36 protein-coding genes (2 of these 36 running past the window's edge) are annotated in these 57,671 nt (G+C 69.3%); 17 read left to right on the top strand and 19 right to left on the bottom strand.

Annotation, left to right across the window (positions count from 1 at the left end; all coding sequences use genetic code 11):
* The 5 genes from ACZ5Z2_RS13735 to ACZ5Z2_RS13715 form a co-directional block, all read left to right on the top strand.
* Positions 1-554, top strand: partial view of an AAA family ATPase gene (locus ACZ5Z2_RS13735; protein ID WP_464759157.1) — the 3' portion only. It extends 448 nt beyond the left edge of the window; only the last 554 of its 1,002 coding nucleotides appear in the window; the start codon falls outside the window, past its left edge; the stop codon is at positions 552-554.
* 130 nt (positions 555-684) lie between these two features.
* Positions 685-1,992: a DUF58 domain-containing protein gene (locus ACZ5Z2_RS13730; protein ID WP_464759156.1), complete on the top strand. Its 1,308-nt coding sequence runs from the start codon at positions 685-687 to the stop codon at positions 1,990-1,992.
* Between the two features lie 148 nt (positions 1,993-2,140).
* Entirely contained in the window at positions 2,141-2,569 is a 429-nt protein-coding gene (locus tag ACZ5Z2_RS13725) for a hypothetical protein (RefSeq protein ID WP_464759155.1), read from the top strand.
* Positions 2,570-2,828: 259 nt separating this feature from the next.
* Positions 2,829-3,059: a bleomycin resistance protein gene (locus tag ACZ5Z2_RS13720; protein ID WP_464759154.1), complete on the top strand. Its 231-nt coding sequence runs from the start codon at positions 2,829-2,831 to the stop codon at positions 3,057-3,059.
* Positions 3,060-3,172: 113 nt separating this feature from the next.
* Positions 3,173-4,549 (top strand): hypothetical protein, encoded by a 1,377-nt coding sequence (locus ACZ5Z2_RS13715; protein ID WP_464759153.1) that lies wholly within the window; start codon positions 3,173-3,175, stop codon positions 4,547-4,549.
* Positions 4,550-4,793: 244 nt separating this feature from the next.
* Here ACZ5Z2_RS13715 and fusA read toward each other — a convergent pair whose 3' ends face one another.
* Complete coding sequence (gene fusA / locus ACZ5Z2_RS13710) at positions 4,794-6,833, bottom strand: elongation factor G (protein WP_464759152.1); 2,040 nt, start codon at positions 6,831-6,833, stop codon at positions 4,794-4,796.
* A 299-nt stretch (positions 6,834-7,132) separates the two neighbouring features.
* Between fusA and ACZ5Z2_RS13705 the strand changes: the two genes are divergently transcribed.
* Positions 7,133-8,065 carry a hypothetical protein gene (locus ACZ5Z2_RS13705; protein WP_464759151.1) on the top strand — a complete coding sequence of 311 codons (933 nt, stop codon included), beginning with the start codon at positions 7,133-7,135 and terminating at the stop codon, positions 8,063-8,065.
* Positions 8,066-8,080: 15 nt separating this feature from the next.
* Positions 8,081-9,997 carry a DNA polymerase III subunit gamma/tau domain-containing protein gene (locus tag ACZ5Z2_RS13700; RefSeq protein ID WP_464759150.1) on the top strand — a complete coding sequence of 639 codons (1,917 nt, stop codon included), beginning with the start codon at positions 8,081-8,083 and terminating at the stop codon, positions 9,995-9,997.
* Between the two features lie 740 nt (positions 9,998-10,737).
* Here ACZ5Z2_RS13700 and ACZ5Z2_RS13695 read toward each other — a convergent pair.
* Both ACZ5Z2_RS13695 and ACZ5Z2_RS13690 read right to left on the bottom strand, forming a co-directional pair.
* On the bottom strand, positions 10,738-13,008 hold the full coding sequence (locus ACZ5Z2_RS13695; protein WP_464759149.1) for a xanthine dehydrogenase family protein molybdopterin-binding subunit: 2,271 nt from the start codon (positions 13,006-13,008) through the stop codon (positions 10,738-10,740).
* Positions 13,005-13,541: a (2Fe-2S)-binding protein gene (locus ACZ5Z2_RS13690; protein ID WP_464759148.1), complete on the bottom strand. Its 537-nt coding sequence runs from the start codon at positions 13,539-13,541 to the stop codon at positions 13,005-13,007. Before ACZ5Z2_RS13690 ends, ACZ5Z2_RS13695 begins: the two co-directional genes overlap by 4 nt.
* 138 nt (positions 13,542-13,679) lie before the next feature.
* Between ACZ5Z2_RS13690 and ACZ5Z2_RS13685 the strand changes: the two genes are divergently transcribed.
* The gene (locus ACZ5Z2_RS13685) at positions 13,680-14,333 is read left to right on the top strand and encodes an outer membrane protein (protein WP_464759147.1); all 654 of its coding nucleotides are present in this window, start codon (positions 13,680-13,682) and stop codon (positions 14,331-14,333) included.
* A gap of 66 nt (positions 14,334-14,399) precedes the next feature.
* Here the strand turns inward: ACZ5Z2_RS13685 and ACZ5Z2_RS13680 are convergent, their stop codons facing one another.
* The 4 genes from ACZ5Z2_RS13680 to ACZ5Z2_RS13665 all read right to left on the bottom strand — a co-directional run bounded on the left by ACZ5Z2_RS13680 (position 14,400) and on the right by ACZ5Z2_RS13665 (position 19,899).
* A complete protein-coding gene (locus tag ACZ5Z2_RS13680) occupies positions 14,400-16,298 on the bottom strand; it encodes a S53 family peptidase (RefSeq protein ID WP_464759146.1) in 1,899 nt (632 codons plus the stop codon).
* A gap of 298 nt (positions 16,299-16,596) precedes the next feature.
* Positions 16,597-18,186: a methyl-accepting chemotaxis protein gene (locus tag ACZ5Z2_RS13675; protein WP_464759145.1), complete on the bottom strand. Its 1,590-nt coding sequence runs from the start codon at positions 18,184-18,186 to the stop codon at positions 16,597-16,599.
* 61 nt (positions 18,187-18,247) lie between these two features.
* The gene (locus tag ACZ5Z2_RS13670) at positions 18,248-18,682 is read right to left on the bottom strand and encodes a phosphate ABC transporter substrate-binding protein (RefSeq protein WP_464759144.1); all 435 of its coding nucleotides are present in this window, start codon (positions 18,680-18,682) and stop codon (positions 18,248-18,250) included.
* Between the two features lie 8 nt (positions 18,683-18,690).
* Complete coding sequence (locus ACZ5Z2_RS13665; RefSeq protein ID WP_464759143.1) at positions 18,691-19,899, bottom strand: hypothetical protein; 1,209 nt, start codon at positions 19,897-19,899, stop codon at positions 18,691-18,693.
* A gap of 195 nt (positions 19,900-20,094) precedes the next feature.
* Here ACZ5Z2_RS13665 and ACZ5Z2_RS13660 point away from each other — a divergent pair, with 195 nt between their 5' ends.
* On the top strand, positions 20,095-21,612 hold the full coding sequence (locus ACZ5Z2_RS13660) for a fumarate hydratase (RefSeq protein WP_464759141.1): 1,518 nt from the start codon (positions 20,095-20,097) through the stop codon (positions 21,610-21,612).
* 177 nt (positions 21,613-21,789) lie between these two features.
* Here the strand turns inward: ACZ5Z2_RS13660 and ACZ5Z2_RS13655 are convergent, their stop codons facing one another.
* Positions 21,790-23,226: an FUSC family protein gene (locus tag ACZ5Z2_RS13655; RefSeq protein ID WP_464759140.1), complete on the bottom strand. Its 1,437-nt coding sequence runs from the start codon at positions 23,224-23,226 to the stop codon at positions 21,790-21,792.
* Positions 23,227-23,404: 178 nt separating this feature from the next.
* Between ACZ5Z2_RS13655 and ACZ5Z2_RS13650 the strand changes: the two genes are divergently transcribed.
* From ACZ5Z2_RS13650 to ACZ5Z2_RS13630, 5 genes are all read left to right on the top strand, one after another.
* Entirely contained in the window at positions 23,405-26,020 is a 2,616-nt protein-coding gene (locus tag ACZ5Z2_RS13650; protein ID WP_464759139.1) for a bifunctional aspartate kinase/diaminopimelate decarboxylase, read from the top strand.
* An 88-nt stretch (positions 26,021-26,108) separates the two neighbouring features.
* The gene (locus tag ACZ5Z2_RS13645; protein ID WP_464759138.1) at positions 26,109-26,510 is read left to right on the top strand and encodes an endonuclease domain-containing protein; all 402 of its coding nucleotides are present in this window, start codon (positions 26,109-26,111) and stop codon (positions 26,508-26,510) included.
* A complete protein-coding gene (gene murL, locus ACZ5Z2_RS13640) occupies positions 26,507-27,889 on the top strand; it encodes a UDP-N-acetyl-alpha-D-muramoyl-L-alanyl-L-glutamate epimerase (protein ID WP_464759137.1) in 1,383 nt (460 codons plus the stop codon). Before ACZ5Z2_RS13645 ends, murL begins: the two co-directional genes overlap by 4 nt.
* A complete protein-coding gene (murD, locus tag ACZ5Z2_RS13635; RefSeq protein WP_464759135.1) occupies positions 27,889-29,244 on the top strand; it encodes a UDP-N-acetylmuramoyl-L-alanine--D-glutamate ligase in 1,356 nt (451 codons plus the stop codon). The genes murL and murD overlap by 1 nt, the downstream gene beginning before the upstream one ends.
* The gene (locus tag ACZ5Z2_RS13630; protein ID WP_464759134.1) at positions 29,225-29,884 is read left to right on the top strand and encodes a class I SAM-dependent methyltransferase; all 660 of its coding nucleotides are present in this window, start codon (positions 29,225-29,227) and stop codon (positions 29,882-29,884) included. Before murD ends, ACZ5Z2_RS13630 begins: the two co-directional genes overlap by 20 nt.
* A gap of 12 nt (positions 29,885-29,896) precedes the next feature.
* Here the strand turns inward: ACZ5Z2_RS13630 and ACZ5Z2_RS13625 are convergent, their stop codons facing one another.
* From ACZ5Z2_RS13625 to ACZ5Z2_RS13615, 3 genes are all read right to left on the bottom strand, one after another.
* Positions 29,897-32,932 (bottom strand): ligand-binding sensor domain-containing diguanylate cyclase, encoded by a 3,036-nt coding sequence (locus ACZ5Z2_RS13625; RefSeq protein WP_464759133.1) that lies wholly within the window; start codon positions 32,930-32,932, stop codon positions 29,897-29,899.
* A gap of 101 nt (positions 32,933-33,033) precedes the next feature.
* Positions 33,034-34,656 carry a sulfotransferase family protein gene (locus ACZ5Z2_RS13620; RefSeq protein ID WP_464759132.1) on the bottom strand — a complete coding sequence of 541 codons (1,623 nt, stop codon included), beginning with the start codon at positions 34,654-34,656 and terminating at the stop codon, positions 33,034-33,036.
* Positions 34,657-34,721: 65 nt separating this feature from the next.
* Positions 34,722-36,788: a M13 family metallopeptidase gene (locus tag ACZ5Z2_RS13615; protein WP_464759131.1), complete on the bottom strand. Its 2,067-nt coding sequence runs from the start codon at positions 36,786-36,788 to the stop codon at positions 34,722-34,724.
* Between the two features lie 238 nt (positions 36,789-37,026).
* Here ACZ5Z2_RS13615 and ACZ5Z2_RS13610 point away from each other — a divergent pair, with 238 nt between their 5' ends.
* Complete coding sequence (locus ACZ5Z2_RS13610) at positions 37,027-38,286, top strand: Fic family protein (RefSeq protein WP_464759130.1); 1,260 nt, start codon at positions 37,027-37,029, stop codon at positions 38,284-38,286.
* A 9-nt stretch (positions 38,287-38,295) separates the two neighbouring features.
* Here the strand turns inward: ACZ5Z2_RS13610 and ACZ5Z2_RS13605 are convergent, their stop codons facing one another.
* The 6 genes from ACZ5Z2_RS13605 to ACZ5Z2_RS13580 all read right to left on the bottom strand — a co-directional run bounded on the left by ACZ5Z2_RS13605 (position 38,296) and on the right by ACZ5Z2_RS13580 (position 49,701).
* A complete protein-coding gene (locus tag ACZ5Z2_RS13605; protein ID WP_464759129.1) occupies positions 38,296-42,039 on the bottom strand; it encodes a translocation/assembly module TamB domain-containing protein in 3,744 nt (1,247 codons plus the stop codon).
* A gap of 211 nt (positions 42,040-42,250) precedes the next feature.
* Positions 42,251-43,432, bottom strand: coding sequence for an autotransporter assembly complex protein TamA (locus ACZ5Z2_RS13600; RefSeq protein WP_464761711.1), 1,182 nt, complete (start codon positions 43,430-43,432; stop codon positions 42,251-42,253).
* Positions 43,321-44,019, bottom strand: a complete 699-nt coding sequence (locus ACZ5Z2_RS13595) for a POTRA domain-containing protein (RefSeq protein WP_464759128.1) — start codon at positions 44,017-44,019, stop codon at positions 43,321-43,323. The genes ACZ5Z2_RS13600 and ACZ5Z2_RS13595 overlap by 112 nt, the downstream gene beginning before the upstream one ends.
* A 779-nt stretch (positions 44,020-44,798) precedes the next feature.
* Complete coding sequence (locus ACZ5Z2_RS13590; RefSeq protein WP_464759127.1) at positions 44,799-45,650, bottom strand: NAD-dependent epimerase/dehydratase family protein; 852 nt, start codon at positions 45,648-45,650, stop codon at positions 44,799-44,801.
* Positions 45,650-47,347, bottom strand: coding sequence for a hypothetical protein (locus tag ACZ5Z2_RS13585; RefSeq protein ID WP_464759126.1), 1,698 nt, complete (start codon positions 47,345-47,347; stop codon positions 45,650-45,652). Before ACZ5Z2_RS13585 ends, ACZ5Z2_RS13590 begins: the two co-directional genes overlap by 1 nt.
* Before the next feature lie 215 nt (positions 47,348-47,562).
* Positions 47,563-49,701: a RelA/SpoT family protein gene (locus tag ACZ5Z2_RS13580; protein WP_464759125.1), complete on the bottom strand. Its 2,139-nt coding sequence runs from the start codon at positions 49,699-49,701 to the stop codon at positions 47,563-47,565.
* Between the two features lie 112 nt (positions 49,702-49,813).
* Between ACZ5Z2_RS13580 and ACZ5Z2_RS13575 the strand changes: the two genes are divergently transcribed.
* A complete protein-coding gene (locus ACZ5Z2_RS13575; RefSeq protein ID WP_464759124.1) occupies positions 49,814-50,293 on the top strand; it encodes a hypothetical protein in 480 nt (159 codons plus the stop codon).
* Positions 50,294-50,503: 210 nt separating this feature from the next.
* Here ACZ5Z2_RS13575 and hrpA read toward each other — a convergent pair whose 3' ends face one another.
* Positions 50,504-54,619: an ATP-dependent RNA helicase HrpA gene (gene hrpA / locus ACZ5Z2_RS13570; RefSeq protein WP_464759123.1), complete on the bottom strand. Its 4,116-nt coding sequence runs from the start codon at positions 54,617-54,619 to the stop codon at positions 50,504-50,506.
* A 136-nt stretch (positions 54,620-54,755) separates the two neighbouring features.
* On the opposite strand from hrpA, the gene ACZ5Z2_RS13565 reads away from it, so the two are divergent.
* The gene (locus ACZ5Z2_RS13565) at positions 54,756-55,223 is read left to right on the top strand and encodes a Dps family protein (RefSeq protein ID WP_464759122.1); all 468 of its coding nucleotides are present in this window, start codon (positions 54,756-54,758) and stop codon (positions 55,221-55,223) included.
* 69 nt (positions 55,224-55,292) lie between these two features.
* Here the strand turns inward: ACZ5Z2_RS13565 and ACZ5Z2_RS13560 are convergent, their stop codons facing one another.
* Positions 55,293-57,671, bottom strand: partial view of a M16 family metallopeptidase gene (locus tag ACZ5Z2_RS13560; protein WP_464759121.1) — the 3' portion only. It continues 288 nt past the right edge of the window; the window shows 2,379 of its 2,667 coding nt (coding positions 289-2,667); its start codon lies off the right edge, out of view — the gene reads right to left on this strand; it ends in the stop codon at positions 55,293-55,295.

Genomic DNA, 57,671 nt, shown 5'->3' with positions numbered 1-57,671 from the left:
GCATGCCGCTGCCCGCGCCGTTCATGGTGGTGGCCACGCAGAACCCGATCGAGCAGGAAGGCACCTACGCGCTGCCCGAGGCGCAGCTCGACCGCTTCCTGGCCAAGGTGCTGATCGGCTACCCGAGCCTGGAGGACGAGCGCCGCATGGTGGCCGAAGTGGTCGTCGGCAAGGTGGCCGCCGACCTGGATGTGTCGCGGGTGGGCCGGGTGGTCGACCAGGCCGGCCTGCTGGCGATGCAGCGCGGCGTGGCCGCGATCCGCATGGATGCGGCGGTGGCCGACTACGCTGTGCGCATCGTGCGCGCCACGCGCGAGTGGCCGGGCGTGATCGGCGGCGCCGGCCCACGCGGCGGCCTCGCGCTGGCGCGGCTGGCGCGTGCGCGCGCCGCGCTGGACGGCCGCGATTTCGTGGTGCCCGACGACGTGCGCTCGGTGGTGCTGCCCGCCTTGCGCCACCGCCTGCTGCTGGCGCCCGAGGCGTTGCTGGAGCGCCAGCGTCCCGACGACGTGCTCGGCGCGCTGCTGCACAAGGTGGCCGCGCCGCAGCAATGAAGAACCTCCGGGCTGCCGCTCCTTTGCTCGTCATTCCTGCGCAGGCAGGAATCCAGTGTCTTTGGTTTCAACAGGCTGAAGTCGCTGAACCCCGGCTTTTGCCGGGGCGACGCAGCCATTCGAGGCGCCCATGAGGCCCGCGCCGCTCATGCTGTGGCTGCTGCTCGGCTGGACGCTGCTTGGCGCAGCGGCCAGCCTGGGCCGGTTGCCGTTGTCCACATGGCTGGCCGTGGGCGCTGCGCTGGCTGTGCTCGCCGCACTCGATGCTTGGCGTCTGCGCCGCGCCGCTTCGCCCGAGCTGCGCCGCGAACTGGTGCCGGTGCTGCCGCTGGGGCCGGAGGCGACGGTGGCGCTGCACCTGCGCAATCCCACGAAACGCCGCCAGTCGCTGCGCCTGCACGACCTGCACCCCGGCGGCTGGGCCGTGCGCGGCCTGCCGCGCCGCGTGAGCCTGCCGCCCGGCGGCGCGCTGCGGCTGGAATACGCCACCACGCCCGACGCGCGCGGCCAGTTCCACTTCGGCGGCTGCCACACGTTGCTGCCTTCGCCGTGGCGCCTGTGGCAAGGGCGGCGCGTGCTGGGCGAGCCATCGTCCACCCGCGTCTATCCCAACTTTGCCGTGCTGGCCGAACTGGCCGGCCTCAGCGTGGAACTGGCCTCGCGCAGCGTAGGCGCGCGTCTGCAGCGCCGCCGCGGCGAGGGCACCGAGTTCCAGGAACTGCGCGACTACCGCGTCGGCGACAGCCTGCGCAAGATCGACTGGAAGGCCACCGCGCGCAGCCACCGGCTGATCTCGCGCGAGTACCGCGAGGAGCGCAACCAGCAGGTGATCCTGATGCTCGACTGCGGCCGCCGCATGCTGGCGCAGGACGGCCCGCTGGCGCACTTCGACCACGTGCTCAACGCTTCGCTGGCGCTGGCCAGCATCGCCCTGCGCGAAGGCGACGCAGTGGGCCTGATGGCCTGCCTCGGCCAGCAGCAGCGCTGGCTGCCGCCGCAACAGGGCAGCGGCGGCATGGATCTGCTGCTCGGCGCCGGCTACGACCTGCACGCCCAGCCGCTGGCCACCGACTACCTCGCCGCCGCTGGCGCGCTGCAGGCCCGCCAACGTCGGCGCGCTCTGGTGATCGTGGTCACCAACGTGCGCGACGAGGACGACAAGGAACTGCGCACCGCACTGAGCCTGCTCTCCCGCCAGCACCTGGTGGTGCTGGCCAGCCTGCGCGAACAGGCGCTGGACGATGCCGCCCACGACCCTGGCGCCGAACTGGAAACCGCCATCCGCAGCGCCTCGGCGATGCACTACCTTGCCGAGCGCGAGCGGGTGCATGAGACGTTGCGGCGGGAAGGGGTGAATGTGCTGGATGTGCGGTGCAGCGAGTTGTCTGGGGCGTTGATCGAGCGGTATCTGGCGATCAAGCGGGGGAATAGGTTGTGAGAGCCAATCGCGCTGAGGAGAGGGTTTGTAGCGATCTGTGGTTGCCGCTGTCGCTTTTGGGTGGGGTGCCTAATGGTTGTGGTGTGACCTAGTTCGGGAGTCGAGCTTCTGGGGGTTGCAGTTTTGCGTTCAACAGTGAGTTAATCTGGTGACAAAATTTTTAATCGTGTCTTTACTTTCTCTTTGCTTGTTGTCTGGATGTGCAGCTCCTACGGTGTATTACAAAGGATCAGGGTCGCTACAGGGATCGGTTGCGATCATTCGTGTTGTGGCCAAGGCAGAGAAGAAGAGCAGGTTTTCGTTTAACCCTTTCAAGTCAAATGATTTGACCGAAATCAAGGGTTTTGTTGACCTTGATCTTCCGGGTGGGGATAGGAAATTTATCAAGGCTTCAAAGGTATATGTACCTCCTGGAGAATATGACGTTGTTGTTGCTTGTACTTATAGTGTTTATCCTGTAATGATAGCTAGATCATTTACTGTTTCAGTAAATGCGAAAGGTGGTGATGAATATACGGTTGAGTGCATGGGAAATGTGCGTTCCGGATATGTTGACGTTGTCTCGCGAGAACGGTGATGGAAGAGGTAATTAAACGCATGCCACGCGGAGATCTAACATGAAACGAGTTACCGGCATTGGCGGCATCTTCTTCAAGGCCAAGGATCCGAAAGCCTTGGCCGAGTGGTACCGGGTTTACCTGGGCGTCCCGGTCGAGGCGTGAGGCGGCGCGGCGTTCCGCTGGGCGTCGCCAGACAATCCATCCGGCACTGGGACGACGGCGTGGAGTCCGTTCGCGACCGACACGGATTACTTCGCGCCGAGCCAAGTGCCCTTCATGGTCAACTACCGGGTGGCCGATCTGCACGCCTTGCTGGCCGCCCTGCGCAGCGAAGGCTGCAACGTGGTTGACAAGGTCGATGAGTCCGAATTCGGCAAGTTCGGCTGGGTGATCGACCCGAAAGCGAACAAGGCAGAGTTGTGGGAGCCGCCGGCTGGCGCGAGAGTCCAGACGCAAGGTCATCGAGCACGCGGGGGCGGGCTCGGCAAAATAAAGAGGGGTGATTAAAAGAGCGTGATTGCTTCCGACTCGTTTGCTTAAGTAGCATCGGCACCTGCAAGATGTCTATAAAGGCCTGCCGATGCCGGTGTCCGATATAAAACCTCAGGGAGAGTGTACACATGAAGCTTGGATTTTTTTTCGGCATGTTCCTTGCGCTTTGTCTTGTCGTGCCCAATTGCCTGGCTGGCGTGCCGGGTTGGGGGCAGGTATATTTTACCTACGACTTGGGAACCTACAACCCTGAAATTCCTAGATCTGCGTCGAACAACTGGTACCAACCTGGACAGAACTTCAAGACGCCGATCGGCCTTTACAACTTGATGCCCAGCAAGGTCAATGCACAGATCGCCAATATGCGTGCTTCGGGCATGGATTATATTGTGATCCATATCGCCATGGCGGATCTTTCTACCTGCAAGGCGAACGGGAGCTGCAACGACGGCTTTCCAGACAACTGGCTCTGGGGAGAATTGATCGACGACAGCCAAGAACAACTGCGCCCAACGCAACAGGCTAACCTCACCGCTCTCCTCAACCAGGTGAAGGCTGCTGGATTTCGCACGGTGATCATTCGCTTCGCCAACTACGATGCAGGTGGCACCACCTGGCAGGAAGTGGAGTACCAGCATGCCTGGAATCTTATCGCGCGTACACACCGGCTCGTTACCCAACAGATGCAGGGTTCACTAACCAAGGTGCTGTACGACCTGGGCTGCGAAGCGCTGGGTGCGCCGAACATGCAGGCCTACGTGCAACGCCTGTGGTCTGACTACACCTACACCTTCGGCAACGACGATACCATCGGCTTCTCCACCATTGCCGATGCTTATCACCTGGCCGGCCTGTCCTGGTATGGCCAGCTGAAGCCCAAGATCTATGCGTTCGACATCTACGGCGATGTAGGCGCCGGCCTAGTCCAAGCGTGGCAAGCGTTGGGATCAGAGGGCAGCAAGCCCATCATGCTGATGGAGACCTACCAGAACGACGCGTTGACCGAGAGCCAGCTGCAGTCGACGCTGCAGGCATATCCGAAGATCGACCTGGTCGCCGTTAACCAATGGCCGAATACCCGAGCCATCCCCTGCAGCGGCTGCGATACGGCCATAAGAGCATCGGCCATTCAGTTGCTGAACACTACCAACCAGTTGTCCAACTATGCGCCTTTGGCCGATCACGTGGTAAGCGATAACTCCAACACGTCCCTGCTCAATTTCACCGACGTAAATTGCGCTAGCACATCAAGCAACCCCTGCACCCTCCGGGCAAACATGGGCTATGCACCAGTCAACGGCATGCAGGGTATGGAGGTGTTCGTTTCTGGATCTGATGGAGCGCGCAAACTGATGACCTGCTGGGGCCAGTCGCCGACCAGTACCAACGTGACATGGATCGTCCGCAATTCAACTTACCGGTTCGAGTACTACCGCGTGTCTGCATGCTCCGATGATGTCTCCTCCCGTCAGCCTGACGCGACAAGCATTGTGTCGGTTCGCTGACGCAAATGATGCATAGGCTCTTCGGCCAAGCCGCAGGAGGGATGGGTCACATTGCCGGGATTCGGAGACGGAGGGAATTCAACGCCCTCGGGTGGGAGATCGGAGTTCCTGGGGGGGGCCAAGAGCGCGCGCCTGATGTCTAAAGCGGGCTGTCCTGCCCGCTTTAGACTCGCCGGGCCAAGGCCCGGCTCCGACGAGGCAAGCGCCAAGGCGCTTGCCTCGCGAGCGGTTCATCCATGAACCGCTAGTCCTCTTCGACCTTCGGCCGCCACGCTTCGCTGAGCTGCTTCTGCACCGGCGCCGGCACTGCCTCGTAGTGGCTGAGGTCGAGGCTGTAGCGGCCGCGGCCGCCGGTCATGGCTTTCAGCTCGGTGGGGTAGTTGGTGAGTTCGGCCAGTGGCGCTTGTGCGCGGATCATCAGCTCGCCGCCGCGCCGGCTGTCGGTGCCCAGGATGCGCGCGCGCTTGCCGGCGAGGCCGCCGGTGACGTCGCCGACGTCGCTCTCGGGGATGGCCACCTCCACGTCCACGATGGGTTCCAGCACGATGGGACGTGCCTTGCCCACGGCGTCGAGGAAGGCTTTCTTGCCGGCACTGACGAAGGCGACTTCCTTGGAGTCGACGGGGTGGTACTTGCCGTCGTAGACGGTCACGCGCAGATCCTGCAGCGGGTAGCCGGCCACGGCGCCGCGCTCCATCGCCTGGCGCACGCCTTTCTCGATGGCGGGCAGGAAGGTGCCGGGGATCACGCCGCCCTTTACCGCGTCGACGAACTCGAAGCCGGCGCCGCGCTCCAGCGGCTCCACGCGCAGGAACACCTCGCCGAACTGGCCGGCGCCGCCGGTCTGCTTCTTGTGGCGGTGGTGGCCTTCCGCCGGGGCGGCGATGGTTTCGCGGTAGGCGATGCGCGGCGGGTGGGTGACCACTTCCACGCCGTAGCGTTCGCGCATGCGTTCCAGCGTCACCTTGAGGTGCAGTTCGGAGAGGCCGCGCAGCACGGTCTCGTTGAGTTCCTTGTGGTGTTCCATGCGCAGGCAGGGGTCTTCTTCGGCCAGCCGGCCCAGCGCGTTCGCCAGCTTCTGTTCCTGGCCCTTGTGCTTCGGTTCCAGCGCGAGGCCGAACATCGGCTGCGGGAAACGCATCGGTGCGAGGTGGATGCTGTCCTCCTCGTGCGCGTCGTGCAGCACCGCGTCGTAATGGATTTCCTCCACCTTGGCCACCGCGGCGATGTCGCCGGGCACCGCCTGCTCGATCTCCACGTGGTTCTTCGCATTGAGCCGGAACAGGTGGCCCACGCGGAACGGCTTGCGGCCGTCGTCGACGAGCAGTTGCGCGTCGCGGCGCACGGTGCCCTGCCATACGCGGAAGATGCCGAGCTTGCCCACGAAGGGGTCGTTGACGATCTTGAACACGTCGGCGATCACGTGCTGCGCGGGGTCGGCGTTGACGGTGATCGCCTCGTCCTCGCCGTTGACGAAGGGCGGCGGGTTGCCTTCCGCGGGGTTCGGCAGCAGGCGGTCGGCGATGTCGAGCAGCTCGGCCACGCCCGTGCCGTTGCGCGCGCTGGCGAAGCAGATCGGCACCAGGTGTCCCTCGCGCAGGCATTGCTCGAACGCGTCGTGCAACTGCTCGCGGCTCAGCGCGGCCTCGCCGTTGTCGAGGTAGGCGCCCATGGTCGCCTCGTTGATCTCCACCACCTGGTCGAGGATGCGCTGGTGCGCGGTGGCCAGCGAGGAGAAATCGGTGTTGCCCTCGGTGTGGAAGAAGCAGTCCAGCACCTGCTTGCCGCCGTGCGCGGGCAGGTTCACCGGCAGGCACTCGGGGCCGAACTCCTCGCGCAGCGCTTCCACCAGCGCGCCGAGATGGGCGCCTTCGTAGTCGATCTTGTTGATCACCAGCACGCGGGCGAGGCCGCGGTTGCGCGCGTGCTCCATCATGCGGCGGGTGCCGTGCTCGATGCCGTTGACGGCGTTCACCACCACCATCACGGTTTCCACCGCGGCGAAGGCCGAGAGCGTGCCGCCGCGGAAGTCGTCGTAGCCGGCAGTGTCGATCAGGTTGATGTGGCAGCCGCCGCGGTCGATGCCGGCGATGCAGCTGTCGATGGAATGGCCGCGCGCCTTCTCCTGCGCGTCGGTATCGGATTGCGTGCTGCCGCGCTCCACCGAGCCTTGCGACTGGATCGCGCCGCCGGCGTGCAGCAAGGCCTCGAACAGGGTGGTCTTGCCGCTGCCGGCGTGGCCGGCGAGTGCGATGTTGCGGATGTTTTCCGTGTTGTAGGACACGATGCGACCCTCCTCTGCTGAAGGCACGGCGTCGTGTGGCATGAGCGGCGCCGCACGAGAGCCGCGCATGGCGACTGGCGGGCCGTCATGGTCGTCCGGGCGCGGACGCGGGGGCGGTCATGGCGGGTGAGCTTGGCGATGGTACGTCGCGGCGGGGTTAGGCTTGCGTCAACGCCGACGGGAACCGCTACGGGGCAGCGTGGTCTGAGAGCCGCGCCGCGCTTTCCCGCCTGACCGCGCAGCAGCGGGAATTCCCTCTCTGCGTTGCCGTTCTCCGGAGTCCTCCCATCGTCCACCGCATGCAGGCCGACACCCGCGCCACGGCACCGCCCGGCATCGACCGGGACGGCACGCGTGCGCTCGACATGGCCACCATCGCGCGCCTGCGCCAGTTGCGTTGGCGCGAGCCGCCGCGCGGCCGGCGGCTGGCGTGGCTGGTGCTGGCCGTCGTCGCGCTGCTGCATGTCGTGTTCGCGGTGATGACCTGGTGGGCGATGCGCCCGCCCGCGCCGATGCACGGCGGGCAGCCCGCCACGGCCAGCGATGTGCTGGAGGTGCGCTTCATTGCCGCCGTTGCGCCGGCCGCGAAGCCGCCGCCGCCCATGACGCTGCCGCCGCTGCCCGCGCCGGCGAGGCATGCCGCCGTACCGGTATCGAAGAACGCCTTGAGCGTGCGCTTGCCCGCGCCTGCGCCCGCGGCCAGCACGGCAAGGCCGCGCCTGTTCGACCGCAACGGCATGCCCATCCTGCCGGCCGTCGCCAGCAGCGCGCCCGTGCCCGATTACGTGCAGCACATGCCGCTGGGCGATACGCGGATCATGCAGCACACCAATCCGGTGAAATACCGGCCCACGCGCTTCGAGAAGGACTGGGGCCGCGGCGGCGGCAGCGCCATCGACGACGTGCTGCAGAAGGCGGTGGACAAGACCACGGTGAAGCACACCTTCAACCTGGGCCACGGCATCCACATCCATTGCGGCATTTCGCTGGCCGCGCTGGCCGGCGGTTGCGGCGGCGACCCGCCGTCGCCGCCGTCGCCCAAGGACGGCGACGTGCGCCTGGACATGGCGCCGGCCAGGCCGCTGGCGCCCAACCCGAACGCTGCCAAGCCGCCCGCGCTGTCCACGTGCATTGCGCTGTACCGCGCGGGCAAGCCGCTAGCCGACGGCTGCCCCAGCGACACGCCGATCCGCGCGGTGGACGAGGAACTGCGCAAGCGGAAACAGAAGTAAAAGTACACTCGGCGGATGCCGCAGCCCCAGGATCCCAACGTATCGCCACCGCGCGCCCAACGGCCGGCGCAGGTGCTGCTGAACTCGCCGCTCGCCGCATCCGCGCGCATGCTCGGCCTGCGCGCGTCGCGCCGGCCGCGGCCACGCCTGCTGTGGCGGCGCACGCTGGCGCTCGCCGTCAGCCTGCTGATCCATCTGGTCTTCCTGCTCGGCTTCACCCTCGGCCCGGCCTGGGAGCCGCAGCCGGCCAAGGACACGTCGGCGAAGATGCAGGCGCGTTTCATCGAGCTGCCCGATCTCGCGCCGCCGCCACCGCCGAAGGGCGAGCTGCCGCGCCAGGTCGGCCCGGTGCATCAGGGGCATGCCACGGGCGCGGCGCACGCCGCGAACACCGTCGCGTACCATGCGTCGCGTCCGTCCGTCGTGGCTGCGAAGGCGGTGGCCGTCGCGCCGGCGAAAGCCGTCGCGGCTCCCACACTGCCGCCCAGCGTGCCGAAGCCGGCGCCTGCGCCGAAGCTGCAGCCGGTGCCGGTGGCGAACCAGCCGCCGCCGGTGAGCTTGGCCGCGCCCAAACTGCAATCGCCGGTGCCGCCGAAATTCCAGCCCGAGCCCGTGCGCGCACCGCAGCCCGAAGGCAACCAGCCGATGCCGCCGCCGCCCTCGCTGGCATTGCCGGCGGTGCCGCCGTCATCGCCGCCCGCGATCGCGCCGCCGGCCGTGGCGCTGGATCGCGTGGCGCCGGACACGCAGGCGCCGGCCATCGTGCAACCCGCGTACGTGGATCTGCCGGCCGCGCTGCCCGAACCCGAATTGCAGGCCGTGCCCGTGTCGGCGCAGGCCGCGCCGCAGGTGAGCCTGCAGGCGGCGTTGAACACGCCCGTGCCCGACGTGTCCGTGCACCTGCCGAAGATGCAGGCACCCGCTCCGGTGGAAGCGCAGGAGTCGCCGTTGGCGGCGATCCCGCAGCCGGCATCTGCCGTCCCCAGCGTGGCGCCTTCGGCCAGGGCCACGGTCGAGATCGCCAACGACGCGTCGCTCACCGCGATCGGCCAGCCGTCGCCCGTGGCCTTGCCGCCCGCGCAAAGCGCGCCGGCGCCCGGCGAAAACTCCACCGCCAGCGCATCGAGCGAAGCCGCCGGCAAGTCGGACGAAAGTGCTGCCGATGTCAGCACGGCGCCGCACGCGAGCCCGCAGGGCAGCGACAGCGCCCGCCCCGGCGAGCCGCAGGGCACGACCAGTGCCACCGACACTGCCGCCGCGCACGGCAATGGCCCGGTGGCTTCGCACGGTCTGGGCCATGCCGCTGCGGGCGTGGCCGGCAAGGGGCAGGGCAGCGCACCGGGCGGGCAGGCGGGCCCCGGCATGGCGGGCGCGCCGGCGCCCGGCCAGCCGGCGAACGAGGTGCCCGAGTTCATCCAGCTCAAGCCCACCGGCGATACCGCGGTGATGAGCCACGACATCAACGGCGTGAAGTACAAGTCCACGCGCTTCGACCCGTACTGGACGCCGCCGGGCGAAAGCTCGGTGGACACCGCGCTGCGCCATGCGGCGGAAAAGACCACGCTCAAGCACACGTTCCATTTCCCGCGCGGCATCCGCATCCAGTGCGCGGTGACGCCCCTGATCCCGATATCGCTGCTCGGTTGCCACAACGCCGATCCACCGCCGCCGGCCGCGTCGCAGAAATCCTACGACCGCCTCAATCTGCCGAACCTCCCCGGCGGCAGCGTGCCCAGCACGCCGCCCGCGCCGTCGGCGAGCGCCGCCGCACCGTCGCACGTTGTGCTCGACAATACGGCGCAATGCGTCGCCGCCCGCGTCGCCGGCAGTCCGCTGCCGCCGGGATGTCCGCCCACCGGGACGGTGGTGAAGGGCTATGCGCCGGCGGCTTCGTCGAGTTCGTGGGTGCCGGCGAGCGATCAGTTCCATTGAGCTGGCGGGAGGGCTTTTGCTCTCGCGGGTTTCGCAAGCGACAAAGCGGTTTCGTCCATCTGCCGATGGCCGAGCTACTTTCTCTTTGCGTGCTCAAAGAGAAAGTAGCCAAAGAGAAAGAGCACCCCGCGGAGGCGCTCTCCGGGCATCCTGCCTTGCGAGTGCGTGAGGCGAGGCCGGGCTTTTCGAGCGGACTCCTGTCCGCGCGAAAAGGCGAGTCCATCCGTGGACTCGCTCGCTACGCGGCCTTGTCGTCCACGCCTCACCGCCTCCGAGGGGCCCCGGTAGAGCAGCGCGCTCCTGCGCGCAGAAGCGCGGCGGGCTGCAATGCTTCGCTTTGTCTTGGCTGTTGCTTCTGCGCGCTGGGAGCGCGCTGCTCTACCGGGGCCCCTATGGCGCGGCGGGCGGGTGGAGGAAAGTCCGCAGGATGGCCCGCAGGGATGCGGGCCAGTTTTTCGCCGGGACAGGAGTCCCGTCGAAAAACCCCGGAACCCGCCCGCGCACCCGGAAGGCAGAGCCTGTCCCGGACTCGATCCGGGAATGCCTGGAGGGCGCGCCATCGGGGTGGCCTTCTCTTTGGGTTACTTTTCTCTTGGCCACTCAAGAGAAAAGTGACTCGGGCGCCGGCAGGCGCTCGAAACCGCCTTGTCGCTTGCGAAATGCAATCAAGCCCCCGTCGGAAGGCGCATCCCGGCAACACGCCGCAGGCTACTCGATTCGCAGCAGCGATCGCAGGCCAATTACAGCAGCCGCTGGAACTCCCTCAGCAGCGGCAGCCGCCGCACGCGCACCGCGCTGACGCGGAACACCGCGTTGGCCAGGGCCGGCGCGGCGGTGGGCATGGCGAGGAAGCTGGCGCCGGTGGGCGGTCGGTCGTCGTCGGGGACGATGATGGTTTCCACGCTGTCGGGCAGCTGGGCCATGCTGGCGAGCGGATAGCCCTTCCAGTCGTGCTGCTGCACCTTGCCGTCCTTCGTCGTGATGGCGAGGTTGAGCGCGGTGGAGAGCGCGTCCAGCGTGGCGCCGGCAACCTGGCCTTCGAGCCCCAGCGGGTTGATCACGCGGCCCACGTCCACCGCGCAGACGACGCGTTCGATGGCGAGCTTGTCGTTCTGCAGCGAGGTTTCGACGGCGTGCGCCACGTAGGCGCCGTCCATCTGCCAGCAGGCGATGCCGAGGCCGTTGACGCTGTGCAGCCAGTCCTTCCAGCCGATGCGGTCGGCGACCAGTTGCAGCACGTTGCGCAGGCGGCCGGTGTCCAGCATGCCGCCGTTCTTCAGCGCGATGTTGCGCGGCTCGCCGAGCAGGCGCAGTCGGGTCTTCAGCGGATCCTCGCGCAACTGGTGCGCGATCTCGTCGATGAAGCTTTCCGCCGCGAAGGCGTTGGCCAGGTGCGGCATGGCGCGGTGCGGGCCGCGCGGCAGGGTGGATTGCTGCGCGTACCAGTCGCTGCGGAAGTTGGGCACCAGGCCGGCGGGCAACTGGTCGGCCGAGACTTCCGAACTCCACAGGCGGTCGGCGGGCACGCCGCGGCCGGCGAGCGCGGAGGCGCTGGCGATGCGCTGGTTCCAGGTGGCCAGGTTGCGCTTGCGGTCGAGCGTGGCGCTGATCCGGTGCACGCTGGCGGGGCGGTAGTAGTCGTTGGCGAAGTCCTCGCCGCGCGTCCACAGCAGGCGCACCGGCTTGTTCGCGGCCTTGGACAGCAGTACCGCCTCGGCTACGTAATCGTGGTCGAGGCGGCGGCCGTAGCCGCCGCCCACGCGCGGCACGCGGATCTCGATCTTGTCGGCCGTGAGGCCGGTGAGCCGCTGCACCACGGCGCAGGCCTGCTGCGGCGACTGGGTGGGCACGATGAGGCTGGCCTTGTCCTGGTCGACGCGCGCGAGGCAGTTCATCGGTTCGGCGCAGGCGTGCGCGAGCCAAGGCTGGTAGTAGGTGGCGTCGACGCGGACGGCGGCGTGCCTGGCGACTTTCTCCACGTCGCCGTCATCGCGCACGCGGGTGGTGGGCGCGGACTGGCTGTCGAGCAGGGCGGTGGCCTGCTGCTCCAGCGCGGCGCTGTTTTCCGCGGCGCCGGCGCCGGGCTTCCACGCCAGCTTGAGCTTGTCGCGGCCCTGCAGCGCGGCCCAGGTGTTCTCGGCCAGCACCGCCACCGCGGGCGCGATCGGCGTGTAGCCGGGCGGCTGGTTCGGTTCGGGCTTGAGCTGCAGCACCTTGAGCACGCCCTTCACGGCGAGCGCGGGGGCATCGTCGATGCTGGCCAGCGAGCCGTCCGGCCACGGGCAGTGCAGCAGCACGGCGACCAGCGCCTCGGCCTCGTGGTGGTCGATGGCGTATTTCGCCTGGCCGGTGACGATGGCGTGCGCGTCCACGTCGCCCACCGGCTTGCCGATCAGGGTGTAGCGCTGCGGCGGCTTGGGCATCGGCGCCTGCGCGGGCAGGTCGAGCTTGCTGGCGTCGTCGACCAGGCTGCCGTAGGTGACGCGGCGGCCGTCCGGTGCGATCACCGTGCCGGCTTCGCAGCGCAGGCGGTCGGCGGCGATGCCGAGCCGGCGCGCGGCGGCCTGGGTGAGCAGCCAGCGCGCCAGCGCGCCAGCCAGGCGCAGGTCGGCCCAGGCGGCGGGGATGGAGTCGCCGGTGCCGCCGCGCTGGCGGCCGTAGATCCAGCGCGGCTTGCCGTTGTCGCCGGTGGCGACGCCGAGGCCGAGGTGCACCACGCTGACGCGGTTCCAGTCGGCGTCGAGTTCGTCGGCCACGATCATCGGCAGCGCGGTGGCGACGCCGGTGCCGGTGTCGGGATCGCGCGCGCCGATCAGCACGTTGCCTTCGGCGTCGATGCGCACGTAGGCGCCCAGGTCGCGGAAATCGTTGCCCAGCCACTCCGGCGGCAGCGGCGCGTCGCCCGCTTCGGCGAAGCGCACGCCCACCACCAGCGCGCCCGCGGCGCCGGCGAGAACCTGCAGGAAGCGGCGGCGCGACAGCCGGATGCCGTTCGTCGTGTTCGCGCTCATGCCTGGCCCGCCTTGCCGGCGGCGGCGCGCTTGATCGCCGCGCGCACCCGGGTCTGTACGCCGCAGCGGCAGCGGTTGGGCAGTTGGTCGATGTCGCCGTCGTCGGGATGCGGCTTGCGCTTGAGCAGCGCGAAGCCGGCGATCAGCCAGCCCGGCGTGCAGTAGCCGCAGCCGATCGCGTCCTCGTCGATGAAGGCCTGCTGCAGCGGATGCAGGGTGCCGTCGTTCGCGACCAGCCCTTCCACGGTGGTGATGCGCCTGCCGGCGAGCTTCGCCATCGGCTGTGCGATCGCGGAAACCGGCTTGTCGTCCACCAGCACCAGGTCGGCGCCGTTCTCGCCGTGTGCGCCGCCGTACTTGGTGCCGGTGAGCCACAGTACGTCGCGCAGGTACCACAGCAGCGGCATCTGCGGATCGCCGGTGTGCGCGAAGCGCTCGCCGTTGATCTCGACCGCGATGCCGCCGCGCGCTGCCTCGGGCGCGATGCCGCTGGCCGGGGCGGCCGGTACATCGTGGGCTTGGGCTGGCGCCATGCGGGATCTCCTCCAAACGTATCCCGCGCATTGTGGCATTGCGGCGGCCAGCATAGGAACGTGCGGCGCTGAACAGCGGCGGATGCAGGTTCGCGCGAGCAGGGCGACCCTTGCGGGGCACGTGGGCGCCCGTCGAGAATGCGCGGCCCGCAGGCATGGTGCCGCGGACGTACAACCATTCAAGAATCGAACAGGGAAGCCATGGACAAGCGTATTCGTATGGCCGTCGCGGCCGCATTGCTGGCCGTTGCGTCGACCGGGGCAATGGCCGCCGAAAGCGGCGCGTTTTTCATCAACGGCAATCTGGGCCAGTCGCGATATCACGACAGCGGATTCAGCGACAAGACCGATACCGCCAGTGCAGTGCGGTTCGGTTACGACTGGAATGCCGGCGCCTTCAGCTTCGGCGCCGAAGGCGGCTATGTCGACCTGGGCAAGGCCAGCGGCACGGCCTATTCCGATGTGCCCTACGGCCCTTCGTACGGCATCAGCGCGAAGACCTCGGGCTGGCTGCTGGGCGGCAATGGCAAATACCGTTATGCGAACGGCATGTTCGTGTCGGCGCGTCTGGGCTACTTCCGCTCTACCTTCGACACGAGCATGAGTGGCGCCGGTTCGCAGAGCTTCAGCGGCGACGGCGGCTATGCCGGCGTGGGCTTCGGCTACGACTTCAACCGGAACGTCAGCCTCGGCGTGGGCTACGACCACTACCACGGCCGCGCGACGGTCTACGGCACCAAAGCCGGCGAAGACATCGACATGTTCTCGGCCTTTGCAGAGTTCCGCTTCTGAGTTTCCGCCAGCGCAAAAGACGACGGCCGCTTGCGCGGCCGTCGTCGGATCGCTTGCCTGGCTCCCTCAGCGTCCTCCGAGGAAGGTGTTGAGGTTGTCCACGTCGAGGGTGCCGAGGCCGGCGCCAGGAGTGTATCGGGGCGCGCCGGCGTAGAACCAGTTGTCGCCCGCCTTCACGCTGCGGAACGCCGACCACTTGCCGTAGCCGAAGATGTTCTGCAGCAGGTACACCTGCGGGTTCCAGAAGCCAACGCGATGGCCGATGCTCTGCGCCAGCAGCGCGCTGATGCCGTTGAGCTGGGGCGCCACGAAGCTGGTGCCGCCCTCGGAGATCACGCCGCCGTCGGCGCTGGACACCACGACGTAGCCGGTGTTCGGATCCGCGTTGAGCGCGATGTCGGGCAGGTTGCGGCCGCTGAAGTTGGCGGGCAGCTTGAGCAGGGTGGTGGGGCCGGCGCTGGGGTCGTTGTAGACCAGCGACTGCTTCTTCTCGCTGCGGCGGATGCCCTGGGTGAACCACTGGTAGAACGGCTGCCGCCAGTACGCGCTCACGCCGCCGCCGCCGCCCACCGAGAACACGTCGGCGCGGCTGCTCACGAAGGGCAGCAGGTAGTCCCAGCCCCACACGCTTTCCTGGTCGATGGAGAGCACCACGTTGCCCGCGGAGTCGACGAATTTCACCGGCACGGTGGTGCCGCCGGCGGCGGTGATGTACGGGTCGGAGGCGGGCGAGTCCACGGTCAGCGGCGCGCTGAAGTCGCCGGGGCCGGTGCCCGCGCCCAGGCCGCGCACGGTGTCGTAGGCGCCGGAGTCGCCGCTGGCGGCGAACACCGACTGCCCCTGCGCGGCGGCTTCCATGAGGATCTGGTGGAACGCGCGCAGGTCGCCCGCGTCGCGGGTGTCGGTGACCCTGGCGCCGTCCACCTTGAGCGCGGCGAAGTTGTAGATCTCCGGGCCGCCCCAGCTGGTGGAGATGCTGTCCGCCTTGTTGTCGGACACCGCCTGCGCGAAGGCGTCGATGAAGCCGTTGCCGGCGTTGGGCGCGTCGTAGACCAGGATGTCGGCGCCGGGCGCCAGGCCGCCGGCCTGTTCCACGTCCAGCGAGGTTTCCCCGCTGCCGCCGTCGATGGCGCCGCCGCCGTCCACGTGCACCTGGGTGATGCGGTTCGGCTTGGTGGCGAGGCCGATGGCGTCCCAGTAGGCCTGCGCGTCGGCCGGATAGAAGTCAGACAGCGTGACGATGGCCAGCGTCGAGCCCTTGCCGGTGATGCCGCGCCGGTACAGCGGGTTGACGTCGTAGAAGTCGGCCACGTCGCCCACGGTGTACTCGCCCGGTATGCCGGTGGCGGAAGGGTTGCCGGCGGTGCCCTTGGCGAGAGTTGTCAGCATGGGCGTCTGCACCGCCGCTTTCGGCAGCTGCGGCGCGCGGATGCGGTGCGACAGGAACTGCCGCTCGTTGCTCAGGCCGCTGGCGTAGATCACGCTGTCGGCCAGCGCGGCGGGCATCGTCGGCGTCTTCGCGGGGCGGTGGAAGCGCCGGCCCCTGGCGCTGACGTAGTTGTGGATCGGCGCCTGGAACAGCGCGCCGAACTGCGCCAGCGTGCCGCTGGTCTCGATCGCCAGATGGCTGTCCAGCACCTTGCCGGCGAGGCCGTGCTTTTGCAGGTAGGCCTGCACGCGCGCGATCTGCGCGTCGCTGGCGCCGTAGCGGCTGGCGAATTCGGGGGTGCTGAGGAAGCGGCGGTAGTGCGCGCTGCCGGGCGTGACGGTCTGCCGGATGTAATCCTGCAGGGCCGCCTCGTTGCGCAGTTTCAGCATCAGCGTGACGTGCACGGACTGGCTGGAGGTGGCCAGGCCCATGTCGGTGTGCGGCTGCATGTCGGCGGCCAGTGCCGTGCCGCCCGCGCCTGCGAACAGCAGGGCGAGGCAACCGGCGAGCGATTTGCGGTGCAGTTTCGGGAACATTGCGCTTCCTCTTGGTGGCATGAGTCCGGACACCGCGGCGACGCACGTCGCCGCGGCGCCTTGCGGTCGATCCGCGTGACGCTACGTCGAGCAATGACTGGGGATTTCCCCTGCGACGCCGTCGATCCTCTCCCCCAAGACGACTGGCGTTGCGCCGCCGCCAAAGCCTATGGGCCCCGGTGGCATGGACGCAAGTGATTGCGAGGAAGGTGCGCAAAAAAACGCCGCCGCGACGCGGTTGCGCGTGGCGGCGGCAAGAGGGGGAGTGGGGCAGCTTGTTATGGCTTGGGCGGCCTGCTCACTCGTAAAGCGCGAGTTCGGTGCCCGGGTCGTGTTCCTCCGGCGCCGGCTCGGGCGCGGCGGCGGCGCCGGGTTCGGCGAGGGTGAAGAAGGCGACCTGGCGCAGCAGCGCGCCGGCCTGCTCCTGCATGGAGCGGCTGGTGGCGGATACCTGCTCGACCAGGGCGGCGTTGCGCTGGGTGCTGTCGTCCATCGCGGTGATGGTGCGGCTCACCTCGTCGATGCCGGTGGCCTGTTCCTGGCTGGCGGCGACGATCTCGGCCACGCTGTCGGTGACCTTCTTCACGCTGTCGATGATGCCGGCCAGGGTCTGCCCGGAGCGCTCAACCAGCGCGCTGCCGGTGTTGACCTTGTCCACGCTGTCGGCGATCAGCGACTTGATCTCCTTGGCCGCGTTCGCCGAACGCTGGGCGAGGTTGCGCACTTCGCCGGCCACCACCGCGAAGCCGCGGCCCTGTTCGCCGGCACGGGCGGCTTCCACCGCGGCGTTGAGCGCGAGCAGGTTGGTCTGGAAGGCGATCTCGTCGATCAGGCCCACGATGTCGGCGATGCGCCGGCTGGAGGCGTCGATGGCCTGCATCGCCACGTTGGCCTCGGCCACCACGCGGCCGCCCTGTTCGGCCTGCGCGCGCGCGCTGCGGGCGAGCTGGTCGACGTGGCCGGCGTTGTCGGCGTTGTGCTTCACCGAGGCGTTCATCTGCTCCATCGAGGCGGCGGTCTGCTCCAGCGCGGCGGCCTGATCCTGGCTGCGCCGCGAGAGGTCGTCGTTGCCTTCGGTGATCTGTGCGGAGGCCTCGCTGACGCTTTCGGAGACGTTGCGGATCGAGCCGACGATGTCGCTGAGCTGCTTCGCCATGCCCTGCAACTGGCCGAGCACCGACTCCGGGTGGGCCTTGCCGTCTTCCTCGTGGCGCAGGTTGCCGGCGGCGATGCGCTGCACGATGTCGCGCAGGCGCTCGGGCTCGGCGCCGAGGTCGCGCGCGATGGCGCGCAGCACCAGCCATGCGCCCAGCACCAGCGCCACCACGATGGCGGCGCCTGAAACGGTGTTGGCCACCGTGACCTGGTGCACGCCCTTGGCCGAAGCGTCCAGGTGCTGCTGCACGGCGCTGCGGGCCGCGGCGATCTCGTGGGCGAGCAGGGTTTCCAGCGTGTGCTGCGCATCCTGCATGGCGGACACCACGCCGGAGGTGTCGCCGGCGTGCTTGGTGTCGAGCATGGCGGTGGCGGCGGCGGTCGCGCTTTTCACGTAGGCGTCGTAGGCGTCGCCCAGCGCCTTGGCGGTGGCCGCGTGGCCGTCCAGCGCCAGCATGCGCTTGGTCTCGGCGGCGGCATTGGCGGCGATGGCTTTCACATCGTCCAGCTTGCTCGCGTCGCCTTCGGCGACCGCGCTCTGGATGGTCTGCGTGGTGCGCTTGGACAGCTCGTCCAACTGGTTGACGCCTTCCAGGTACGGGTAGTCGGCGCTGCCCAGCGCGGACACCGTGGTGGCGGTGCGCGAGGCGATGGCGCTGCTCACCGCCCAGCCGGCCACGAACAGGGCCAGGGTGATGCCGGGCAGCAGCAGGATGCGGGTCTTGAACTTCATGGGCAGGCTCTCGGGCTGGCTGGCCCGCCCGCCGCCGGCAGGCGACAGGCGGGCGGCTCGGTCACGGCAACTGCAGCACGGCCCGAACCGAGCCGTTCACCGAGCCGCTGTCCACGTAGCCGACCGCCGAAGGGTCGGCGGCCACGGCCTTGACCACGGCGGCGTCGTCGGCCAGTTCCTTGGGCGGCACGGCCCGGCCCGAGAACACCAGGCGCGACCACACCGACTTCACCTGGCTGGCCGACTTGCCGGTGGCTGCCTGGTAGAACTTCTCGCGCATCGGGCTGGAGTCGCTCTGGTCGAACAGCTTGGCGCTGCCGCCGCCGGGCAGGTTGGTGGTCTTGCCCAGGTAGAGCGCGGCGGCGTCGTCCTTGGTGAGGCTCTTGACCGGGCTGTTTGCGCTCACGATCACCACGGTGCCGGCGAAGGCGGGCGCAACGGCCATGGCCAGCGCGAATGCGCCGGCGATGAGGCAGTTTCGTTGGATGCGATGCATGGCGGGCCTCAGAAGGTGAAGTCGACAACGGCGGAGTACACGTTCACCGCATGGCCGTCGTAACCGGGGGCCACGCTCTTGAAGGTTCCTCCCGCCTTCGAGGGCTGCACACGATCGCCCTGCAGCTTGATCGCCACATTGCTGAGCACGTCCCAGCGCACCCCGAGCGAGGCCGAGTGCTGGTGGTTGGCGGCCACCAGGCCGCCGACGCCGTCGGACAGCGGCAGCAGCGGCCCGATCGGCGGCACCGAGTTGGCGGAGCTGTCGTCGAGCTTGCTGTAGCCGGCCCACGTGGCGTAAGGCGTCCACTTGCCCAGGTGATAGCCGACGGTGCCGTACCAGCCGCTGGAGGTGCCGAGCGTGGCGGCGGAGGAGTGCAGGTGGGCGAACTCGCCGGTGAGCAGCAGCTTGCCGTTGTCGTAATTGCCGCCGAAGCTGGAGAAGGTGGTACGGGTGTTGTTGAGCACGAGCGCGTTGTAGGCGTCGTTGAAGCCATACATCTGCAGGGCGCCGAGCAGGGTGGACAGGTTGCTGGTGACGTAGGTGACCTTGCCGGTGCTGACGCCGGCGCGCAGGCGCAGGTTGCCGATTTCGTAGGTGGTGTACAGGCCGGTCAGCTGGTTGACCTTGAGCCGGCCGGAGCGCTCGGTGGTGCTTACGACGGGCTGGGAGGTATGGCCTTCCAGGCCCTGGATGCTCAGGTAGCCGTCGCCCACGGCGTGCGACCAAACCAGGTCGGCGCCCTCGTAGCTGTCCATCGCGGCGAGGTTGTAGACCTCCAGCGGCGCGCGGGCCCACGGGGTGGCATAGCCGACGTAACGGTAGTCGGACACGAAATAGGCCGGCCAGCCCAGCCGGCCAACGCGCATCGTCAGGCTGTCGGTGAGCTTGTAGCGCAGGAAGGCCCAGGACACCGTGGGCAGGAAGCGGCCACGGGTGTCCTGCTTGGCGATCGCCTGCACGGTGGCGGAGAGCTTGGGCGTGAAAGTGAAGTCAAGCTGGCCGCCGATGCGCGAATCGACCAGCCCGGTGCCGCCCTCCTGGGCGCCCTTGATCTGGCCCGGGTTCACCAGCATCACGTCGTTGCTGTCGGTGGCTGCGTAGCCCGCGGTGCCGAAACCGGAAAAACGCCAGGAAAAGCTGTCGTCGGCGTGCGCGCTGGAGGTAGCCGCCAGCGCTACCGCGAGGGTCGCGGCAAGGGTTTTCTTGGAGAGCATTGGAATGGGATCCGGTGATGGTTATCGGTCAAGGGCCGAGCCCCTGCACGACGACTAACGGCAAGCTGGCGGAGAACTTGAGCCGTTGCATCGGCCGGAAACGTCCAGGAATCGTGAATGCGGCACAATATTCAGTTGGCGCGCCCGGGCCGGCGGTTCGGCGGCGCCTTCCCGTCCCCCTGACCAGCCATCGCCATGACAGCCATCAAGCAAGCCGACCTGATCCAGTCCGTCGCCGACGCGTTGCAGTACATCAGCTACTACCACCCGGTCGACTACATCAAGAACCTCGCCGCCGCCTACGAGCGCGAGGAGTCGCCGGCGGCGAAGGACGCGATGGCGCAGATCCTGATCAACTCGCGCATGGCCGCCGAAGGCCATCGCCCGTTGTGCCAGGACACCGGCATCGTCACCGTGTTCCTCAAGGTGGGCATGAACGTGCGCTGGGACGATGCCACGATGTCGCTGGAGGACATGGTCAACGAAGGCGTGCGCCGCGCCTACAACGACCCCGACAACAAGCTGCGCGCCAGCGTGCTGGCCGACCCGGCGGGCAAGCGCACCAACACGAAGGACAACACCCCGGCCGTCATCAACGTCTCCATCGTGCCCGGCGATACCGTGGATGTGATCGTCGCGGCCAAGGGCGGCGGCTCGGAGGCGAAGTCGAAGTTCGTGATGCTCAACCCCTCCGATTCCATCGTGGACTGGGTGCTGAAGACCGTGCCGACCATGGGCGCCGGCTGGTGCCCGCCCGGCATGCTGGGCATCGGCATCGGCGGCACCGCCGAGAAGGCGATGCTGCTGGCGAAGGAATCGCTGATGGAGCACATCGACATCCAGGAGCTGATCGCGCGCGGCCCGCAGAACCGCATCGAAGAACTGCGCATCGAGCTGTACGAGAAGGTCAACGCGCTGGGCATCGGCGCGCAGGGCCTGGGTGGCCTCACCACCGTGCTCGACGTCAAGATCAAGGATTACCCCACCCACGCGGCCAACCTGCCGGTGGCGATGATCCCCAACTGCGCCGCCACCCGCCACGCGCACTTCACGCTGGACGGCTCCGGCCCGGTGGCGCTGGATCCGCCGTCGCTGGAAGATTGGCCCAAGCTCACCTACAGCCCGCAGAACGCGCGCCGCGTGAACCTCGATACGGTGACCCGCGAGGAAGTGGCCGCGTGGAAGCCGGGCGAAGTGCTGCTGCTCAACGGCAAGCTGCTCACCGGCCGCGACGCCGCGCACAAACGCATGGTCGACATGCTCAACAAGGGCGAGCCGCTGCCGGTGGATTTCGCCGGCCGCTTCATCTACTACGTGGGCCCGGTCGACCCGGTGCGCGAGGAAGTGGTCGGCCCTGCAGGCCCCACCACCGCAACGCGCATGGACAAGTTCACCGAGCAGGTGCTGGCGCAGACCGGCCTGCTCGGCATGGTCGGCAAGGCCGAGCGCGGGCCGGCCGCGATCGAGGCGATCAAGAAGCACCGCTCGGTGTACCTGATGGCCGTGGGCGGCGCTGCCTACCTGGTGTCCAAGGCGATCAAGGCCTCGCGTGTGGTCGGCTTCGCCGACCTCGGCATGGAGGCCATCTACGAGTTCGAGGTGCAGGACATGCCGGTCACCGTGGCGGTGGATTCCGCTGGTACCTCGGTGCATCAGACCGGGCCGAAGGAGTGGCAGGCGCGCATCGGCAAGATCCCCGTGGTTATCCAATAAAACCCGTGCGCGCAGCGCACGCCTTCGCCTCCTCTCCCCTCCGGGACGTGGGGAAGGGCCATGGATGGCCCTGCTTTGAGGAGCGAGGAAGAGGATTGAGGTGAGGGGCGGGTGCTTGCGAGAGTGTTGCATCGGAGCACGCGTTCCTTCATCAAAGCCCTTCGCCAGTCCGGCCCCTCACCCCAGCCCTCTTCCTCGCTCCTCAGAACTAGGGCCATCCATGGCCCTTCCCCGCGTCCCGGCGGGGAGAGGGAGCGAGTCGCGCAGCGCTTTCAACGCATCTAGCAGATGTTCCGGTTCACGCAGTGCCTGCCGTGCAGCTCCCACCGCGCGCCGCACGTTCCCCGGCGTTGCACCTTGTTCGATCAACGCCAGCGCAGGTGCGCGGCAAGCCGCCAGCACGTCGATCCAGCCCGCCGGCCGGCGCAGGCCAAGCATGCGCGCTGCGCGGAACGCCGGCGCCAGCGATTGCACCTCGCCCAGCGCGCGCACGAAGGCCGTCGCATCGCGCCGTTCGACCGCCGGATCCAGCGCCTCGCCCAGCGCCGCCAACGCATCGGCCAGCCGCCGGCGCAGCACGTCGGTGGAACGCACCGGCAGCACCAGCCACGCCGTGGCCACGCCGATCATGGCGCCCACCGCGATGGCGGCGAGGCGCAGCGTCATCGCCGACGCCGCAGGCAGGCCGGCATAGTTCTGCAACAGCGCCAGCGCCACGGTGACGAACAACGCCCACCACGCGTAGTTGAGCTGGCGCAGCCAGGTGCCGAGGAACAGTGCGAGCAGGATCAGTGCCGCGCCGCCGTGCGCATCGGCGGGCGCGGCGAGCACGGCTGCGGCGATGCAGCCGCCCGCCGCACCGGCCAGTCGTAGCAGGCTCTTGTACGCCACCTCCAGCCGGCCGCGGTTGCCGCTGTGCACGATGAAGGCGGTCAGCACCACCCATGGCCAGTGCTCGCCGAAACCCAGATGGCCCACGGCGAAAGCCAGCGCCAGCGCCACCGCCATCTGCAGGGCCATGCGCGTGGTAGCGGAGGGGCGCGCTTGGCTGGATGAAGGGCGCGGTGGTGGCGCGGCGGCGTGGCGCGCATGGACATCGGCCAGCCAGCCGATGCGCCGCCCCAGCACGTCCAGCAGAGACACCCAGGCCAGCGCCAGCAGCGCCACGAGGATGGGAACCAGCGCGGCAGGCAGCGGCCCGTGCTGCGCGCCGGACAGGTGCGGCACGGTAAGCACCGTGACGAAGGGCAGCGCGATCAACCGGCTGGCGCGCCGCGCCCATTCGCCGAACTGGCGCAGCCACACCGACGACGCCACGCCCGCGGTGAAGGCCGTGGCGCCGATCCAAGGTGTGTGCAGCAGCAGCCAGCCCACGCCGGTCGCGGCCAGGCCCACCGCGGGCAGGGCGACGGCCGCTTCCAGCCGGCCGCGGCGGTCGCGGTCGAGCCGGCTGCGCGCCAGCGACAGGCTCAGCACCACCGCCAGCACCGCGCTGCCGGGGCCGGGCGCGAGCCATTGGGCGCAGGCCAGGGTGAGCAGGGCGGCGGCCATCGCGAGCACGGCTTCGGGCAAGGCCCGCAGCGTTCTGGGCAGGATGGGTGGCGCGGCACTCATGCGCGGTCGGTCTCCACGGCGGAAGCGCGCAGTCTAGCAGCGCGTCGCCGGATGCCCGAGGCGCTTGTCAAGTAGACGTCTGGACGTCCAAACGCAAGCGCATGGAGCGAGGGTTGCAATCGCGTTGACGCGGCGCAACACTGGCGGGATCGTTTCCCGCCAACCGCCCAAGAGAGCCGTGAATCCCAACGCCCCCGCGCCGCTGCCTGCGGACGCCCCCTGGATCGTGATGAAGTTCGGCGGCACCAGTGTCGCCACCCTGCCGCGCTGGCACAACATCCGCGAGCTGGTCGCCAGCCGCCGCGCCGAAGGCGCGCGCGTGCTGGTGGTCGTGTCCGCGCTCACCGGCATCACGGACGCGCTGAAACAGCTGTGCGGCGAGGGCGACCAGGACAAACGCAAGGCGGCGGCCGGCGCCATCGCGCAACGCCACCACGACCTGCTCGGCCACATGCGGCTTGCGCTGCCGGCCACGCTGGGCGCGCGCCTGGACGAGCTGGCCGCATTGGCCGCGGAAGGCCCGTCGCGGCTGGGCGAACTGGCCTGGGCGGCGTTGGTGCAGGCGCACGGCGAACTCATGTCCAGCGCGCTGGGCGCGGCCTTCCTCAGCCACAGCGGCCTGCCCACGCAGTGGGTGGATGCGCGCGACTGTCTCGCCGCCGTGGCGCTGCCCAACCAGAACGAGCGCACCAAGCTGCTCTCGGCGATGGTCGAGGCCAAACCCGATCCTTCGCTCAACGCGCGCCTAGCCGCGCTTGGCGAGGTGTTCATCACGCAGGGCTTCATCGCCCGCGAGAGCGAAGGGCGCACCGTGCTGCTGGGGCGTGGCGGTTCGGACACCTCGGCCTCGTACTTCGGCGCGCTGCTCAAGGCGGCGCGCGTGGAAATCTGGACCGACGTGGCCGGCATGTTCACCGCCAACCCGCGCCAGGTGCCGGGCGCGCGCCTGCTGCAGAAGCTGGATTACGAGGAGGCGCAGGAAATCGCCTCCACCGGCGCCAAGGTGCTGCACCCGCGCTGCCTGTCGCCGCTGCGCGAGCCGCGCGTGCCGCTGCTGGTGAAGGACACCAACCGCCCCGAGCTGGAGGGCACGGTGATCGGCCCCCAGGTGCGCGAGCACGCGCCCTCGGTGAAGGCGATCAGCGCGCGCAAGGGCATCACCCTGGTGTCGATGGAATCGGTGGGCATGTGGCAGCAGGTAGGCTTCCTCGCCGACGTGTTCGCGCACTTCAAGCAGCACGGCCTGTCGGTGGATCTGATCGGCTCGGCCGAGACCAACGTCACCGTGTCGCTCGACCCCACCGAGAACCTGCTCGACTCCGACGCCATCGCCGCACTGGCGGGCGACCTGGCCAAGGTGTGCCGGGTCAAGGTGATCGCGCCCTGCGCCGCGATCACCCTGGTCGGACGCGGCATGCGCTCGATGCTGCACACGCTGTCCAGCGTGCTGGCCGAGTTCGACCAGCTGCGCGTGCACCTGATCTCGCAGTCCTCCAACAACCTCAACCTCACCTTCGTGGTGGACGAGGACGTGGTGGACGACCTGCTGCCGCACCTGCACGAATTGCTGATTGCCGCCGGCGCGCTGCGCACCGACGACAACGCGCTGTTCGGATCGAGCTGGCAGCAGCTGTACGGCAGCGGCGAGGCCTCGGTGTCGCAGGCGTGGTGGCGTGAGCCTGCGGAGCGCAGCCGGCTGCTCGCCATCGCGGCGGAGGCCACGCCACGCTACGTCTACCACCTGCCCACGGTGCGCCAGCAGGCGCGCGAGCTGAAATCGCTGGCGGCGGTGGATCGCCTGCACTACGCGGTGAAGGCGAACACGCATCCGGCGATCCTGCGCGCCCTGGCCGCGGAAGGCTTCGCCTTCGAGTGCGTGTCGCCCGGCGAACTGGACGCGGTGTCGGCGGCGGTACCCGCCGAGGTGCCGCTGCTGTTCACGCCCAACTTCGCCTCGCGCGCGGATTTCGAGCGCGGCTTGGCGACGCGCGCCACCATCACGCTGGACGCGCTGCATCCGGTGGAGCACTGGGGCGAATTGTTCCGCGGTCGCGAAGTGGTGCTGCGCGTGGATCTCGGCCGCGGCCTCGGTCACCACGAGAAGGTGCGCACCGGCGGCAGCGGCAGCAAGTTCGGCCTGCCGGTGGAACAGCTCGACGCCTTCCTGCGCCACGCCGACGTGCACGGCGTGGTGGTGCGCGGCCTGCATGCGCACCTCGGCTCCGGCGTGCTCGACGCCAAGCACTGGGGCGAGGTGTACAGCCAGCTCGCCAGCCTTGCCGAGCGCATCGGCAGCATCGCCTTCCTCAACATCGGCGGCGGCCTGGGCGTGCCTTCGCACCCCGGCGAGGCGAAGCTGGAGATCGCCGCACTGGACAAGGTGCTGCGCGAGGTCAAGGCCGCCTATCCGCATTACCAGTTGTGGATGGAACCGGGCCGCTACCTGGTGGCCGACGCCGGCGTGCTGCTGGCGCGCGTCACCCAGACCAAGGGCAAGGGCAGTTGGCGCTACCTGGGCGTGGACACCGGCATGAACAGCCTGATCCGCCCCGCGCTGTACGACGCCTGGCACGAGATCGCCAACTTGAGCCGCCTCGACGAACCCGCCGACGCGCTGTTCCAGGTAGTCGGCCCGATCTGCGAATCGGGCGACGTGCTGGGCAGCGACCGCCGCCTGCCCGAGCCGCAGGAAGGCGACACGATCCTGATCGCCCAGGCCGGCGCCTACGGCAAGGTGATGTCCTCGCCTTACAACCTGCGCGGCGAAACCGAGGAAGTGGTATTGGACGACTGAATGCTCTGCTCCCTCTCCCCTTTGGGGAGAGGGTTGGGGAGAGGGGCGGGTGCTCGCGACATCATGGCAACAGAGCGAGGTTTCAAGGATGAAACGCATGCACGTGGATCGAGCACGACGCCTGAGGGTCAGACAAACCGACGCCGAACAAAAACTCTGGCACCACCTGCGCAACCGCCAACTGCAAGGCTGGAAATTCCGCCGCCAGCACGAGATCGACCGTTACATCGCCGACTTTGCCTGTCCGGATGCTGGCCTGGTCGTGGAACTGGACGGTGGGCAGCATGGCGAACAGCTGGCATACGACGGAATACGCACGCGCAAACTGGAAACCATGGGCTACCGCGTGCTGCGTTTCTGGGACAATGACGTACTGACGAATATCGAGGGCGTGCTTGAGGTGATCCTGGAGGCTTTGGCAAGCCCGGCCCCTCACCCCAACCCTCTCCCCGGAGGGGAGAGGGAGCATGCCGCGGAGACTGACGAGTGACGACAATCATCCAACCGCGCCTGACCCAGGTGTTCCGCTTCCTGCACGCGCGCTACGCCGACGGTGTGGCCGAGCTGGCCTATGCCTTCGACGACGGCGAGCCCATGGTGGAGCGCATCCGTTTCCCGAACGCCCCAGCGCTGCCGGCCGGGCGCCAGGCGGCCTTCGACGCCGCACTGAAGCTGCTGCACCTGGTCGCCGGCGTGAGCTACTACAAGGCCGGCGTGCCGCCGAAGATCGAGCTGGCCGACGGCCCGCTGGACGACGCCACCGCCGACCTGCTCGACGCGCTCTACCTGCATGGCCTCGCCGAGTTTGCCTACCGCAACGGGCTCGATTTGCGCGGTCGCATCCAGTTCCCCCGTGCTTCTGCCCCCTCTCCCCTTCGGGGAGAGGGTCGGGGTGAGGGGCCAGCCTCGCCGCAAGCCCCATCGCTCGGCTTGCCCAAGCGCACCCTGATCCCCATCGGCGGTGGCAAGGATTCCCTCGTCGCGGTGGAAGCCATCAAGTCCGTCGCCGGTGAAGCCACCGCCGTGTGGGTGGGCAACTCCGCGCTGATCGCCGCCTGCGCCGAGCGCACCGGCCTGCCCGCGCTGAACATCCAGCGCGAACTGTCGCCGGTGCTGTTCGAGTTGAACCAGCGTGGCGCGTGGAACGGCCACATCCCTGTCACCGCGGTGAACTCGGCGATCCTCGCGGTGGCCGCGATCCTCTACGGTTTCGACTCCATCGCCTTCGCCAACGAGCGTTCCGCCTCCGCCGCCACGCTGGAATACGAAGGCCAGCAGGTGAACCACCAGTGGAGCAAGGGCTACGCCTTCGAGCAGTTGCTGGGCGACTGGCTGCACACGCACGTGGCCGCCGACCTCGACTACTGCTCGCTGCTGCGCCCGTATTCCGAGCTGGCGATCACCCGCGCCTTCGCCAGGCTCACGCCGTACTTCGACGCGTTCTCCAGCTGCAACCGCAACTTCCGCATCCTCGGCCCCAAGCCGGCCGACCGCTGGTGCGGGCAATGCCCGAAGTGCCACTTCGTGTTCCTCGCGCTGGCGCCGTTCCTGCCCAAGCCGCGCCTGCTGGCGATCTTCGGCCGCAACCTGCTGGACGATGAGGCGCAGGCCGCCGGCTTCGACGCGCTGCTGGAATACCAGGATCACAAGCCGTTCGAGTGCGTGGGCGAGGGCGCCGAGGCGCGCGCCGCGATGTACGCGCTGAGCCAGCGTCCCGAATGGCAGGAGGACGCGCTGGTGGCGCGCTTCCGCGACGAGATCCTGCCGCAGCTCGACGTGGCACAGCTCGCGCTGGAGCCGTGGCTGGAGCCTTCCGACGAACACCGCGTGCCGGCACGCCTGCAGGCGGCGCTGCAGGCCATCGCCTGATGCGCATTGCCGAGCTGGCGGGCAAGCGCGTCGCGGTATGGGGTTTCGGCCGTGAAGGCCGCGCCGCGATCCGCGCCATCCATGCGCAACTGCCGCAGCTTCCATTGGCGCTGTATTGCAGCGAGGACGAGGCCGAGGCGGCGCGCGCGTTCGACGCCACGCTCACCGTCTACGGCCAGGAGCCGGGCTCGGTGGCGCTGTGCGCCTACGACGTGGTAGTGAAGTCGCCGGGCATCTCCGCCTACAAGCCCGCGGTGACCACCGCGCAGGCGCAGGGCACGCGGTTCACTTCCGGCACTGCGCTGTGGTTCGCGGAGAACCCGGACGCACGCGTGATCGCCGTCACCGGCACCAAGGGCAAGAGCACCACCACCGCCTTCGTGGCGCACCTTGCGCGTGCGCTGGGCGTGCGCACCGCGCTGGCCGGCAACATCGGCCTGCCGCTGCTGGAATTGCAGGGCCAGCCCGCCGACCTGTGGGCGATCGAACTCTCCAGCTTCCAGACCGGCGAAGCGGGCGCGCTGGAACTGGGCGTAGTCACCAGCCTGTACGAGGAGCACCTCGACTGGCACGGTTCGCGCGAACGCTACGTGGCCGACAAGCTCAAGCTCGCCGACGTGTCGCGCACCCTGCTGGTCAACGGCCAGCAGGCGTCGTTGCTGGAACGCACCGCCGCGCATCCGCATCGCCTCGTGTTCGGCACGCCGGAAGGCTGGCACGTGGCCGACGGCGCGATCCGCCGCGGCGAACGGGCGGTGTTCGATGTCACGAAGATGGCCGCGCCCGGCCTGCACAACGCGCTCAACGCCTGCGCTGCGCTGGCCGCGCTGGAAGCGTTGGGCCATGACGCGATCACGGCCGCGCCCGTGCTGGCGGATTTCCGCCCGCTGCCGCATCGGCTGCAACCGCTGGGCACGCACGACGGCCTTGCGTGGATCAACGATTCCATCAGCACCACGCCGCTGGCCACGCTGGCCGCGCTGGACAGCCTCGCCGGGCGCGAAGTCACGGTGATCGTGGGCGGCCACGACCGCGGGCTGGACTGGTCGGACTTCGTGCGTGCCGCGAAGGATCGCAGCGACCTGCGCATCGTCACGCAGGGCGCCAACGGCCCGCGCATCGCGCAGGCGCTGCGTGCCGCCAGGGCCACGGTGCCGTTGGGCGAGGCCGAGGATTTCGCCGACGCGGTGACGATGGCGCGCACCGTCTCGCCCGCGGGCGGCGTGGTGCTGCTGTCGCCAGGCGCGCCCAGCTTCGACCAGTTCAAGGACTACGCCGAACGCGGCCGCCGCTTCGCGGAGCTGGCCGGTTTCGCCGTCGAAAGCCTCGGCATCGATGGGCTCGGCATCCGCTGATGCCGCGGTTGCCTGCCCGCTGTGCGGGGCGGCGACCGGCGCGGCGTGGCGCGAAACCACGGGCACCTACCGGCACTGCGCGTCGTGCGATCTGGTCAGCCGCGATCCAGCCACCTGGCTGGATGCGGAAGCCGAGCGCGCCTACTACGGCACGCACGAGAACCGCATCGACGATCCCGGTTACCGCCGCTTCCTCGCACAACTCGCCGGGCCGCTGATCGCGCAGCTCGCGCCCGGCGCGCGCGGCCTCGACTACGGCTGCGGCGCGGCGCCGGCGCTGGCTGCGATGCTTGGCGAGGCGGGCTTTCCCACGCACGGCTACGACCCGTTCTTCGCTCCCGACGAAGCATTGCTCGCCGCGCGCTACGGCTTCGTCGCCTGCACCGAGGTGCTGGAACACATGCACGATCCGTTGCGCGAGCTTGCGCGCATCGATGCGATGCTGCTGCCGGGCGGCCTGCTCGGCGTGATGACCGAACTGCGGGTTCCCATGGCGGATTTCCCGCGCTGGCACTACCACCGCGATCCCACCCACGTGGGCTTCCACTCGGAAGCCTCGCTGCGCTGGATCGCGCGGCGCTTCGGCTGGGAGCCGCTCACCCTGGGCCGACGCGTGAGCCTGTGGCGCAAGCCATGCTGAAGGATTGCGCGGTCACAGCTCGTGCGCGGCGTCGCGCACGCAGTTGCGGCCGGCGCGCTTGGCGGCGTACAGCGCCTCGTCGGCCTCGCGCAGCAGATCCTCCGCGTCGTCTTCCGGCGCCAGCTGTTGGCAGGCCACGCCGGCGCTGATGGTGACGCGGCGCGCGGTTTCGCCGTGCGCGGCCACGTTGCGGTTCGCCACGGCCACGCGCATGCGCTCGGCGGCGGCGTGGGCGCCCTCCAGCTCGGTGTTGAACAGCAGGCAGGCGAATTCCTCGCCGCCGTAGCGGGCGACGATGGCGTCGGCGGGCGCGAACTTCAGCATGGTTTCGGCCACGGCGCGCAGCGCGCGGTCGCCGGCGAGATGGCCGTAGTGGTCGTTGTAGGTCTTGAAGTCGTCCACGTCGATGAAGACCAGCGCGGCCAGCACGCTGCGCTGCCCGCGCATCCCTTCGGCGCCGGGCTGCAGCGCCTCCATCAGCCAGCGCCGGTTGAACAGGCCGGTCAGCCCGTCGCGGCGGGCCTGTTCCTGCAGCTGCCGGTTGGCCTTGTTGAGTTCTTCGGTGCGGGCGTCGATGCGCCGCTCCAGCGCGCGCTGCCGCCGGCGCAGCGCCAGCGTGCGCCAGCGCACCAGTCCGTAGAACGCGGCGAACGCCAGCGCGGCGAACAGCGCGCGCGCCCACGGCTGTTGCCACCAGTGCGGCGTCGCCACGATGGGCAGCAGGATGGGCTGGCTGAGGTTGCCGGCGTAGTCGCGGCCTTCGACGTGCAGCACGTAGTGGCCGTGCGGCAGCGCGCCGATGTCGCGGAAGTTGTCCGCCGTCCACGGGCCGGGCTTCGCGTTGAAGCCTTCCAGCCAGGTGCGGAAGCGCGACTCGCCCTCGTGCTGCCACGACAGCAGGGCGAAATCGACGCGCAGATCGTGCCGCCCCGGCGGTATCACCACGGGCTCGCCGCGCACGGGCTGGTCGTCCACGCGCACGCCGGTCAGCATGAGCGGCTTGGCGTCGCGGTCGGGCTGGCGCGGCGCCGGGTCGTGCACGATCAGCCCGCCCAGCGTGCCGGCCCAGTAGCGGCCCTGCGCGTCGACGAACTGGGCGTTGGGGTTGCACTCGTTGTTGACCATGCCGTCGCGCACCGTGAACACCTGCGAGCGGAAGCCGTGCGCGTCCGGCACGAGCAACTGCACGCCGGAGTCGGTGCACAGGTAGATGCGGTCGCCGGCGCCGGCCAGCGCGCCGTCGACGGTGCGGTCGGGCGGCGCCGGCAGGTCGGGCGGAAGGGTGCGCGGGTGCTGCGGGTCGCTGATGTCCACGCGGATGGCGCCGTGGCGCAGGCTGCCCAGCCACAGGATGGCGCGGCCGCGCGCGTCGGGGATCAGCTGCATGCCGATCAGGCGGGTGCCGGGCATGCCGATGTCGCGCCCGAACAGCGACCATTGCGTGCCGTCGAAGCGCGCCAGCCCCTGGTTGCTGGTGGCCCACAGCCAGCGGTCGCCGCGCGCGGTGGTCTGCGCCAGCAGCTTCTGAACCGACCAGGTTCCGACCGCGGCGGATGGACGGAAAGACGTCCATTTGCCGCCGCGCAGCCGGTACACGCCGGAGCCGTCGGTGGCGAACCATTGCTCCTGCTGGCCGTCGATGCGCCGGCCGAGCACGTCGTTGACGCGCTGGCCGGGCGTCTTCGGCCACGGCGTCTCCACCGGCTGGAACGCGGGGCCGTCGTCCGCGCGCAGCAGCTGGCCGTCGTCCACGCCCAGCCACACCGCCGGCCGGCCCTGCGCGTCGTCGGCGCGCACGACCATGTTGACGTCGTTGCCGGGCAGTTGCCCGGTGGCCTTGGTGTAGTGGCTCCAGCGGCTTTGCTGGTAGAGGCCCAGGCCGTCGCCGTCGGAGCCCACCCACAGGCGTTCGTTGCCCTGCGCGTCGCGATCCACCAGCACGCCGAGCACGCCGGTCTGGTGCGCGCCCATCAGCGACACGGTTTTCCAGGCGCCGCCGTCCACTACCGCGCGCGCCAGCCCGTCCTCGGTGGCGGCCCACAGCACGTAGGTGCCGTTGGGGCTGCGCCAGGCGCGCACGCCGCGAACGGCGTTCGACGGCAGGCCGTAGCGGCGGTCGAACACCTGCACGCGGTCGTGGTAGATGCGCAGCAGGCCGTCGCGCGACGAGGCCCACACGGCGGAGTCGCCGCCGGGGAGCGGTGTTTCCGCCATGTCGTAGACGATGTCGGTCGGCAGTTCGCCCGAGGCCTGGCTCCAGTGGCGCAGGCCGTGCTCGTCGATGCGCCAGAGGCCGGTGTCGTAGGACGACAGCCACAGCGCCTCTTCGCCGTGCCGATGCGTGACGAGCAGGTACGACAGGCCGTGGCCGGTGTCGAAGCCCGGCATGGCGAAGTGCTGCCAGGGGCCGTCGCCTTCGCGGTACCACAGGCCGTCCCGCACCGAGCCGGCCCACAGCCGCGCATGGCCGAACAGGTCGCGGGTCTGCGCCAGCACGAGGAAGCCGGCGTGCGGCAATTGCGCGTTGCCCGTGGCGGCGTGCCAGCGGCCCTGCGCGCGAAAGAACAGTCCGGCCTCGGGACTCACCGCCCACAGGCGCCGGCCCTCCGGGCCATCCGTCTCCACCAGCCGCCGCACGCTGCGCGTGGTCAGCCCGTCCGCGTCGCCTTCCACGTGCCAGTGCGTGCCCTCCCGGCGCGCCAGGCCGAAGGCGCTGCCGCAGGCCCACAGCGTGCCGTCGCCATCCACGAACAGTTGCTGGATGTAGCCGCCCAGCGCGGGATCGTCCAGCGCCTGCCAGTGCCGGCCGTCGTACCAGGCCAGGCCGTGCGGCGTGCCCACCCAGGTGACGCCCTGGCGATCGGTCTGCGTGGCGACGGTGACAGGATCGGGCAGGCCGTCGCGCGTGGTGAAGATGGTGAACGACGGCGCGCCGAGGTCGAACAGGTCGAGCGTGGCCGGCTGCTGCACGTCCGCCGCGGCTGGGATGGCAAGCGCCAGCAGCCCCGTCGCGGTCAGTCGCGCAAGCCAGCCCTGTCGCTTCCCCATCAATCCCCATCCAGACATGCGAATGCGTGGCCAAGGATGGCCGTTGGCGTGGTGGAGGCAGGATAGCATCGGCTTCGCCGCCCTCTCCTCGGCGGCTGGCGCTACGCCGGCGTGCTCGTGCGCGCGCCCGCCGCCACGTCCACGCCCGCCTCGCGCAGCAGCTCCTCCAGCGGCCCCAGCCAGGGCCGGAATTTCTCCCAGCGGCCCATGGCGCGATGGTGGATGCCTTCGCGCACCTGTGCGGTGCTGGCGGTGGCGACGGCGGAGGTGTTGCGCCGGAAGTCGAGGCAGGCGTCGTGCCATTCCAGGCCGCAGTGGGCGAGCAGCCTGCGGGTGGCGTCTTCCTGCCCGGTCACCAGGGTTTCGTAATCCAGTTGCAGCACGCGTCCCGGCAGCACGGCGTCCCAGTGCGCCATCAGGCGGTCGAACTGGATGTAGTGGCGGCCGATGTCGAGCAGGTCGAAGCTGTAGCCGTGCGAGGCGGAATTCTCCGCGAAGGCCTCGCGGAAATTGCTGAGGCAGGTGTCCAGCGGGTGGCGGCGCAGGCAGACGATCTTCGCGTTCGGCAGCGCCCTGGCGATCAGGCCGAGGTAGAGATAGTTGTGCGGCAGCTTGTCGATGAAGCGCGGCTTGAGCGCGGTCTGCGGGCGCGTGCCGTCAACGTAGCGCAGGCCCAGCCGGTGCCAGTCGAAGCGATGCGACTGCGCGAGCAGTTCCGGGCACAGGCGCGCCGGCACGCCCTCGGGCGCGAGGCGGCACACCTGCGCGCCGAACTCCGCCAGCTCGCCGGCGGAATGCACCTCCGGGTGGCTGGACAGGATGCGCTCCACCAGGGTGGTGCCGGAGCGCGGCATGCCCACCACGAAGATGGGCTCGTCGCTGCCGTAGCCGCCATCGGTCGACACGGTGTCCGGGAACGCCGCGATCAGCGCGTCGACCAGCGCGCGATCCTGCTCGGGCTGGTAGTCCACGCGCGTGCGTGCGGCGGCCTTGCCCCGGCGCATGTGCTCGAAGGAGGCGGCGTAGTCGCCGAGGTCTTCGTATTCCTTGCCGAGCGCGCCGTTGAGATGGATCTGCGCGTCGAGGTCGCCGGGGTACGCGGCCAGCAGCGCGCGCAGGGCATCGACGTGGTTGTCGTCGGCGGTTTGCCGGCGCAGGCGGGAGCGCAGCCCGTAGGCCACCCAGTGATCCGGCGCGAGGTCGATGCAGGCGTCGAACTGCGCTTCCGCCTTCGCGAGGTCGCCGGTGAAGGTGCTGGTCAGGGCGAGGTTGAAGCGGCAGCGCCCGTCGTCCGGCAGCCGGGCCACGGCCTTGCGGAACAGCGCGTGGGCGCGCTCGTGCACGTTGCATTGCATGTAGACGCCGCCCAGCGCGTCCAGCGTCAGCGGGTCGGCCGGCGTCAGTGCGTAGGCGATGTTGGCGACCTGCAAGGCATGGCCGTGGCGACCCGCCGCCGCCAATGCCTGCGCGAAGTGCGTGGTGTATTCGGCGTTCTCGGATTCGATTGCAGCGGCGCGGTTCAGGTGTTCCAGCGCGCGGCCCAGTTGCCCGGTTTCCATGCAGGCCAGCCCGGCCAGATGGTGCGCCTCGGCGCAGTGGGCGTCCATCTGCACGGCCTGCACGGCGAGCTGGCCGGCTTGCGCGTGGTCGCCGCGGGCATGGGCCTGGCGGGCGGCGTCCAGCAGTTGGCGCAGGGCGGGCGGGGTTCGGCTTGTGCTGTCCATGGCGCCCATTATGGAAGAGCCGCGCCCTTGCGGACGCGGCTCTTCGTGGTTGCCGTTGCCGCGGCCTACCAGATCTTCACGCGCTGATCCGGCGCGAGGTACAGCTTCTGGCCCGGCTGCACGTTGAACGCCGGATACCACGCGTCGAGGTTGCGCACGGTGAGCGCGCGGAACTCGGCGGGCGCGTGCACGTCGGTGGCGAGGCGCTGGCGCTGGGCGGCGTCGCGGATCTTCGAGCGCCAGGCCTGGCCGAAGGCGAGGAAGAAGCGCTGGTCGCCGGTCAGGCCGTCGATCACCGGCGCGGGCTTGCCGCCCAGCGACTTGTGGTAGGCGAGGTAGGCGATGGTGAGGCCGGAGACGTCGGCGATGTCCTCGCCCAGCGTCTGCTCGCCGTTGACGTGCAGGCCGGGCAGGGCCTCGTACTGGTCGAACTGCTTGGCCAGTTGTTCGGTGGCGCTCTTGAAGTGCGCCTCGTCGGACGGCGTCCACCAGTTTTCCATCTTGCCCTGCGCGTCGAAGTCGGCGCCGGTGTTGTCGAAGCTGTGGCTGATCTCGTGGCCGATGATGGAGCCGATCGCGCCGTAGTTGGCGGCGGCGTCGGCCTTCGGGTCGAAGAACGGCGCCTGCAGGATCGCGGCGGGGAAGTTCAGCGCGTTCTGCAGCGGCAGGTTCACCGCGTTCACCGTCTGCGGGGTCATCCACCACTCGCCGCGATCCACCGGCTGGCCGAGCTTGGCGAGCTGGTGCTCGTACTCGTGCTTCACCGCGCGCAGGTGGTTGCCCAGCGGATCGTCGGCGCTGACCTCGAGCGTGGAATAGTTGCGCCAATGCTCGGGATAGCCCACGCCCACCTTCAGCGTGACCAGCTTCTCCTTGGCCTTGGCGCGCGTGGCCGGGGTCATCCAGCCCAGCGTGTCGATGCGCTCGTCGAAGGCGGCGATCAGGTTCTTCACCAGTTGCTGCACCTCGGCCTTGGACGAAGCGGGGAAATACTTCTGCACGTAGAGCTGGCCCACCGCGTCGCCGAGGTCGGCATTGGTGGCGCCCACCGCGCGCTTCCAGCGCGGTTGCTGCTGCGGGGTGCCTTGCAGGGTGCGGCCGTAGAAGCCGAAGCTGAGGTCGGCATAGGCCTTCGGCAGCAGCGGCGCGGCGGCGTTGAGCGTGTGGAAGGTGAGCAGGGTCTTCCACGCGGACAGCGGCTCGCTGGACACCAGCGCGGCGAGGCCGGTGGTGGCGCTGGGCTGCCACACGTCGATCCGCTTCTGGCCGTCCAGGCCGGCGGCCTTGAAGTAGGCGGCCCAGTCGAGGCCCGGCGCTTTCCTGGCGAAGTCGGCCATCGTCCACAGGTTGTTCGCCTTGTGCACGTCCTGGCTGTCGATCAGGCTTTCCTGAGCCTTGGCGATCTTCGTCTCCAGCGCGAGCACGGTGTCCGCCTGCGCGTCCGCGTCGGCGATGCCGGCCTGCTTCAGCAGCGCCGCCACGTAGGCGCGGTACTGGGTGCGGAACGCCGCCATGTGCGGGTCGTCGGACAGGTAGTAGTCGCGGCTGGGCATGGCCAGGCCACCCTGCAGCAGGTAGGCCACGGCGTGGTCGGGGTCTTCCAGGCCCTGCGTCACGAACAGGCCGAACAGGTTCTGGGTGTGGAAGTTGGTGGCGTTGATCGGATCCACGTCGGCGCGCAGGCGGCTGCCCAGCACGCGGGCGAGGTCGTCCTTGCTGGCGATGGCGTCGATGGCGGAGAGCTGCGGCTTCAGCGGCGCCAGGCCGTGCTTCGCGATCGCGGCCTCGTCCATGTAGGCGGCGTAGTAGTCGGCGATCCTGCGCGCGTTGCTGCCCGCGGCGGGATGGCTGGCGCCGGCGTTCTTGATGAGGTCGGCGGTGTGCTGCTCGGTCAGCTCGAAGATCTTGAGGAAGGTGCCGGTGCTGGAGCGGTCGGCGGGGATCTTCGCGGTCTTCAGCCAGCCGCCGTTGGCGTAGTCGAAGAAGTTGTCGCCCGGATGCACCGCGTGGTCGATGCCGGCGAGGTCGATGCCGATGTCGGGGCCGTGCGCGGCAGGCGAGGCGGCAAGGGCGGGCGTGCCGCAAAGCGCGGCGGCGATGGCCGCCGCCAGGATCCATCGGGTGCGTTGCATGGGCTTGTCCATTGAAGTGGGGTTGTCAACGATAGTGCGTGCCGCAGCCGGTGCGAGCATGACCAATGGGCCATGGCGGGTCTTGTCGGCGGGAACGGGCGCACAGGGCGTGTTGTCAACTTACTACTAATTAATTAGATTTCAGTAGCAAATTGACAGGTGCGCGATGAAGCTGCCGATGAATCCGATTCCCTGGAGGGATCTGTACAGCCGGAATGCCGCTGAGTTGGGTGCCGTCATGTCGCATCGACTCGGTGCGGAATGGCGCGGCCAGTACCTGCATTGGGATCAGTTGCGGCATCTTGAGCCGCCGGCCGGACTGGAAGCGGAGCAGTGGTGGTTCGGGATCAAGCTGGCACGTTTGCCGCTGCGGCGAGAGTTGCCGTTGTGCGACAAGTTCGGCCAACCGTTTGCCTTCGTGCCCAGCGACAGCCTGCAGCGGCGCCTGTTCCTGGTGGCGCGCGATGCGGCGGGCGCACTGCGCGGGCAGGACAGCGTGCCGTCCGACGCCATGCGCGAACGTTATCTGTTGCGCTCGTTGATGGAGGAGGCCATGACCTCCTCGCAACTGGAAGGCGCCGCCACCACTACCCAGGCGGCCAAGGAAATGCTCCGTAGCGGCCGGCAGCCGCGCGACTACGGCGAGCGGATGATCTACAACAACTTCGTCGCCATGCGCGAACTGAAGTCCTGGCGCGAGCGGCCGCTCACGCCCGCGGCGATCTTCGAGATGCAGCGCGTGCTCACCGACGGCACGCTGGATGCAGGCAAGGCGGGACGCCTGCGGCGCAAGGACGAGGACATCGTGATCGAGGACGAAACCGGCCGCGTGCTGCATGTGCCGCCGCCGGCCAGCGAATTGCCCGCGCGCCTGCAGGCGTTGTGCGATTTCGCCAACCAGCCGGACGACGGCGAGCATTTCATCCACCCAGTGGTGCGCGCCATCCTGATCCACTTCCAGCTCGGCTACGACCATCCCTTCGTCGATGGCAACGGGCGCACCGCACGCACGCTGTTCTACTGGTCGATGTTGCGCGCGGGATTCTGGATGACGGAGTACCTGTCCATCTCCAGCATCCTGCGCAAGGCGCCGGCGCAGTACATGCGCGCTTACCTGCATACGGAAACCGACGAGGGCGATACCACCTACTTCGTGTCGCACCAGCTTGACGTACTGCTGGAGGCGATCAAGGGCGTGCATGGCTATATCGAGCGCAAGCAGCGCGAGCAGGCTGCCGCGGCGACGCTGCTCAAACCCGGCAGTGCATTGGCACGGCGGCTCAATCATCGGCAACGCGAGTTGCTGCTCAATGCGCTGAAGCATCCGGACAAGGCCTTCACCATCGAGCTGCACCGGCGTGCGCACGACGTTGCCTACCAGACGGCGCGCACCGACCTGCTCGAGTTGGCCGAGGCCGGACTCATGGAGCAGCAGCGGCAGGGCAAGGCTTTCGTGTTCGTGGCGCGCGCCGGACTGGACAGGCGGCTGCGGGGCTGAAACCCCGCTTCACCTCTCCAGGCGGTAGTTGAAACTCGCGCGGTTGAAGTCGGTGGCGCTCTGCGCCTCGAAATTCCAGCGGTGGCTGAGCCGGTAGCGCAGGGTGACCACTTCGCCGGGCTCGAACAGGCCCACGCCGTAGCTGAGATAGAGCCGCGGCGAGAGGTACTTGCCCACGGTGAACGCGGAGTTGCCGCCCAGCGCCTCGTTGCTGGAGACGCCGATGTCGTCCACGCCGATCTTCGCGCCGATGCTCTTGGCCAGCAGGTTGCCCGCCGCCGAGCCCAGCGCCTGTGCGGCGGCGCCCAGCATGTCGCCTTCGCCGCCCTTCACCTGCGACAGCGGCTTGCCGGTGACGAGGTAGGAGAGCGCGTCGGACTGCTCCATCAGCGGATTGGAGAACACCGTGAGCACCGGCCGCTGCGCGGTGCCGGAGATCTGCAGGCCCACTTCCTGGCCTTCGTCGATGGTGGCGTTGGGGTTGAGCTTGCGGATCGCGCGGATGTCCAGGCCGGGGTTGTCGATCGGCGTGCTGGCGAACAGCAGCTTGCCGCGCTGGATCGCCAGGTTCTGGCCGTAGGCCTTGTAGGTGCCGCTCACCGTGACCTGGCCCTGGCCGGTGGTGGCGCGGCCGGGACGCTCGTTCACCGTGAGCGCGCCGCCGAGGCGGCCGTTCAGGCCCATGCCGGCGAGGTGCGTCTTGTGGCCCAGATCCACCTTCACCGTGGCGGTGAACGGCAGCGGCGCGCCCGCTTCGGGCTGCGGACGGTCGATCACCACCACGTCGGGCGAGGCCTTGCTGGCGCCCGCGCCAGGCAGCCTGTCGAGGTTCACGTCGGCGCTGTCCAGCAGCACCGAGCCGCCGAGATCCAGCCCCTGCGCGTTGCGCTGCAGGCGCAGGTCGGGCGAGATCGCGACCTTGGCGGCGGGGATGTCGGCGGCGGTGAACCGGCTGCCCTTGATCGCGATGTCGGTGGCGACGTCGCCGCCGAACCCGGCGACGCCGGCCACGGTGAGCGTGCCTGCGCCGGATTGCACGCTGCCGTCGACGCGCAGGCTGTGCATGTCGATAGCGTGCACCGTCAGTTGCCCTTGCGCGAGCTTCAGCCCGGCGGCGGGCACCTCGGCGGCGAAGTCGCCCAGCGTGGCGTCGCCGCTGACGGCGGGTTGCGCCAGCGTGCCGCCGAGGCGGAAGCTGCCGCTGGCCTGGCCGCGCACGTTGGCCAGCGTGCTGGTCAGCAGCTCCACGAAGGCGAGGTTGCCCAGCCGCAGGTCGAGCCGGCCGTCCAGCGCCTGCTGCTTGCCGGTCAGGTTCATCTGGCCGTCCAGACGTCCGCCGTGGTCGAGTCCGGCGCGCACGCTGAAATGCTGGCGGCTGGCGCCGAGGTCGGCGTTCAGCGCGAAGTCGTCGTAGCTCAGCAGTGGCGCGTCGGCGTGTTCGATCCAGGTGATGCTGCCGCGCGCGGAACCGACGCTGGCGTGCCCGCTGAGTGCGCCGGCGGCGCTGCGATGCAGCTTTCCGTCGCCTTGCAGGTTGCCGTCCACGCGCAGCGGCAGGTCGGATTCGCCGGCGGCATTGAGCAGCAGCGCCAGCGGCAACGCGCGCAGCCGGTAGCTGGCGTCGAGGTTGCCGGCCTTGTCCTGCTTCGCGCTCGCGCACAGTTGCGGATCGCCCGCCGTGAGGCACAGTTCGGACAGGCTGAAGGCGCCGTCGCGCCAGGCCAGCGCGCTGGCCTGCTGCAGGCGCCAGCCGGGCAGGCCCTGCGGCTCGATGTTCAGCGTGGACAGCGTGCCGTTCCATGCGCCGTCCTTCAGCGCGCCATGCAGGGCCAGCGCGCCGGAAACCTGGCTGCCGCGCGCCTCCAGCGCCAGCCGGTGGTCGCCCTGGCTGCCTTCGGCCAGCAGGTGGATGCGCTGGAACGCGAGGCCGCCGAGGTGCGCGCCGCCCGTGGTGAGTTCCAGCTTGCCTGCAGGGTGGCCGATGTCGGGAATGCCGGCGACGAGCTGCAGCGTGTCCACGCGCTGCTGTTGCCAGGCCAGCGCGCTGCCGTCCAGGTGGCCGTTGACGGATAGCTTCGGCCACAGGCCGCGGATGGCGAACTGGCCGTCCAGACGTCCGCCGGCATCGGGCAGCCAGTCGCCCAGCGAGGCGATGGCGAGCCTGAGGCTGGCGTCGTTGCTCTGGCCCGGCCTGGCATCGAGTTGCACCGTGCTGCCGCCGGAGGACAGCTTGAGCTGGCCGTCGATCACCCGGTTCGGCGCCAGGTGCAGCTTCGCCTCGCCGCCGACGCTGCGGTCGCGCAGGCGCCCGGCGAGCTGCCGGAGTTCCAGCGTGGCGTCGGCGCCGGCCTTCGCCAGCGTGCCCGTGCTTGCCAGCGCGAAATCCAGCGCGCCGTTCCAGCCCGCGAACAACTGGCCGGGATCGAAGCGCTTGGCGGTGACGTCGAGCTGCCAGCCAAGGGCCGGTTGCAGCTGCAGCGCACCCTGTGCCCGCAACTGGCCCTGCGCCTGCTGCAAGGAGAGCGAGTGCAGGGCGATGGCCTGTGGCGTGCCGTCGAGGTTCAGCGTCAGCTGCGCGGGCTTGCCGGGCGGGCCGATGGCGAGGTCGCCGCTGGCGTGGAAGCGTTCGGCATTGCCGTTCGCTTCGAGTTTTCCCGTGCTGGCCAGCGGCTGGCCGACCAGCCCGGCGGGCAGTCGCAGGTCGCTCCACTGGATCGCCAGCTGGCCGCCCAGCGGCTTGGCGTCGAGTTGCAGCTTGCCGCTGGCGGACAGCGTGCCTTTGATCTGCTGCGAGGTCAGCGCGAGTTGCTGCAGCGTGAGCGTCTTGCCGTCGTCGCTGATGCCTGCGCGCAACGGCTGCAGCAGGACGCGGTATTGGTTCAGATCCAGCGCGCCGTCGAGTTCGCCGCCGTGGCGGTCGCCATGGCCTTGCACGGACAGCGCCACGGATGTCAGCGCACTGTCGCCAAGCAGCGGCCTGGGATCGAAACGTGGAGCGACCAGCGAAGCCTTCCAGTCGTGATTGGCGTTCTGGCCCAGGTCGAGTTGCAGGTGCGCCACCATGGGTTGCGCGAGCTGCAGATCCAGTTGCGCCCGCTTGCCATCGCCGTTGGCGGTGACCTGGCCGGCATAGCGGATGTCGCCCAATTGCCATGCGAAGCCCGCCTTGCCGCTGCCGCGCTGCCCGCTTGCGAGGGCGAGCCGGCCTTCCAGATCGACGTGCCCATCCGGCGCGCGCAGCTTCAGGCTGTCGATGGCGATGCCCGCCTTCGTCCAGCTCCCTGCGAGATCGAGGCTGTCGGAAGCGAACACGGGCTGGCCGGCCTGGCTCACCTGCACCGTGCCGACATGGGCGCGATCCAGCAGCAGGTCGATGGGCGGCTGCAGCGGGAAGCTGCCGGAGCTTTCGTTGTTGCCATCGCTTTTCGGCAGCGCCACCGTCACGCCTTCGACGTCGAGATCGAGCACGTGCACGCGGCGCGCCAGCAGCGGCCAGAAGCGCAGGTCGAGGTGCGCGCGCGCCACGTCGACCACGGTGCCCTGGCCGTCGTCGTAGCGCAGCCCGGCTAGCTGCAGCGGGCCGATCAGAGTGCCTTGCGCCTGTTTCCACTGCAGCGCGCCGTGCGTGGCCGATTGCGCGCGTGCCAATGCGAAGCGCAGGCCGGCGGCGGTGCCGAGCAGCCACCACAGGGTGGCCGCCAGCACCAGCAGCAGGGCCGCGAACGCGATACCGATGCGCTTCAGCCACTTCATGTTGCGGGAGGTCTCCTGATGGCCGTGTTGCTGTTGCCCGTGGCGTGCATCGAAGCCAGGGCCTTTGCTGATGCCGAAGCACGGGCTCCTGCCCGTGCTTCGGCTCGCCATGCCCGCTTTGCGGGCATGGCTCCCTGCCGCAGCCACGGAGCGGCTGCGGCAGGTGCGGCCCATCCGTGGGCCGCCTGTGAGCGGGCGCGGGATCGCCCGCTCACAGATCCGGCCCGATGACGAGGTGCAGCATCACGCCATGGCGCTGCGAGTCGTGGATGGGCGTGCCCAGATCCACCCGGATCATGCCCACCGGCGAGCGCCAGCGCACGCCGATGCCGGTGCCGAGTTTCGGCCGGTAGTCGACGGCGTCGAAGGCGTTGCCGGCGTCGAGGAAGGTGGCGATGCCCCAGTTGCGGGTGAAGTAGTGCTCCACCTCGGCGCTGGCGACCAGCAGGTTGTTGCCGCCGATCACGCGGCCGTAGCCGTTCTCCGGGCCGATCGACTGGAAGCCGTAGCCGCGCACCGAGCGGTCGCCGCCGGCGAAGAAGCGCAGCTGCGGCGGCAGCGCGGCGAAGTCGTCGGTCCAGGTCTTGCCGGCGCTGCCGCGCAGGATCAGCCGGTTGCGCCGTTTCGCGCCGAACGCGTGGATCCACTTCGCGTCCGCGGTGAGCTGGCTGAAGCTGGCCGAGGAAAGCAGGCCGCCGGCCGTGCTGCGCGCCGCGAAGCTCAGCGACCAGCCGTCGTGCACGAAGTCGTAGTTGTCCGCCCGCTTGCGCGACAGCGACGCCTCGGCGAACAGCAGGGTGCTGCTGCCGTGCTCGATGCCGGGCGTGCTGTCCGGCTCGCTGCCGCGCTTGCCCACGGTGAAGGTGCCGGACAGCGCGTGCAGGCCCACGGTGCGCGTCCAGCCGTGCCAGAGCTGCGTCTCGTTGGCGACCAGCTCCAGCGTGCGCGACTGCGAGGTGTCGGTGTTCGCGTCGCGGTAGTTGGCGCCGAAGTTCAGGCTGCGCTGGTCGTCGCCGGGCAGCGGGACGGAATACAGCGTGGACAGGGTCTTCAGCCGCTGCGCCAGCACCAGTTCGTTCTTCCACTTGTGGCCGCGCCGGTTCACCCAGCGCCGCTCCACGCCGCCGCGCACGCCGAAGCCGGTGTCGGTGCCGATGAAGGGGCCGCCGGTGTAGATCGAGCGCTTCGCCGGCGCCAGTTGCACCTCGATGTCGATCTTGCCGTCGGCCTTCTCGTCGATCTGCGGCAGCACGTTGACCACGGCGAAGTAGTCGGCGCCGTTCAACGCCTGCTGCAATTGCAGCAGCTGATCCTGGTCGAAGTAGTCGCCGGGCTTGAACGGAACGTAGCGTTCCAGGAAGCCCTCGTCGAACTGCGAACCTTCGAAGCGCACCGCGCCATAGCGATAGCGCCGGCCCACCTGCCATGCCAGCTTGATCGCTGCGCTGCGCTGCGCTGCGCTGTGTCCACTTCCACGCGGTGCGTCGTCAGCTTGGCGTCGAGGAAGCCGCTCGCAGTGAGCGCGGCCGACAGCGCATCGCGCGCGGCGTCGTAGCCGGCGTGATCCAGCTGCTTGCCGCGCATGCGCGTCAGCGCGCCGCGTGCGTGGCGGATCGAGGGCAGCGCCAGCGCCTCGGCGTCAAGTTGCACGACCACCGTGGCGACCTTCACCGGCTCGCCGGTGCGCACGTCCAGCGTCACCTTCCAGTCCTTGCCGACCTGCTGCAGTTGCGGCGCGACATCCGCGTCGTAGTAGCCGTAAGGCTCCAGCGCCGCCCTGGCCTGTGCCGGCGCCTGCGCGTACAGGCGGCGCATCTGCGCGTCGCTGACGTCGCGGTGCGCGTATTGCGACAGTCCCACCGACGCGCTGATCGCCTGCTGCAGCGGTTCGTCCACGCCGCGCACCACCAGTTGCACGCCAGCCTGCGCGAGCGTTGCGAACACCAGCAGCGGCAGCGCGAGCAGGGAGGTGCGACGCATGCGGGGGGATCCGTCCTCGTGGGTTTGGGCGTGGGTTGGGACAGCTTACCGAAGTGGGATGGGTGGCGGATGAATCCGCGGTTGGCGTGTGTGCTTGTGCAGGATTCAGAGCGGTTTCGTCCGCCTGCCGGCGGCCGAGCTACTTTTCTCTTGCGTGGCCAAGAGAAAAGTAGCCAAAAGAGAAGGCCACCCCGCGGCAGCGCTTTCCGCCCATCCATGGGCGGAAAGTCCGTGAGCCGAGGCCGGGCTTTTCGAGCGGGCTCCTGCCCGCGCGAAAAGGCGTTGCCATCCCTGGCAACGCCCGCTGCGCGGCCTGGTCGTCCCCGCCTCACCGCCGCCGAGGGGCCCCGGAAGAGCAGGCGCGCATCGTGCGCGCCAGAAGCACAGGCAAAAGCCGAAGCGCCGCAAGCGCGCAGCGCTTTGGCTTTTGTCGTTGGTTCTTGCTTTTGCTTTTTCTGAAAGTGCGCGCTTGGAGCGCGCTGCTCTACCCGGGGCCCCTATGGCGCGGCGGGCGGGTGGAGGAAAGTCCGCAGGATGGCCCGCAGGGATGCGGGCCAGTTTTTCGCCGGGACAGGAATCCCGTCGAAAAACCCCGCAGCCCACCCGCGCACCCGGAAGGCAGAGCCTGTCCCGGACTCGATCCGGGAATGCCTGGAGGGCGCGCCATCGGGGTGCCGTTTCTCTTTGGTTCCTTTCTCTTTGGGCACGCAAAGAGAAAGGAACTCGGGCCGCGGCAGCGGCACGAAACCGCTTTGAAACTTGCGGAATACCCGCAAGCCTCACCCCTTCGCGGGAAACCACATCCCCGCCTCGACCTGGAACGGTCGCGGCCGCACCCCGAGCAGGCGTTCGAGTTCGCCGTTGTCGGCGACGAGATCCGCATCGAGTCGTTGCAGCGGCCCGCGCAGTTTCGCCGGCGCGAAGCGTTGCCCTGCGTGCAGCAGCCATGGCGGCAGCGGAACCGGCAGGTTGGCGTGGGGCAGGGTCTGGCGGACGCGGGCGAACATTTCGCCGGCGTTGAGGCGTTCGCCGCCGCCGATGGGGATGACGCGCCCCGCGCTGGCGGGGCAGTCCAGCGCGGCGAGCACGGCGAGCGCGATGTCGTCGGCGTGCACCGGCTGGCGCATGCCATGGCCGGCGGGCAGCGGGAAGACGCGTGTGCGCCAGGCGCGGCGGGCGATCGGGCTGAGGCTCTTGTCCAGTCCCGCGCCGTAGACGAGCGTGGGGCGCAGCACCGTCCACGGCGCGCCGTGGCGCGCGCAGGCGGCGGCCAGCGCCTGTTCGCCGTCGCGCAGTTGCTGCGAAATGGCGCGTTCGGCCGGCACGCCGGAGTCGCGCTTGGTTTCCGCGCTCATCGAGCTGGTGGCGACCACGCGCGGCGGCTCGCTGCCGAAGTCCGCGCGCGACAGCCACTCGGCGAACGGCAGGAGCGGGCCGAAGCTGACGATGGCGACCGGATGCGGCAGTTCGCGCGGCAGCGCATCGGGCAACTGGCCTTGCAGCCAGTGCAGGCCGGGCTGCGAGGCGCGCGCGCGGCGGCTCAATGCCGTCACCGATGCGCCGCGGGCGAGCAGGCGCGGCAGCAGGAAGTGGCCGATCTGGCTGCTGCCGCCGAAAACGAGCACCGGCATCACGTACCCGCTTGCATGCGCGCCGCGAGATCCTGCGCGCGTGGCAGGTTCGGCGCCAGCTTGCGCGCCTGTTGCAGCGACTGCATGGCGCCGATGCGGTCGCCGCCGGCGAGTTGCCGGTCGGCTTGATCCAGCCATGCGCCGGCAAGGCGTTGGCGCAGGGTGTTTTGCGTCGCGTCGCCGGGCGAGAGATTGGCGAGGTTGTCCAGCATCTGGCCGGCGCGGACGAGGTCGCCCGAGAACAGCGCGCGATTGAACAGTTGCAGCACCGCGCCGGGCAACGCCTGCAAGCCCTGCAGCGCGGCGGCGTTGTTGCCGTCGATGGCCAGCGCGTTGCGGTAGAGGTCGTAGGCGCAGTTGCCGGGCGGCATCATGATGTCGCCGCGCTGCGTGGCGGCCTGCGCCTGCTGCAGCAGGCGTGCGATCTGCGCGCTTTGCTGCGGAGTGGGGGCGGCCACGGCAGCGGGCGCGATGTCCTGGTCGTCGTTCGCCGGCGCGCCGGTGGCCGCGGGCGCTTGCCGCATGCCTTGCAGGCGCGCACGTGCGGCGGCGAGGTCGGCGGACTTCGGCGCCAGCCCCGCGGCGCTGTCGAGCAGCTTGCCCGCCTGCGCGGCGTCGCCGGCATCCATCGCCGCGCTGGCCTGCACGGTGAGCGCCTGTGCCACCTTGCCCAGGCCGGCCTGCGCCTGCGGGTTGTCCGGGCTCAGCGCCAGCGCGGCCTTGTAGTGCGCCAGCGCAGTGTCGTCGCCGGAGCCGTCGATGCGGCCGGCGCGCAGCGCGTCGTCGCCCTGCTGGAGCGCCGCGTCCAGTGCGGCGTTGTCCTGCTGGGTTGCCTGCGCGCGCGCGGCGCGCAGGCCGGGCAGGGCGGCGTTGTTCGGTTGCAGCGCGGCGAGTTGCTGGATGGCGGCATCGGCACTGGCGCCGTCGTTGGCGTCGATGGCTTTCCGCGCCTGCGCGGCCAGCGCGTCGCCGACCTGGTCGAGGCCGTGGTGCGCCACCGCGTTGCCGGGATCGGCGGTGAGCGCCTGCCGGTACAGCGCGCCGGCGCCGTGGTCGCCGCCATATTGGCCGGCGGCGAAGGCCTGCTGCGCCTGATCCACCAGGGTCGAAAGCTGTACCTGCGAGGCGCGCCTGGCGGCGATCGCTCGGTCGAGATGGTCGACGTCGCTGCCGCCGCCCAGCAGCTCGCGCGCCACCGCGGCCTTCTGCGCGGCCGCGTCGAGCTGCCCGGCCTGCAGCGCGGCGTCGGCCTGCGAGAGTTCGGCCATGCCGACCTGATGCAGGCCGTCGTGCGCGATGTCGTTGTCCGGTTCCAGCGCCACCGCGGCCTGGAACAGCTCGCGCGCGCTGGTGCCGTCGTGGCCGTCCAGATGGCCGGCGGCCAGCGCCTGCTGCGCGCGGCCGAGCACGTCGTTGAGTTCGGTGCGTGGCAGCAGGTTGTTGCTCAGATAGCTGCGCCCGTACCACATCGCGCCCACCGCTAGGGCCAGCAGCACCAGCACGGGCACCAGCCAGCCGCGGCGCTTGCGCGGTGGCGGTGCCGGCGCGCGCGCGTTGCGCGGTTCGATCTTCATCGACGGCAAGCCGTCGCGCGGCGGCATGTCGCGCGGCGGCGCGTCGAGCTGGTCGAGGTTGCCCAGCGTGGGTTCGGTGCGTCCGCGCTGGTCGGGTTCGTGCTGGTCGCGGCGTCCGCTCATGGGTTCGGCAAATCGTGAAAAGTTGATGATGGGTTCTTCAGTTCGTCATGCCGGCGAGGCGCTTCTCAACAGCCGAATGGCTGGTCAAGCCGGCATCCAGTGCCTTGGCGTTTTACGTGACTGGATCCCGGCCTGCGCCGGGATGACGAGCCAAAGCAATGCTTCGCAGCTTAGCAGCGCACTACTCCATCACCGCGCCGTGCGCGAACACGCGTTCAGGATGCGCGGGCACCGCCGATGCGGCGCGCTTCCAGCACGTTCGGCAGCGCCAGCAGGCGGCCGAGCAGGGTGGACAGCTGCTCGAAGTCGCGCACGCGCAGGGCGAAGCGCATCTCCACCTCGCCGCTGCTGGCGATGGCGCGGCTGGAGGAAGCGAGGATGGGCGTGCCGGCGTTGCTGATGACGCCGGCGACGTCCTTCTGCAGACCCTTGCGGTCGTAGCCGCGCAGTTCGACGTCGACTTCGTAGGCCTGCGCATTGGCCTTGCCCCAGGTCACTTCGATCACGCGGTCGGGATCGCGCCGCGCCAGCCGCGCGAGGCTGGCGCAGTCGGCGCGGTGCACCGACACGCCGCGGCCGCGGGTGATGAAGCCGCGCACCGCGTCGCCGGGCAGCGGCTGGCAGCAGCGCGCCAGCGTGGTGAGCAGGTTGCCGATGCCCTCGATGCTGAGCGCGCCGGGGTCGCGTGCCGGCGCCGGCCGCGCGGGCGCCAGCGGCATGGCGTCTTCTTCTTCCAGCGGCTGCGCGATGTCCTGCAGCGCGCGCGCCACCTGCCCCGTGCTGATTTCGTTGAGCGCCAGCGCCACCAGCAGCTCGTCCTGCGTCTTCAGGTGGAAGTGCGCGGGCAGCTTCGCCAGGTCGATCTCGGGCAGGGCGAGGCGCTTGAGTTCACGCTCGAACATCACGCGGCCCACCGCGAGGTTGGCGTCGTGCGCCAGCCGGCGGAACCAGGCGCGCACCTTGTCGCGCGCCCGCGAACTGTTGAGGTAGCCGTGGTGCGGCGACAGCCAGTCGCGGCTGGGCTCGGCCTGCTTCGCGGTGAGGATCTCCACGCGGTCGCCGCTCTGCGGCTGGAAGGTGAGCGGCACGATGCGGCCGTTGACCTTGGCGCCGCGGCAGCGGTGGCCCACCTCGGTGTGCACGTGGTAGGCGAAGTCCAGCACGGTGCCGCCGTGCGGCAGATCGACCACCTCGCCGCGCGGGGTGAGCAGGTAGACGCGATCCTCCATCAGCTCGGTGCGCAGGTCGGCGGCCAGGGTGCCTTCGTCCTCGCCGCGCGTGTCCAGCAGCTTGCGCATCCAGGCGACCTTGGCCTCGAACTCGGCGTCGGCGCCGCCGCCTTCCTTGTAGCGCCAGTGCGCGGCCACGCCGAGTTCGTTGGCGCGGTGCATCTCGTGGGTGCGGATCTGCACTTCCAGCGTCTTGTCGCGCGGGCCGATCACCGCAGTGTGCAGCGAGCGGTAGCCGTTGCCCTTGGGCCGGGCGAGGTAGTCGTCGAACTCGCGCGGCAGGTGCGGCCACAGCGTGTGCACCACGCCCAGCGCGGCGTAGCAGTCGGCTACCGTGTCCACCAGCACGCGCACCGCGCGGATGTCGTACAGCTCGGCGAACTCCACGCCCTTTTTCTGCATCTTCTTCCAGATGGAATAGATGTGCTTGGGCCGGCCGGCCAGCTCGGCCTTGATGCCGGCGGCGGCGAGCGCGCGGCCCAGCTCGTCCAGCGATTCGCGGATGAAGGCCTCGCGGTCGGCGCGGCGCTCGTCGAGCAGCTTGGCGATGCGCTTGTAGGTGTCCGGCTGCAGATGGCGGAAGGCGAGGTCTTCCAGCTCCCACTTGAGCTGCCAGATACCGAGGCGGTTGGCCAGTGGCGCGTGGATGTCGCGGGTGAGCCGGGCCAGCTCCGTGCGCTCGGCCTCGGGCAGCGTCGCCGCCGCGCGCAGGCGCGCGAGCTGGCGCGCCAGAAGCACGAACACCACGCGCAGGTCGCGGATGATCGCCAGCAGCAACCGGCGCAATCCCTCGGAACCGCTGTCCTGCGTGCGTTGCGCGTGCAGCGCCCACACCTGCTCGGCGGCCTGCTGGCCTTCCACCAGCCGGCGCACGTCTTCCGGCAGGCGCGGCGACTCGGCCTGCCACAGGGCGGCATCCGCGCGCGATGCGGCAAACCACAGCGCCGCCGCCTGCGTGGGCGCGTCGCAGCCCATCATCGCCAGCAGGTCGAGCACGTCGGCGCACTCGGCCTGATCCACCGCGCGCTCCATGCAGGCGTCCAGCGCCGCGGCCAACGCGGGCGGCAGCGTGCCGGCGCGGTCGCGCCAGGCTTGCAGGGGGGCGGGTGGCGGGTGCTTGGTCATCACGGGAATGGCGCGGGGATGCCCATTCTAGGCATGTCGGCGATGCTTGGCTTCGGCGCCCTCTGGTCGCAGAATTGTGCCGTTGCCCTTATTGCCGTAACAGAGCCAGCCTATGAAAATCCGCTTCCGTATCTCCTCACTATCGCTTCTGTTTGTATTGCCGCTATCCGTGCTGTCGGTTCACGCGCAAGAGGTGAACGGGTTGAAGCAGCGCATGAGTACCACCGATTTCAAGGCATCCGGCCTGGGTAAATTGAGCAGTCAGGAGCTGGCGCATCTCGATAGGTGGCTGATGGAGCACCCGATGGTGAAGACACGTGTAGTTAGTTCCAGTGGCAAGCCGGTGTTCTATCCGGACAATATTAAGCGTCAGAAGATCGACACGCGCATCAAGGGGCATTTCACCGGTTGGCAAGGGCGGAGCCAGTTCACCTTAGACGATGGCCAAGTGTGGAAGCAAGCTGGCTCTGATGCACCAGAGTGCATGGCTTCCGATAACCCTAAGGTGAAGCTTAAGCCTTCGCTATTCGGTAGCTGGCTGATGTATGTGGATGGCTGCAATGGCGACGTTCACGTTGAACGAGTTCGCTGAGTGTCGCATGCAATGGTTTCGATAACTGCTGGTACTGGTCGCTGGCGGCATCATGTCCGGGGCATGGACTATCGATAGCTTAAACGTAGCAGGTGCGCTAATTGCTGGCTGATTTCGTGCAGTGGTATGCCATGCTTGGAACTTACTTGGATCTGCTGTTGATATTGATCGTGGTAATAATGGCACTGCTTCACGAAGTGACGGCGCAGATCACGCCGAGATGATCGACTCCAGAATCTTCGCCAGGCGCTTCGCCGACACCGGCTCCGCGGTCTTCAGTTCCTGCGCGAACAGCGATACGCGCCATTCCTCGATCAACCAGCGCAGTTCGTCGAGGTTCGCGTCGCCGGCGGCGCGATGCTTCAGGTATTCGCGCCAGTAGGGCAGCACCTGCAGCATGCGCTGCTGATCCTTCGCGGGATCCTGGCGAAGGCGCTCGCCGCGCAGGCGCATGGCCTTGAGGTAGCGCGGGTAGTGCGCGAGCCGCGCCAGCGGCAGGTCGCGCAGGAAGCCGGGGGCGAGCAGGGCGTCGAGCTGCTCGCGTAGGTCGTCATAGCTGGCGCGCGCGAAGCCCAGCAGCGGCGGCTGCATCCACGGCCTCAGCTCAGCCTGCGCCTCGATGGCGGGTTCGGCGAGTTTCAGCCGCTCGATGGCGCAGCCGAACAGTTCGCGCGCGGCCTGCGTGCGCAGCGCTTCGAAGGCACCGGCGCTGCGCGCGTCGAGGTCGAGCCGCGCGACGAGGTCGGCGAAGCCGCCTTCGGCTAGGTCTTCGCGCAGGCCGTCCACGCCGCCCAGCGGCGCGTATTTCAGCGCCAGCGGGTTGGCGATGGGCAGGCGCCGGCGCGCCTGTTTCAGGTCGCTGGCCAGCGCGTTGCGCAGCAGGCGCAGCACGCCGGCCACATGCGCGTCGGCGGCTTCGTCGCGACGCTCGAACACGCGCAGCGCCACGGCGTCGCCGAGGTCGACCAGGGCGGGGAAGGCGAGCAGGCCGCCGCTGGAGCGCACTTCGCGCGGGATCTCCTCGAAGTCCCACGCGGTGACGTCCTCGCGGGTGAGTTCCACGTCGGTCTTCTTCGAGAACGCCTCGCGTGCGCGGCCTTCCCATTCGGCGCGTAGCGCGGCGAGGTCGCGGCCGGCGGCCAGCGTGCGGCCGCTTTCGTCGTGCACGCGATAGCGCATCAGGTAGTGCGGCGCGAGTTCGATGGCGGCGAATTCGCCGGCGTCGACTGCGACGCCGGTGGCGCGCTTGAGGAAGCCGGCCAGCGCCTTGGTCAGCGGCTCGTCGCGCGGCGCCTCGGCCTCGGCGAAGGCGCGCGCGAAGTCCGGCGCGGGTACGAAGTTGCGGCGCAGCGCCTTGGGCAGGCCGCGGATCAGCTCCGCCGCCTTGTCGGCGAGCAGGCCGGGCACCAGCCATTCGCAGCGCGCGGGGGGCAGGGCGTTGAGCATCGCCAGCGGCAGGTGCAGGGTGACGCCGTCGGCCTCGTCGCCGGGCACGAAGCGGTATTCGAGACGGTAGCGCTGCGTCGCCGCCGGCGCCTCGCCGGTGGCCATCGGCACGATGGCCAGCGCCGCGGGAAACGCCTTTGGATCGAGTCCCGCGCCGCCCACCATCACATCATCCAGCGACCAGCGCAGCGCGGCCTGCTCGGCGGAGCGCGCGTGGCAGTACCACGCGTCCAATGCACGGCTGGACGAGATGTCTTCGGGCAGTTTGCCGCGGAAGAAATCGACCAGTTCGTCCTCGTGGCGGATCAGCCCCTCGCGGCGCTGCTTCGCCTCGATGCCCTGCGCATCCTCCAGCACGCGCTGGTTGGCGCGCACGAAATCGGCGCGCGCCTCGATGTCGCCGCGCGCCAGCGCTTCGCGCAGGAAGATCTCGTGGGCCAGCGCGGGATCCTGCTTCTCGAACGTCACCGCGCGGCGCTCGACCAGGTTCAGGCCGAACAGGCTCACCTGCTCGTAGGCCACCACGCAGCCGCGCTTCCGCGACCAGTGCGCGTCGCGGCAGCTGGACTTCAGCAGGTGCGCGCCCTGCTGCTCGATCCAGGCGGGTTCGATGCGCGCGCACATCATCGCCCAGACCTTGCCGCCCACGTCGAGGATCTGTGCGGCGAACACCCAGTTCGGCGGAACCTTCGCCAGCGCGGAGCCGGGGAAGACCTGGAACTTGCGCTCGCGCGTGCCCTGGAAGATGCCGCGTTCGTCCTTGCGGCCGACCTGGGTGGGGAGGCCGGCCAGGAGGGCGCGGTGGGTCGTCTCGAAGAGACGGGCCGCCGCACCCTCTTCATTGATACCGCGCTCCTCGCGTTCGCCCCCTCTCCCCTTCGGGGAGAGGGTTGGGGTGAGGGGTGGGTGCTCGCGTGAGCGCTCGTGCGAAGCGCGCCTGTTCTTTCCATCGCTTCGCAAGCTCGGCCCTTCACCCCGGCCCTCTCCCCGGAGGGGAGAGGGGGAAACGGCACGGCCTCCCTGCTGGGTAGAGGGGACACCCAGCTTCCACCCCAGCTCCTGCACCACCAGCAGCAATTGCCGGTGCAGCTCGCGCCACTCGCGCATGCGCATGAAGCTGAGGAAGTGCCGCGAGCACCAGTCGCGCAGCTTCGATTGCGTGAGTTCCTCGTGCGCCCGGTCGTACTCGTGCCACAGGTTCAGCACGCCGACGAAGTCGGATTTCGGGTCGGCGAAGGCGGCGTGCGCGGCGTCGGCCTGCTGGCGTGCGTCGGCGGGGCGTTCGCGCGGATCCTGGATGCTGAGGAAGGCGACGATGGTGAGGAGTTCGCGCAGCGCGTGCAGCTTCTCGGCTTCCACCAGCATGCGCGCCAGTTGCACGTCGATCGGCAGCTTGGCCAGCGTGCGGCCGATGGCGGTGAGCGTGCGCGCCGCGTCGATGGCGCCGATCTCGGCGAGGCGGCGGTAGCCGTCGGCCACCACGCGCGGGTCGGGTGCGTCGAGGAAGGGGAAGTCGTCCACCTCGCCCAGCTTCAGCGCCAGCATGCGCAGGATCACGTTGGCCAGCGAGGAGCGCAGCAGCTCGGGATCGGTGAAGGCGTTGCGCGCGGCGAAATCCGCCTCGTCGTACAGGCGGTAGCAGATGCCGGGGCCGATACGACCGCAGCGGCCCTTGCGCTGGTCGGCGGCGGCCTGCGAGACGGGTTCGACGTGCAGGCGTTCGAGCTGGCTGCGCTGGCTGTAGCGCTTCACGCGCGCGCTGCCGGTGTCCACCACGTAGCGGATGCGCGGCACGGTGAGCGAGGTCTCGGCCACGTTGGTCGCCAGCACCACGCGGCGCTTCGGGCCGGGCTTGAACACGCGATCCTGGTCGGTGGCGGAGAGGCGCGCGTACAGCGGCAGGATCTCGGTCTCGCGGTACTGCCGCCGCGACAGCAGCAGGTGGGCGTCGCGGATCTCGCGCTCGCCGGGCAGGAACACCAGCACGTCGCCGGGGCCGCCGCCGAGGCTGCGATCGGCCACGATCTCGTCCAGCACCGCGGCGATGTGCTCGGCGCTGCCCTGCTGCATGCGTTCGCCGGTGTCGGCGACCGGGCGCCAGCGCAGTTCCACCGGATAGGCGCGGCCTTCCACCGACACCACCGGCGCGCCGCCGAAGTGCTCGGCGAAGCGCGCGGTGTCGATGGTGGCCGAGGTGACGATGATCTTCAGCTCGGGTCGCTTCGCGGCGAGCCGCTTGAGGTAGCCGAGCAGGAAGTCGATGTTGAGGCTGCGCTCGTGCGCCTCGTCGATGATCAGGGTGTCGTAGGCCGACAGCCACGGGTCGCCCTGCGTCTCGGCGAGCAGGATGCCGTCGGTCATGAACTTCACCAGCGTGCGTTCGCTCACCTGGTCGGTGAAGCGCACCTGGAAGCCCACCTGGTCGCCGAGCTGGGTGCCGAGTTCCTCCGCCACGCGGCGCGCCACCGAGCGCGCGGCGAGGCGGCGTGGCTGGGTGCAGCCGATCAGCCCGGCTTCGCCGCGGCCGGCGGCGAGGCACAGCTTGGGCAGCTGGGTGGTCTTGCCCGAACCGGTTTCGCCGGCGATCACCACCACCTGGTGCTCGCGGATCAGCTTGACGATCTCGTCGGCGCGCGCCGTGATCGGCAGCGATTCGTCCAGGCGGATCGCGGGCTTGGCCTCGGCGCGCGCGCGGCGCTTCGCGGCGGAGGTTTCGATGTCGGCGGCCAGCGTCGCCAGCTTCCTGTCGTCGGCGTGTTTCGACAGTCCGCGCCAGCGCCCCAGCAGGCGGCCGAAGTCGCGGCTGCACACGCCGTCGAGCGCGCGGCGCAGGTCGCGCAGCGTGGATTGGGTGGTCGGCGGGCGGTTCATGTCGTTCATGCAGCCGCGCATGATAACGGTTGGCTTACATTCCGCTCGATAGGCTCGTGCTATCGGCTGCATTGCGAGGATTCATTTCCGCCGCGGCCGGCACGTTGTTACCGTGATCCCATCACTCACCGCACGGGAGAACACCATGGCCTCGAACATCGGCATTGCCAAGAAGGATCGCGAAACCACCGCGAAACAGCTGTCCAAGCTGCTGGCCGACACCTACTCGCTCTACCTCAAGACCCACAGCTTCCACTGGAACGTCACCGGCCCGCAGTTCAACAGCCTGCACGCGATGTTCGAGGCGCAGTACAACGAATTGTGGCTGGCCGCCGACGAGATCGCCGAGCGCATCCGCACGCTGGACGTGTTCGCGCCCGGCTCCTACAGCCAGTTCGCCAGGCTCAGCTCGATCAAGGAGGAATCCGGCGTGCCCGAGTGGAAGGAGATGGTGAGCCAGCTGGTGGAAGGCCACGAGATCGTGGCGCACACCGCGCGCGCGGCGATCAAGGTAGCCGACAAGGCGGGCGACGAAGGCAGCGCCGACATGATCACCGGCCGGCTGAAGGCGCACGAGAAGACGGCGTGGATGCTGCGCTCGCTGCTGAAGTGAGCAGCCGTCGTGCCGACAAGGAAAGGCCCGCCGATGGCGGGCCTTTCCGTTTGGGCATCTTGCGCCGTTTCAGTCCTTCGGCGCAGGCCCCTTCACCGCGGTAACCAGCCCCTCGGGCCGCACGTACTTGGCGAATGCCTGCTGCACTTCCGGCGCGGTCAGCGCAAGGTAGTGCTGGCCGGCGACGGTCATCGCATCCAGCGGCTTGCCCTGCTGCGACAGCGTGAGCAGCTGGCCGCCGATCGCATTGAAGCTGGATTCGCCCAGCGGGATGCGGCGCAGCAGGATGCCCTTGGCCTGCATGAGTTCGGTGCCGGTCACCGGCGCCTGCTGCATCTGCTTGAGATCCTGCACCACCAGCGCGCTGGCCGCGCCGACCTTGTCGGGGTCGCAGCCGAAATACACCTTGTAGGTGCCGCGATGCTTGTCCGCATCCAGGCCCACGCCCACGGTGTAGACCAGGCCGTGCTTCTCGCGCAGGTCGCGGGTGAGGCGGGAGGCGTAGAAGCCGCCGCCGAGCACCTGGTTGCCGAGGTTGATGGCGTAGCGCGCCGGGTCGTCGTAGGTGATGGCGATGGTCTGCGCCATGTCCACGCTGTCCTGCACCGCGCTGGCGTCGGGCACGTGCAGCTTGCCGGGCTTGTTCGCGGGCACGGCGGCGTAGTCGGTGTCGGGCTTCGGCCCGGTGGCCTTCCAGCCGCCGAAGGCCTGCTCGATCACCTGCTTCGCCTGCGCGGGATCGACCTTGCCCACGACGACGATGGTGGCGAGGTCGGGGCGGAAGGTCTGCGCGTAGTACTGCTTCACCTTGTCCAGCGTCAGCGCCATCACGTTCTGCGGCGTGGCGTGGCGCAGGGAGGCGTCGTCCGCCGGCAGCAGCGCCTTGCCCAGGGCCTGCTGGTAGAGGAAGTCGGGCGACTGCAGCACGCCGGCCATCATGCCGGCGATCTGCTTCTGCACCAGCGGGAACGCCTGCGCGGGCAGCGCGGGATGCAGTTCATGGTCGGCGAGCAGTTTCACGCCTTCGTCGAAATGCGCCGAGGGCACCGCCAGCGAGAAGCGGGAGCCGGCGCTTTCGTGGGCGCCGATCGCGTCCAGCGCCGCCTGGAACTGCAGGCGGTTCATGTGCTCGGTGCCGAACGGGAACAGGCTGGCCAGCACGTCGGCTGCGCCTTCCTCGCCCTTGGGCGCCTGCAGATCCTCGTTGGTCTTGATGCTGCCGTAGAGTTCCACCGTGTCGCTGATGGATTCGGGCTGCACGATCAGTTTGAGGCCGTTGGGCAGGGTGTAGCTCACCGGCTTGAGCGAGGAGTCGGGCACGCTCAGTTTCGCGAACGCCTGCTCCGCCCATGCCGGCAGTTGCACCGGCTTGTCGGGGCTGGAGGCGAAGCTCTCCGCGCCGCCGAAGCCCTTGCCCGCCACCGGCTTGCCCGAGCTTTCCGGCGTGAGGATGGCGGTGATCGCGTGCGCGGGGTCGAAGACCCGCTTGGCCAGCGCGTTCACCGCGGCCGGCGTCACCGCCTCGATGGCGGCCTTGATCGCGTCGGGCGACTCGGCATCCTGGAAGGCCAGCGCCTGCGACCAGGCGTTGGCGAGGCCGTCCACCGAGTTCTTCTTGAATTCGAGGTCGGAAATCGCCTTGCGCTTGGCCGCGTCCACCAGCGCCGGATCGATGCCCTTGCTCGCCGCCTCGGCGAGGATGGACTGCATCTTCGCGAGGATGGGCTGCGGGTTGCCGCCCTTGGGGAAGATGCCCACCGCCATGCCCACGCCGGCCTGCGGCATCGAGTCGCCGAAGAAGCCGCCGAACAGCGCGGTGCCGTCGAAGCGCATGCCGGCCAGTGCGGCGCGCTGCGAGCCCAGGGCGCTGCTCAGCACCAGCGCGGTGGCGTGCTCAGCCGAGGTGAGGCCCGGAAAGCGATAGCCGAGGTACACCGAGCCGTACGGCGCGTCGGTGGGCAACTGCACGGTCTTCGCCACCACCGGCTTGAAGTCGAACGCGGGCCGCGTCGGCAGCGTCTTCTTCGCGATGTCGCCGAACTCCTGCTTCACCTTCGCCAGCGTGGCGGCGGGATCGACGTCGCCCGCGATCACCAGGATCGCGTTGTTCGGCGCGTACCAGGTGTCGTGGAAGTTCTTCAGCATCGCCGCCGTGGTCTTGGCGAAGGAATCGCGCGTGCCCAGCGGCGTGTGCGCGTAGGGTGTGCCGGCGAACATCTGCGCCAGCAACTGCGAGTAGAACTTGAAGTCGGGGCTGGAAAGGTCGCGCATCACCTCCTGCGTGATCGCGCCGCGCTCCTTGTCCCACTCCTTCGGGGCCATGTCCACGCCGCGCATGCGCAGGCTCTGCACGTGCAGCGCCACGTCGAGATCCTGCGCCGGCGCCACGAAGTAGTACTGCGTCACGCTCTGCGTGGTGTCGGCGTTGAAGGCGCCGCCCATGTTCGC

It is taken from the genome of Rhodanobacter sp. G1, assembly GCF_055397855.1.
This window is presented reverse-complemented; position numbering and strand designations above follow the sequence as displayed.

Bases quoted from the DNA above. Each gene is read 5' to 3' on its own strand.
- ACZ5Z2_RS13730 (WP_464759156.1), top strand. From the start codon at position 685: ATGAGGCCCGCGCCGCTCATGCTGTGGCTGCTGCTCGGCTGGACGCTG.
- ACZ5Z2_RS13720 (WP_464759154.1), top strand. From the start codon at position 2,829: ATGGTCAACTACCGGGTGGCCGATCTGCACGCCTTGCTGGCCGCCCTG.
- ACZ5Z2_RS13715 (WP_464759153.1), top strand. From the start codon at position 3,173: ATGAAGCTTGGATTTTTTTTCGGCATGTTCCTTGCGCTTTGTCTTGTC.
- ACZ5Z2_RS13705 (WP_464759151.1), top strand. From the start codon at position 7,133: ATGCAGGCCGACACCCGCGCCACGGCACCGCCCGGCATCGACCGGGAC.
- ACZ5Z2_RS13700 (WP_464759150.1), top strand. From the start codon at position 8,081: ATGCCGCAGCCCCAGGATCCCAACGTATCGCCACCGCGCGCCCAACGG.
- ACZ5Z2_RS13695 (WP_464759149.1), bottom strand. From the start codon at position 13,008: ATGAGCGCGAACACGACGAACGGCATCCGGCTGTCGCGCCGCCGCTTC.
- ACZ5Z2_RS13690 (WP_464759148.1), bottom strand. From the start codon at position 13,541: ATGGCGCCAGCCCAAGCCCACGATGTACCGGCCGCCCCGGCCAGCGGC.
- ACZ5Z2_RS13685 (WP_464759147.1), top strand. From the start codon at position 13,680: ATGCGCGGCCCGCAGGCATGGTGCCGCGGACGTACAACCATTCAAGAA.
- ACZ5Z2_RS13680 (WP_464759146.1), bottom strand. From the start codon at position 16,298: ATGTTCCCGAAACTGCACCGCAAATCGCTCGCCGGTTGCCTCGCCCTG.
- ACZ5Z2_RS13675 (WP_464759145.1), bottom strand. From the start codon at position 18,186: ATGAAGTTCAAGACCCGCATCCTGCTGCTGCCCGGCATCACCCTGGCC.
- ACZ5Z2_RS13670 (WP_464759144.1), bottom strand. From the start codon at position 18,682: ATGCATCGCATCCAACGAAACTGCCTCATCGCCGGCGCATTCGCGCTG.
- ACZ5Z2_RS13665 (WP_464759143.1), bottom strand. From the start codon at position 19,899: ATGCTCTCCAAGAAAACCCTTGCCGCGACCCTCGCGGTAGCGCTGGCG.
- ACZ5Z2_RS13660 (WP_464759141.1), top strand. From the start codon at position 20,095: ATGACAGCCATCAAGCAAGCCGACCTGATCCAGTCCGTCGCCGACGCG.
- ACZ5Z2_RS13655 (WP_464759140.1), bottom strand. From the start codon at position 23,226: ATGAGTGCCGCGCCACCCATCCTGCCCAGAACGCTGCGGGCCTTGCCC.
- ACZ5Z2_RS13645 (WP_464759138.1), top strand. From the start codon at position 26,109: ATGAAACGCATGCACGTGGATCGAGCACGACGCCTGAGGGTCAGACAA.
- murD (WP_464759135.1), top strand. From the start codon at position 27,889: ATGCGCATTGCCGAGCTGGCGGGCAAGCGCGTCGCGGTATGGGGTTTC.
- ACZ5Z2_RS13630 (WP_464759134.1), top strand. From the start codon at position 29,225: ATGGGCTCGGCATCCGCTGATGCCGCGGTTGCCTGCCCGCTGTGCGGG.
- ACZ5Z2_RS13625 (WP_464759133.1), bottom strand. From the start codon at position 32,932: ATGGGGAAGCGACAGGGCTGGCTTGCGCGACTGACCGCGACGGGGCTG.
- ACZ5Z2_RS13620 (WP_464759132.1), bottom strand. From the start codon at position 34,656: ATGGACAGCACAAGCCGAACCCCGCCCGCCCTGCGCCAACTGCTGGAC.
- ACZ5Z2_RS13615 (WP_464759131.1), bottom strand. From the start codon at position 36,788: ATGCAACGCACCCGATGGATCCTGGCGGCGGCCATCGCCGCCGCGCTT.
- ACZ5Z2_RS13610 (WP_464759130.1), top strand. From the start codon at position 37,027: ATGTCGCATCGACTCGGTGCGGAATGGCGCGGCCAGTACCTGCATTGG.
- ACZ5Z2_RS13605 (WP_464759129.1), bottom strand. From the start codon at position 42,039: ATGAAGTGGCTGAAGCGCATCGGTATCGCGTTCGCGGCCCTGCTGCTG.
- ACZ5Z2_RS13595 (WP_464759128.1), bottom strand. From the start codon at position 44,019: ATGCGTCGCACCTCCCTGCTCGCGCTGCCGCTGCTGGTGTTCGCAACG.
- ACZ5Z2_RS13590 (WP_464759127.1), bottom strand. From the start codon at position 45,650: ATGCCGGTGCTCGTTTTCGGCGGCAGCAGCCAGATCGGCCACTTCCTG.
- ACZ5Z2_RS13585 (WP_464759126.1), bottom strand. From the start codon at position 47,347: ATGAGCGGACGCCGCGACCAGCACGAACCCGACCAGCGCGGACGCACC.
- ACZ5Z2_RS13580 (WP_464759125.1), bottom strand. From the start codon at position 49,701: ATGACCAAGCACCCGCCACCCGCCCCCCTGCAAGCCTGGCGCGACCGC.
- ACZ5Z2_RS13575 (WP_464759124.1), top strand. From the start codon at position 49,814: ATGAAAATCCGCTTCCGTATCTCCTCACTATCGCTTCTGTTTGTATTG.
- hrpA (WP_464759123.1), bottom strand. From the start codon at position 54,619: ATGAACGACATGAACCGCCCGCCGACCACCCAATCCACGCTGCGCGAC.
- ACZ5Z2_RS13565 (WP_464759122.1), top strand. From the start codon at position 54,756: ATGGCCTCGAACATCGGCATTGCCAAGAAGGATCGCGAAACCACCGCG.